This window comes from Actinomadura xylanilytica (genome assembly GCF_030283145.1).
GTDB classification, from domain to species: domain Bacteria; phylum Actinomycetota; class Actinomycetes; order Streptosporangiales; family Streptosporangiaceae; genus Spirillospora; species Spirillospora xylanilytica.
In genome coordinates this window covers 916765-974212 of record NZ_JASNWE010000003.1, presented here as the reverse complement: position 1 = coordinate 974212, position 57448 = coordinate 916765, and the positions used below count along the sequence as shown (strand labels likewise).

The window sequence follows — 57448 nt, the reverse complement described above, 5'->3', positions numbered from 1 at the left end:
CCCCTGACCTCCACCCTCCTCCAGGCCATCAGCGCCGACCGAGCCGGGACCGCCTCCGGAGTGCTCAGCTGCGCCCGCCAGACCGGCGGAGCCCTCGGCGTGGCCCTCTTCGGCGCACTCATCGCCGGAGAAGGCGACGCGACCTTCCTGACCGGACTGCACACCAGCGCCGTCATCGCCACCGCCGCACTCCTGGCCACCAGCGTCGCAACGCTCACGCTCATTCGCACCACACGGCCCGCGGGTCTGTGAGGCGGCCGAACCCTCACCGGAAACTCAGAGGGCGCTCGGACTCGCTGTCCGGGAACGGCTCGATCCGCGCCCACAAGCTGTCGGGAACGAAAGGAGAGCCCTGGCTGCCAGGCCAGGGCTCTCCACTGTGCGGGGGCTAACGCTTGAGGTCGGTCACGAGCGTGCGGAAGGCGCTCCGGTCGAGGAGGAGGGTGGGGCCGTGCGGGTTCTTGGAGTCCCGGACGCCCACGCCATCGGGCAGAGCCGCCACCTCCACACAGTCGCTCTGCGTGGTGCCGCTGTGGCTGGACTTACGCCAGGTCGTCACTAAATGCCTCCATCGACTTCTTGATGAGGTTCCTGGATGGAACCTCGGGCAGCGCCTTAGCGCTGATCCGGGCATAAATGATCCCAAATTCGCTTACGTCCTCAGGGGACGATACAAGCCGCCCACTGCCCAACGACTCGGTGTATGCCAGTTCCCCGAAGCCAGGCCCAGTGAGGAGCTTCATCGCTCCGTCAAGGCCTCTGTAGGCGCCGGTGTCGAAGGACCGCGGCACGACGTGGATCGTCACGTTCGGACGCTCTGACAGCTCAAGAAGTTGCTCGTGCTGGGCGCGCATGATCTGGGGGCTGCCTACCGGCCAGGAGAGGACGGCCTCGCTGAGGATCGCGGTGACGAATGCTCGGTCAAGGACTGTCTTCCGTTGCATCCGCTCGGTGAGGACTTGCTCGGGGTTCGGCTCGCCTCCAGCGGCGAGCAGTGCCCATGCGTACTCCTCGGTCTGGAAGAGCCCAGGCACGAGGAGCGGCTCGAAGATTCGGATCATCCGGGCTCGTTGCTCGAAATCGACGTACTGGCCATACCATTGTGGGTCGTGTCCGATGGAGGCATACCAGACAAGAAGGCTGAACAGCCCGCCGGTCTTCCAGCGCTTGTCGATGACCGCGGCTCGGGTTCCGTCGAGGCGTTCGACGTTGTTCTCAAGGCGTGAAACCGTGGCCTTGCTTGCGTTGATCATTTGTCCGAGTGATTCACCGGACAGGCCTCGGTGGTTGCGCTGAAACCGCAGGTAGAAGGCGATGAAGTCCCACATGCTCGTCTTCGGATTGGGGGACGGGTTGGTGGCCATAATTGATCATCCTCGTTCCGGCTTGTTCCGGGTGTCGCTTGTACGTGCGCCACTTTATGCCTCTCGGATCACTCTGTGTTGTGGTTCACAGACATTTCGAGGTGATCAAGAATGTGCGAACCCGCGACCATTGTGATCAAGGCGCATTCGCAGGCGGTGAAGCAGGTGAGGGACTTTGTCGGGCTCGTATTCGGCGGATGGGGGCTGGACGATCATGTCGCCCGGGTCGTGGTGAGCGAGCTGGCGACCAATTCGATCAAGCACGGGTCGGGCGAGGGCGATTCGGTGATCGTGCGCGCCTATCGGCTGGACGGGCTGCCCGTGCTCGAGGCGTGGGATCGCTCCGACGCGCTGCCGGTCGTCCGCGAGCCGGGGCCGGCGGCGGAATCGGGGCGGGGGCTGCTGCTGATGGAGACGCTCGTGCTGCGTTGGGGGACGCGTCCGCTCGCGGAGGGCGGGAAGGTCGTGTACGCGGTACTGGATCCGGTCGCGGTATGACCGGTCACGACGTGCTTGGAGCGCGGCGCCGGGCGGAAGACGTCCGGGTCACTCGGCGTCGCCGGGTAGGGCGGCGAGGAGCGCGCGGGCCTGGACGGTCAGGGCGGCCGGGGGGAGCGAGGAGGCGTCCAGGGTGGGGCTGCCGCAACTGCCGTCGCAGAGGAAGACCTGAAGGTAGAGGCCGTCGTCGTCGCGGCCCACAATGAAGTCGCCCTCGGTGAGGTGGTGGCGGGGGGCGGTGCCGAGGGGGCCGTCGAGCTCGGTCCGCGATCCCTCGGCGACGGCCAGGACGCTCTCGGCGAACGAGCGGAGTTCGGCGGGGTCGGCGGTGGCCTGCCAGAAGGTGCCGAGCTCGATCATCCACCGGGCGGACGGGCGGTGCAGGGAGATCACCAGCGGGTGGCGCTCCTCGTTCCAGGTGAGCTCCGGGAACGTGACGACGGGGCCAGGCGCGGCGGAGGCCATCGGATCAGCCTAGCCGGGGGAGGCGAAGGCCCCGGTAACGGCCTCCGCCTCCGGGCGGGTGCCGCGACGGCCCGAGCGTGGTGCGCGCTCGGGCCGTCGCGGGCTACCGCAGATGGGACTCGATGGCCTCGATGATGCGCGGGCGGAGTTCGGCGGCGCTGATGACGGCGTCGACGGAGCCGACCTCGACGGCGCGCCGGATGTCGTGCACGCGATCGAACTCGGTGGCCACCTCGCCGAGCTTCTCCGCGCGGACCGACGAGCGGAGCTCGTCGAGTTCGGCGGTCAGCGCGGCCCGGTCGGCGCCGGAGGCGGTCGCGGCGCGGCCCTCCAGGTCCCGGATCCGCGGATCGGCCGCGGTGCGGGCGTTGACGTCGCCGGAGAACACCACCGCCGCGGCGGGGGCGCCGCCGAGCACCGAGGCGAACGAGCCGTCCAGCGCGAGCACGGTCATGTTCGGGTTCAGCGCCTTGGAGAACACCACGAACGCGCCGCCGTGGTACCGGGAGATCACGCAGAACACGATGGGCCCGCGGAAGTTCACGATCGCGCGGCCGATCTCGGCGCCGTACTCCAGTTGCAGGCTCCGCATCGACTCCGGTGAGCCGTCGAAGCCCGACAGGTTCGCCAGCACCACCAGCGGCCGGTTGCCGCTGGCCGCGTTGATCGCCCGCGCGGCCTTCTTGGACGACCGCGGGAACAGCGTGCCCGCGGTGTAGGTGTCCGGGCCGTCGGTGGGCGGGAAGCCGCGCCGCGGCACCGCCCGCGACTCGATGCCGAGCAGGCACACCGGCAGGCCGCCGAGATGCACGTCCTGCACCGCCGCGGTCTCCGCGTCGGCCATGCCCGCCCAGCGCTCCAGCACCGGGTGGTCCTGGTCGGAGAGCGCCCGCATCACGGTCCGGATGTCGAACGGCTTCTTGCGGTCCGGGTTGGCCTCGGCGGAGAAGATCTCGCCGACGGTGGTGAAGTCGCTGCCCGCCACGACGTGCGGGAAGTCGGAGACGTCGCGGTCGGCGGGGTCGGTCGTCTCCGCCCGCCGGGGCCCGTCCTCGCCGGGGACGACGTAGGTGTGGTCGTAGTGCGCCATCAGCACGCCGCGCGCGGCGGCGAGGTCGGGCGCCCAGTACTGCGCCTGCCCGTTCGGGCCCATCACCCGGTCGTAGCCGCCGATGCCGAAGTTGTCCTCGGCCGAGACGCCACCGGAGAAGTCGAGCGACTGCTTGCCGGTGAGGACCATCGCCGAGTCCGGCGTCATCACCAGGACGCCCTTGGTGTGCATGAGCATCGTCGCCTCGGCGTTCCAGTACGGCTGCGCGCCGACGTTGATGCCCGCGACGACGATGTTGATCTCGCCGCCGTCCTGGGTGAACTCGACGATCCGCTTGAGCGCGGCGGCCACCCAGTCCATGTTCTCGGTGCCCGATTCCATGGAGATCCGGGCGCCGGCCGACAGCGCGTACCACTCGAGCGGCACCCGCATCCGCTCGGCCAGGTCCAGCGCGGCGATCACGCGGCGGCACTCCGGCTCCGACAGCGCGCCGAGCGACTTGGTCGGGTCGCCGAGCAGCACGACCCTGGTGACGCCCTGCGGGTGCCGGCGGGTCGGCGTGCTGACCACGCCCGCGACGATCGCCGCGGAGTTGCGCCCCTTCGGCCGGTCGACCGGCACCAGCGCGTGGTCGTCGTCCAGGTCGTGCTCGACGAAGTCGCCGAGGCGGCCGGTCAGCTCGTACGGGTACACCGTGTTGCGGCTGCTCGCGCGCAGCACCTTCTGCCGGTAGCCGTCGAGCGGTTCGAGCGGCTCGGCGGACGGCTCGCCGACGGTCAGCTCGGTGCCGCCGGCGGCGTCGAAGGAGATGCGCACGGCGATCTTGGTCAGCTCGCCGGTCCCGCGGTCGCGCTGCCGCGCGATGAGCAGGATCTCCTCCAGCCCGGCGCCCGCGGTGGTCGGCAGCACCCGCCCGGCGATCATCTCCAGCTCCGCGCGGGTGATGTCGCTCGGCGGCCAGACGTAGACGACGATCCGGTTGGTGTTGAAGCGCTTCTTGGACGGCCGCCGCGACTGCGCCCGGCGGATCGAGTCGAGGCAGGTGGCGATGGTGTCCTCGGCCGTCGGCAGCGCGAGCAGCCTGCCCTCCTGCTCGCGCAGCTCGGTCAGGTCGCGCACCTGGGCGAACGCGACGAGGCGGTCGTCGGACGGGTTCTCCCGCGCCACGCACTGGAAGAGGTAGACCTCCTCGTCCGAGGACGGCAGCCGGGTGAGGTCGAACTTGCTCAGCCGCTCCATCTGCATCCGCTGCGCGATGTAGGGGTGCAGGCCGCGGATCAGCCGTTCCTCGGTCATCCCGGTGCTGGACGGACGGAAGGTGAAGTGGTGGTGCATGACCGCGCCGCCGCTGCCCGCGACGGTGCAGGTGAGCCTGCGGAGCCGGTCCGGAAGCGGGTGCGCGCCGACGACCTCGTGCAGCGCCGCCGCCATCGCGTCGGGGTCCTCCGGCTGGTTCTCCCAGGCGAGATAGATGTCGGCGTCGTGGGCGTTCCCGCCGCCCGCCAGCTCCGCGAGCCCGCGCAGCGCGCCGCCCAGCGCCTCGAAGCCCACCGCGGCGGAGACCACCGACGAGCCCGCGCGTTCGGCGACCACGAACGTGCAGCCCGCGACCTCGCTGGTGCGGACGCCGGTGAGGTCCTTGTTGCCGTAGTACCGCCGGGTCAGCACCTCCAGCATGACGGCGTTGTCCAGGTGGTCGCGGACGAGCCGCCGGCCGAGCAGCCGCACCAGCGGCTCGGTGCTGCGCACCATCTCGGCGATGCGCTCGGCGCGGTCCGGCGCGTCCGGGTGCGCGTCCAGGTGGCGCAGGTGGTTGCGGACGTCGGCGTAGACGCGGGCGCGGTTGCGGCGCAGCAGCGGCTGGCCGAACCAGGCGAACACCACGCCGCGCGCGAGGTCGGAGATCACCGGGAAGCGCACCTGCGTGGCCGCCACCAGCCGCTCCAGCACGAGCCCGGCGAGCTTGCGCAGCGCCTCGTCCGGCGGCGGCTCCCGCAGCCACGCGCGCAGCAGGCTCGTGACGACCGCGGCGTCGGCGGACGCGCGCTGCTGGGCGAGGAAGATCCGGAACACCGCGGCCTCGAGGCCGGGGGAGCGCTCCAGCTCGGTGACCCCGTAGTGCCCGAGCGCCTTGGCGAGCTTGGCCTGGAGCGCCTCCGGCAGCCCGGCCCGCTCGACGTCGAGGCTCTGGAGATAGGTGTGGAAGTACTCGCGGGCGCTGTGCAGGTGGCCCTCGCCGCCGACGTCCTCGCCCGCCGGCCGGTTGCGGCTCAGCTCGGCGAGGTCGGCGAACACCTCGACGAGCTCGAGCTCCCCGGCCAGCGGCTGGTGGCCGTTCGCGTCGGCCGCCCGGCGTGCGGCGAGGTAGTCGTCGAGCACCCGGCGTTCGTCGTGCGGGTCGACGTCGAAGCCCAGCAGCAGGCTGCGCAGGTCCTCCCGGCCGCGCGCGGCGCGCTCCCGCGCCGGGCCCCCCTCGGACGCCGCGGGCAGGTCCAGGCTGACGGACTCGGCGGCGGAGGCGTCCTCGGCCTCGGCGTCGTCATCGAGCGGCTCCAGCCGCAGCAGCGGTGCGCCGGCCTCGACCTGGCCGCCCACGGACACGACGCATTCCTTCACCCGCGCCTTGAACGGCGCCCGGAGCACGGTCTCCATCTTCATGCTCTCCAGCACCAGCACCGGCGCGCCCGCCTCGACCTCGGCGCCGACCTTCAGCGGCGTGGCGACGACCAGCGCCGGCGCGGGCGAGCGGACGACGCCGCCCTCGTCGAGGCTGACCCGGTGCGCCACGCCGTCCACCTCGACCAGGTGGATCGGCCCGTGCGTGCCGGTGAGCAGGCGGTACCGGGCGCCGTTGACGGTGATCCGGCCGGTGTACCGGTCGAAGCGGTCGAGCTCGACGTCGGCGGTGCGGACGTCGCCGCCCGCTTCGATACCGACGCGGAAGCGGTGCGCGCCGACCCGCGCGACGCGCACGCGGTAGCCGGCGCCGCGCAGCTTGAGGTCGAGCGGCCGGCCGCTCTCGTGCTGCACCTGCGGGCGCCCGCCGAACGCCGTCGACAGCAGCCGCTGCCGCTCGACGCGCTCCTCCTCCTCGTAGGCCTCGATGGCGGCGGCGGCCAGCGCGACGGCGGAGTGCCGGTGCGAGACGAGCCCGCCCTCGGCGCGGACGCGGTCGATCCAGCCGGTGTCGGCGCTGCCGTCGATCACCTCGGGCCGGTCGAGCAGGTCGAGCACGAAGCTCTTGTTGGTCGCCCCGCCCTCGATGATCACCGTGGTCTGCGCCATCGCCCGGCGCAACCTGCCGAGCGCCTCGGCGCGGTCGCGGCCGTGCGCGATGATCTTCGCGATCATCGAGTCGAAGTCGGCGGGGATGGTGTCGCCCTCGCCGACGCCGGTGTCCACCCGGATGCCCGGCCCGGTCGGCAGGTCCAGCCGCGCGATGCGGCCCGGGGAGGGCGCGAAGTCGCGGTCGGGGTCCTCGGCGTTCAGCCGGGCCTCGACGGCGTGCCCGCGCTCCACCGGCGGCGCGCCTTCGAGCCGGCCGCCGGACGCGACCCGCAGTTGCGCCTTGACCAGGTCGAACCCGGTGGTGGACTCGGTGATCGGGTGCTCGACCTGGAGGCGGGTGTTGACCTCGAGGAAGGCGAACAGCTCGTCGCCGGGGTGGTAGAGGAACTCGACGGTCGCCGCGCCGCGGTAACCGACCGCGACGGCCAGCCGTTCGGCCGAGGCCTTGAGTTCGGCCGCCTGCGCGGGGCCGAGCACCGGCGACGCCGACTCCTCGATGACCTTCTGGTTGCGCCGCTGCACCGAGCAGTCGCGGACGCCGAGCGCCCACGCGGTGCCGGCGCCGTCGGCGATCACCTGGACCTCGACGTGCCGGGCGCCGGTGACCAGGCGCTCCAGGAACACCACGCCGCTGCCGAACGCCCGCGCGGCCTCCTGGCGGGTCCGTTCGTAGGCGTCGGCGAGCTCGGCCTCGCCCGTGATCACGCGGATGCCGCGTCCGCCGCCGCCCGCGGTCGCCTTCAGCATCAGCGGGTAGCCGATCTCGGCCGCCGCCGCCAGGGCGGCGTCCAGGGTCTCGACCGCGCCGCGGCTCCACGGCGCGACCGGGACGCCGACCTCCTCGGCGAGGAGCTTCGAGCCGATCTTGTCGCCGAGCCTGCGCATGGCCTCCGCGCTCGGCCCGACGAAGGTGACCCCGACCTTCTCGCACAGCTCCGCGAACGCCGGGTCCTCCGCGACGAAGCCCCAGCCGACCCACGCGGCGTCGGCCCCGGTCTCCACCAAGGCGCGCTCCAGCACCGCCAGGTCGAGGTAGGGGCGCGCGGACGCGGGACCGAGGTCGTAGGCGATGTCGGCCTCGCGCACGAACGGGGCGGTGCGGTCGACCTCGGTGTGCAGGGCGACGGTCTCGATCGGTGTCGAGGTCTCCGCGGCCAGGTCCCGGACGGCGTGGATGAGCCGCATCGCGGCCTCACCCCGGTTGACGATGGCGATTCGACTGAACACCGGCCTGAGTGTAGTGATCGCGACCGCGCCGGTGACCTGCCGGCGCCCACGGGGATCGGCGGCCCAGATATAGATGTCCGGACCCTTGACAAGCGGCCCCTGTTGCGACATGGGCTTCGATTCCGAACGGTCCCCCGCCGGCCGGGGCTGCCCACCCTCCGGTTCCTTCAGGGCCCGATCAGGCGCTGCACATCGGCGTACGACGGGACGGGACGTTCGGCCGGACGAGTGCCGCCGGTACGGCGCCGAGAAAGTTGATGTCGAGATAAATCAGAGGTATCTTGACATCAAGAGAATGGCTGTGGATGTTAGCCGGACCCGGTTCTTGAGCAGAGGCCTGGTTAAGGCAGGATTCATGGGGGATGAGCACCCGTCTCCCTCGGCCGGAGCGGCGCGGTCGCGCCGCCGGCGGGGACGGGGGTTGAGATCGACCGACAGCGACAGCGCCGCGCAGTCATGTCCCGGACCGGACGCGCGGTGACTACCGAGGAGGAGTCCGTGTCCGCGAACAGCTTCGGCAGCCGTAACACGCTGCCAGTGGGCGACAGGTCGTACGAGATTTATCGGCTGGACGCCGTCGAGGGCTCGGGCCGGCTCCCGTACAGCCTCAAGGTGCTGCTGGAGAACCTCCTGCGCACCGAGGACGGCGCCAACGTCACCGCCGACCACATCCGCGCCCTCGCAGGCTGGGACGCCGACGCCCAGCCGAGCAAGGAGATCCAGTTCACCCCGGCCCGGGTGATCATGCAGGACTTCACCGGCGTGCCGTGCGTGGTGGACCTGGCGACGATGCGCGAGGCCGTCCGCGACCTCGGCGGCGACGCCACGAAGATCAACCCGCTGGCGCCGGCCGAGATGGTCATCGACCACTCCGTCATCGTCGACTACTTCGGCTCGCCCGAGGCGTTCGAGCGCAACGTCGAGCGCGAGTACGAGCGCAACGGCGAGCGCTACCAGTTCCTGCGCTGGGGGCAGACCGCGTTCGACGAGTTCAAGGTCGTCCCGCCCGGCACCGGCATCGTGCACCAGGTCAACATCGAGCACCTGGCCCGCGTGGTGTTCGACCGGAACGGCGTCGCCTACCCCGACACCTGCGTCGGCACCGACTCGCACACCACGATGGAGAACGGCATCGGCGTCCTCGGCTGGGGCGTCGGCGGCATCGAGGCCGAGGCCGCGATGCTCGGGCAGCCGATCTCGATGCTCATCCCGCGGGTCGTCGGCTTCAAGCTGACCGGCGAGCTGCCCGCCGGCACCACCGCCACCGACCTGGTGCTGACCATCACCGAGATGCTGCGCAAGCACGGCGTGGTCGGCAAGTTCGTCGAGTTCTACGGCGAGGGCGTGTCGGTCCTGCCCGTCGCCGACCGCGCCACCATCGGCAACATGAGCCCCGAGTTCGGCTCCACCTGCGCGATCTTCCCGGTCGACGGGCAGACGCTGTCGTACCTGCGCCTCACCGGCCGCAGCGAAGAGCAGATCGCGCTGACCGAGGCGTACGCCAAGGCGCAGGGCATGTGGCTCGACCCGGCGGCCGAGCCCGACTTCTCCGAGTACCTCGAACTCGACCTGTCCACCGTGGTGCCGTCCATCGCCGGGCCGAAGCGCCCGCAGGACCGCATCTCGGTCTCGGCCGCCAAGGAGACCTGGCGCCGCGACGTCCGCAACTACGTCAGGAGCGACGGCGACGAGGCGGGCCAGGAGAGCTTCCCCGCGTCCGACTCGCCCGCCGAGCACGCCAACGGGCAGCGCCCGTTCAAGCCGACCCCGGTGAAGCTCGCCGACGGCACCTCCTTCGAGCTCGACCACGGCGCCGTGGTGATCGCCGCGATCACCTCCTGCACCAACACCTCCAACCCGTACGTCATGGTCGGCGCGGGCCTGCTCGCCAAGAAGGCGGTGGAGAAGGGCCTCACCCGCAAGCCGTGGGTGAAGACCTCGCTCGCGCCCGGCTCGCAGGTCGTCACCGGCTACCTGGAGCGCGCCGGCCTCGCCCCGTACCTCGACAAGATCGGCTACAACCTGGTCGGGTACGGCTGCACCACCTGCATCGGCAACTCCGGCCCGCTCCAGGACGAGATCTCCAAGGCGGTCAACGACGCCGACCTGGCCGTCACCTCGGTGCTGTCGGGCAACCGCAACTTCGAGGGCCGTATCAACCCCGACGTGAAGATGAACTACCTGGCCTCGCCGCCGCTGGTGGTCGCCTACGCGCTCGCGGGCTCGATGGACGTCGACATCCTCAACGACCCGATCGGGCACGGCACCGACGGCCCGGTGTACCTGCGCGACCTGTGGCCGTCGCTGGAGGAGATCACCGAGATCGTCGAGGGCTCCATCGGCCAGGAGATGTTCCTCCAGGACTACGCCGACGTCTTCGAGGGCGACGAGCGCTGGAAGGAGCTGGCGATCCCGACCGGCAACACCTTCGAGTGGGACCCGGCCTCCACCTACGTCCGCAAGGCGCCCTACTTCGACGGCATGGGCATGGAGCCGACCCCGGTCGCCGACATCCACGGTGCCCGCGTGCTGGCCAAGCTCGGCGACTCGGTCACCACCGACCACATCTCGCCGGCCGGCGCCATCAAGGTCGGCACGCCCGCCGCGCAGTACCTCGACGAGAACGGCGTGGGCGCCAAGGACTTCAACTCCTACGGCTCGCGCCGCGGCAACCACGAGGTGATGATCCGCGGCACGTTCGCCAACATCCGGCTCCGCAACCAGCTCCTGGACGACGTCGAGGGCGGCTACACCCGCGACTTCACCCAGGACGGCTCGCCCCAGGCGTTCATCTACGACGCCGCGCAGAACTACGCCGCGCAGGGCACCCCGCTCGTGGTGATCGCGGGCAAGGAGTACGGCTCGGGGTCGTCCCGCGACTGGGCCGCCAAGGGCACCGCGCTCCTCGGCGTCCGCGCCGTCATCGCCGAGTCGTACGAGCGGATCCACCGCTCGAACCTCATCGGCATGGGCGTCCTGCCGCTCCAGTTCAAGGACGGCGAGAACGCCTCGGTGCTCGGCCTCACCGGTACCGAGACCTTCGAGATCACCGGGGTCGAGAAGCTGAACGAGGGCGGCGTCCCGTCCGAGGTGAAGGTCAAGGCCGACGGCGTCGAGTTCGGCGCCGTCGTCCGCATCGACACCCCGGGCGAGGCCGACTACTACCGCAACGGGGGCATCATGCAGTACGTCCTCCGCAACCTCCTCCGCAAGTAGCCGTCAGCGCGAACGGGCCGCCTCCCCAGAACGGGGAGGCGGCCCGCTCCGTGTCCGGGTGCTCGCGCTCGACGCCCCGCGCAGCGTCCAGAGGGCCGCGACCCCGGCCGCCGTGACGGCCATGACCAGCCAGGCGGAGGGGCCGGGGGCGAACGTGCTCTCCTTGAGCCCGGTCACGACCAGCGCCGGGACGGCGAGGACGACGATGTCGACGCCGAGGGCGGGCGGGTGCGGTGAGGCCGCCGGACGTCCGGACGCCGCCGCCTCCCGCGCGGGCCGTCCGGTGATCGCCAGGCCGAGCGTGAGGACGGCGAGCGCGAGGTAGAGCCCGTGCAGGGGCGCGGTGCCCCGCGGGTCACCGGCCCGCCGGATCGCGTGGACGGCGGCGAGCAGCCCGCAGAAGAAGAGGACGGCCACATGGACGGCCGCGTCCCGCCACCACGCCGCGGCGGGCGTTCCCGGCTCGCGCGCCATGTCGCCCGCGGACGCGGCGTAGGCGAGCGCCGTCGCGGCGATGGCGAGGTACACCAGAAGCAGGACCACCGCCCCGGCCAGCAGGATGCCGCCGAGCGAGCCCTGGACGTCATGGGCCGCCCTGTCCTGGGCACTCGCCCCGAACCACCAGCCGTACTCGGCGTTGACGTAGACCGCCGCGGCGACCGCGCCGCCCGCCAGCGCGACCGCCCGCGCGGTCAAGGGTGCCATGGACCCGGGGCGGATCCTGCGCTCCAGCCGTCCGGACAGGACGTGCCACAGGGTGGCGAGGCCGAGCATTTCCAGCCAGGGCCACAGGTGCTCGCCGAGGGCGGGCCGGCCGGGCCCGGTCTCGTCCAGCCACCACCCGCCGATCAGGGCCGCGGCACAGCCCAGGAAGACGGCGGTTCGCCCTTGCTGCCGGTCCATCGCACCTTCTTTCGCTCGTGCTCACTCTCTGTCGATCATTGTCGACGCAACGCGTCGTCCTCGTCCCGCCTTCCGACATCCGCACGGCCTCCGCCCGCGCCGGAAAGCACGGCGCGGGCGGAGGATCCGGTGAGGTCGGCCAACCTGGCGTTCAGGTGGGCGGTGCGCGGCCGGACGGTCCCGGACATGCCGGGCGGGGCGGGCTCCGGCTTCCCAGGACGGCGGTCGAGCGCTCCGGAGAGCAGCGCGAGCAGGAGCGCGGCGACCGCCAGGAGCGCGCCGATCCAGTTGGGGGCGGTGTAGCCGGCGCCGGCATCGATGGCGAGGCCGCCGAGCCAGGCGGCGAGAGCGTTGCCGAGGTTGAAGGCGCCGATGTTGGCCGCCGAGGCCAGCGCCGGGGCGCCACCGGCCTTGTCCATCACCCGGAGCTGCGCGGCCGGGACCAGCGCGAACCCCACCGCCCCGAAGACCACCAGGGTGATCGCGGCGGGCAGCTTGGCGTGGGCGGTGAAGGCGAACACCGCCAGCACGGCCGCGATGCCCGCCAGCGCGGTGTACAGGGTGGCCATCGGGCGCCGGTCCGCGGCCCGGCCGCCGGCCAGGTTCCCGGCGAACAGCCCGATCCCGAACAGCACCAGCAGCCAGGGCACCGCGGCCGAGGCGTACCCGGCGACCTGCGTCATCATCGACTCGATGTAGGTGACCGTGCCGAACACGGCGCCGAAGCCGAGGGCGGTGACCCCCAGCGCCAGCCAGACCTGCGGGAGGGCGAAGACCTTGATCTCCGCGCGCCACCCGCCGGCGGCCTCCACCGGCTGCCGGGGGACCAGGGCGACGACGCCGAGCAGCGCGACCAGGCCGACCGCCGTCACCGCCCAGAACGTCGAACGCCAGCCGAGCTGCTGGCCGAGCGCGGTGCCGAGCGGCACCCCGGCCACGTTGGCGGCGGTCAGCCCGGCGAACATCAGCGCCACCGCCGAGGCCCGGCGGGCCGGCGGGACGAGCGAGGCGGCCACGACCGAGCCGATGCCGAAGAAGGCGCCGTGGGTGAGCGCGGACACCACCCGGCCGGTCATCAGCAGGCCGTAGGTGGGCGCGAGCGCGGAGATCAGGCTTCCCGCGATGAACAGCGCCATCAGCGCGACCAGCATCGTCTTGCGGGGGACCTTGGACCCGGCGGCCGTCAGCAGCGGCGCGCCGACCGCGACGCTGAGGGCGTAGCCGGAGACCAGCAGCCCCGCGGTCGGGATCGACACCCCCAGGTCGCCGGATATGTCGGACATCAAGCCGACGATCACGAACTCGGTCAGCCCGATGCCGAAGGCACCCAACGCCAGGGCCAGCAACGCGAGCGGCATCTGTGCACTCCTCCTCGTCGGTACGTGTGTTCCGGGACGGCTCAGGACGACGGCCCGGTGTCGCGGGCGAGCCACTCCCACAGCCGCAGCTCGTCGCGGGCGCGGTCCAGCCCGGCCGAGATCGTGTCGGCGGCGTCGGCGCCGAGCGGGAGCCGCAGCGGTGTGTCGGCGTCGTCCAGCGCGGTGAGGACGGCCGAGGCGGCCTTGGCCGGACCGTCCGCGCCCGCGCCGCCGGGCGGGGCCGCCATGACCGGGCTGAGAACGGCGTCGTAGGCGGCGATGGGCGCCTGCCGCGGCAGGACGCCGCCGGCGGCGAACCCGGCGTCGAACGCGCCGGGCTCGACGATGAGCACCTTGATCCCGAACGGGGCGACCTCCTGGGCGAGTGCCTCGGAGAACCCTTCGAGCGCGTACTTCGCCGCGGAGTAGGCGCCGAGCCCGGCGACGGAGAACCGGCCGCCCACGCTGCTCATCTGCACGATGGCGCCCGCCCGCCGCGTCCGCATGTGCGGCAGGACGGCCCGGGTGAGCGCGGCCGGGCCGAAGAAGTGCGGCTCCATCAGCTCGCGCAACTCGCGGTCGGCGGTCTCCTCCACGGCGCCGACGGCGCCCCGGCCGGAGTTGTTGACCAGCACGTCGATGCGCCCGTGGGCGCGGACGGTCTCGTCCACCACGGCGGCGGCGCGGGTCTGGTCGGCGGGGTCGAGCCCGGTGGCGACCACCCGGCCGGGATGCGCGGTGGCCAGGCCGTCGAGTGTCCAGGGCTGGCGGGCCGTGGCCACGACCGTGTCGCCCTCGGCGAGCACCGCTTCGGCCAGCGCGCGGCCGAATCCGGCGGCGGCGCCGGTGATCAGCCAGATCCTGCCGGTCGTCTCAGGAGTCGAGCGCATGCGGATGTTCCCTGCCTCTCTGCGTGGGCCGGTCGCCCGTCGCGGGTGCGGTTCGCGGATGCGGTTCGCCGGCCGCTGACGGCGCCGGAAGAGATCCGGGGCACTGCCGTGGTGGCAGCCGTCACCACCCTCCGGCAGCAGGCTGAGGTCGAACAACGGCTATATTCGGAATGATCGATCAGTTTTGGTAATCAAACGGACGGCGATGGAACGGCACGAGATCGAGGTCTTCCTGACCCTCGCGGACGAACTGCACTTCGGCCGCACCGCCGAGCGCCTCGGGCTCTCCCAGAGCCGGGTGAGCCAGACCGTCCAGAAGCTGGAGCGCCGCATCGGCGTCCTGCTGTTCGAGCGCACCAGCCGCCAGGTGTCCCTCACCCCGATCGGCCGGCAGTTCCACGACGACCTGTTCCCGGCCCACGAGCTGGTGCGGCAGGCGTTCGCCCGCGCGGTCGCGGCGGGACGGGGCATCACCGGCACCCTCCGGGTCGGCTACTCCGGCGCGTGGTGCGGCGACCTCATCGTCGCGGCGGGGGATCTCTTCAACACCCGCCATCCCGACTGCCGGATCGACATCCGCGAGGTACAGATCACCGATCCGCTCGGCCCGCTGCGGGCCGGCGAGCTCGACCTCCAGATCAGCGAACTCCCCATCGACGAGCCCGACATCCGCACCGGCCCGGTCGTGTTCTCCGAACCGCGGGCGCTGATGGTCCCCGACGGGCATGCCCTCGCCCGGCGGGAGTCGGTCTCGGTCGAGGACCTCGCGGACGCGGTCCTGGTCACCACCGCCGGGACCATGCCGGACTACTGGCTCGACCACCACTTCCCCCGCCGGACCCCGGCGGGCCGGCCGATCCCGCAAGGCCCGGCCGTCAGGTACTGGCAGGAGGTGTTCTCCCATGTCTACACCGGCAAGGGGGTCTCGCCCGCCGCCCTCCGCACCCGCGAGCACTACTCGCGCGCCGGTGTCACCTGGATCCCCTTCAGCGACGCCCCGCCCATCGAGTACGGGCTCCTGTGGCGGGTCGCCAGTGAGACCGCCCTCATCCGCGCCTTCGCCCAGACCATCGTCGAGATCGCGGACTCCGGCCCCACCCCCTGAGCGTTCCCGTCGGCCCCATCCCCTGGGCGTCCCCTTCCGCTCGACCCCGTGAGCACGTCCGGCCGCCGCGTGCCGTGAGCGCGCCCGGCAACGATCACCGTGGCGAATGGATCGATCCGCAGAACGCCGTTGTTCCAGGTCGACGCCCTGCTGGAAGCTGAGCTCGCTCGATCCACGCGGCTCGGCTCACTCCACCGGACGGTACTGAACGACCGTCCCGCCGGCGGTGTCGGCGCGGTGGCGGAGTCCGGGTTCCCGGTCGTGATCACGACCGAGCGGGGATCAACCTAGGAGGGAAACGATGATGATGAAGAAGCGTTGGACCGGCGGGGTCGTCGTGCTGGGCGTGGCCGCGAGCGGTCTGGTCGGAGTGGGCGCCGCCGCCGCGCAGCCGCCGTCCGGGGCCGGAGCGCACCAGAACGGCTGGACGACCGGTTGGGCCGCCGCGATGCAGCGCCCGGCCGCCGGCTTCGAGCCCAACTGGTCGGAGCAGGGATTCTCCGGGCAGACCGTGCGGCAGGTCGTCCGGGTCACCGCCTCGGGGTCGTCGGCACGGATCCGGTTGTCCAACCAGTACGGCGCGTCCCCGCTGAAGGTCGCCGCGGCGAGCATCGCCCTGCCGGGTGACAAGGCGGCGGTGCGGGCCGGTTCGCTGCGGCGGCTCGGGTTCGGGAAGGGCCGTTCGGTGGTGATCCCGGCGGGCGGGCAGGTGACGAGCGACGCGGTGGCACTGCCGATCAAGGACCGGGAGTCGCTGACGGTTACGCTGTACCTGCCGGACACGACCGGCCCGGCCACCACCCATCTCCAGGGGTACGCGACGAGCTACCGCGCGGCGGGCGACCACAGCGGCGACACCTCCGGTTCGGCGTTCCCCACCGCCGGGGCGAAGGTCACCCATTCCTGGTACTACCTGTCGGGCGTCGAGGTGGCCGGCGCCCCCGTCCGGAGGGACACCGTGGTGGCGCTCGGCGACTCGATCACCGACGGGTTCGGTGCCGGGAACGACACCGACCGGCGCTATCCCGACCAGCTCGCCGACCGCCTCGCCGCCGCCGGCCGTCCGCGCCCGGTGCTGAACGCCGGGATCGGCGGGGGCATGCTGCTGTCGGACTCGGCGTGGTTCGGCGAGCGGTTCTCCACCCGCTTCGGCCGCGACGTGCTGGACAACCCGCGCGTCCGCACGCTGATCCTGTTCGGCGGGCTGAACGACATCGGATTCAGCGAGGTCGACCTGCCGACCTACAAGCCCAACCCGGACCGTTCGGCCGCGCAGATCATCACCGGGTACCGCGAGCTGATCCGCCAGGCCCGCGCCAAGGGGATCAAGGTGATCGGCGGAACCCTGCTGCCGATGAAGGGCGCCGAGTACTACAACGCCACCTCCGCGGCCAAGATCCGGCAGGTCAACACCTGGATCCGTACGTCGGGCGAGTACGACGCGGTCGTCGACTTCAACAAGGCCGTCGTCGACCCGGCCGACCCCGAGAAGCTCCGCGACGGGTACGACAGCGGCGACCACAAGCACCCCAACGCCGCCGGGTACCGCGCGATGGCGCAGGCCATCGACACCGGCGCCGTCTGAGCCCGCGCCGAGCCGGCATTGTTTCCAACGCCCGGTCCGGCGTACTCGCCTGGCGGCTGTGTTTCAAAGCCCGGCCCGGCGTACTCGCCTGGCGGCTGTGTTTCAAAGCCCGGCCCGGCGTACTCGCCTGGCGGCTCGGACGCCGACCGTGCTCGGGCGAGCGCGACATCGCTTCGCGATCTGGCCGGTGGGGCTCGCCTCCGGCTTCGCCCCACCAGCCAGATAACGCGCTCGCGCGACGGCCGAGGCACTGAGACAGGCTCGAGACCCGAGCATCTCGTCCCCCCCCGGGGATACGGCGATTCGGCGGACGCGATTGAATCAGAGCATGGCTGACACGACGAAGAAGATCGGTGACCTTGACGTCTTCCCGCTCTCGCTCGGCGGCAATGTGTTCGGCTGGACGGCGGACCGCGACGGCTCGTTCGCGGTGCTGGACGCCTACACGGCCGGCGGCGGCGACTTCGTCGACACCGCCGACGTGTACTCGGCGTGGGTGCCGGGCAACCGCGGCGGCGAGTCCGAGGAGATCCTCGGAGCGTGGCTGGCGTCCCGCCGCAACCGCGCCGACGTGGTGATCGCGACCAAGGGCGGCAGCCACCCCGACCACCAGGGCCTGGCCGGCCCGACGCTCACCGCCGCCCTGGACGGCTCGCTCCGCCGCCTCGGCACCGACTACATCGACCTCTACTACACCCACCGCGACGACCCATCGGTGCCGGTCGAGGAGATCATCACGACGCTGGACGGGTTCGTCCGGGCCGGCAAGGTCCGGCAGATCGCCGCGTCCAACATCTCGGCCGAGCGGCTGGAGGCGTCGCTGGCCTTCAGCGAACGCGAGGGCCTCGCGCGGTACGCGGCGATCCAGCCGCACTACAACCTGGTGTCGCGCGACACCTACGAGGGACCGCTCCAGGACGCCGCCGAGCGGCACGGCCTGGCCGCGCTGCCCTACTCCGCCCTGGCGTCCGGCTTCCTGAGCGGCAAGTACCGTCCGGGCGCGGACGTCGCCAGCGCGCGGGCCGGGAAGGCCGCCGCGTACCTGGAGACCGGGCGGGGGCGCGCCGTGCTGGCCGCGCTCGACGCCGTCGCCGAGACCCGGAACATCGCCGTCCCGACCGTGGCGCTGGCCTGGCTCAACGCGCGGCCGACGGTGACGGCGCCGGTCGCCAGCGCCCGGACCGTCGAGCACCTGCCGGCCCTGCTCGCCTCGGCCCGGGTGGAGCTCACCCCGGACGAGGTGGCGGCCCTCACCGCCGCGTCCGCCTGATCGGGACGTGCCGCCGCCCGATTTCCTCGTCATCGCCGGCCTGGCCGCGCTGCTCGGCGGCATCGTGCAGGGCAGCGTCGGCCTCGGCGTGGGACTGGTCGCCACCCCGGTCGTGACCATGCTGTTCCCGTCGCTGATGCCGGGCGCGGTGCTGGTCGCCGCGTTCGTCCTGCCGCTGGCCACGCTGGCGCAGGAGGTCCGGTACGCCGACCTCCGGGGTCTCGGCTGGGCCTTCGGCGGACGGTTCGCCGGGACCCCGGTCGGCGTGCTGGTCGTCGCCGTCGTGCCCGCCCGGGGGCTCGGGATCGTGGTCGGCGGCATGGTGCTGGCCGCCCTCGGCGCCACCGCCTGGTCGGGGCGCGTCCCGCGCAACCGCGCCACGCTCGTCACCGCGGGTCTGGCCGCCGGGGCCGTCGGCACCGCGTCCGCGATCGGCGGGCCGCCGCTCGCGCTGCTCTACCAGCGCGAGAGCGGTCCGCGCGTGCGCGCGACCCTGGCCGTCTTCTCCACGGTCGGCGCGCTGCTGTCGCTGCTCACCCTCACCGCCGCAGGGCAGCTCCCGATGCGGCAGGTCACCGCGGGCCTCGCGCTCACCCCGTTCGTGCTGGCCGGGTTCGCCATCGCCGGGCCGGTCCGCCGCTACCTGGACGAGGGCCGCACCCGCGCCGCCCTGCTGGTCGTCGTCGGAACCGCGTCGGCCGCCCTGATCGTCCGTAGCCTGGCCTGATGCGTCCCCCCGAGCCCGCCGCCCAGCCGCGCGAATCCGCCAAGCCCGCCAAGCCCACCAAGGCCGACCTCGAGGCGGCCCGCGACCGCGTCATCCCGGACGTGCTGCCCCCGGACGGCGAGCCCCTGCGCGTGCTCTTCTGCGGCATCAACCCAGGCCTGTACTCCGGCGCGACCGGGCACCACTTCGCCCGTCCCGGGAACCGCTTCTGGCCCGCGCTGCACCGGTCGGGCTTCACCGGCCGCCTGCTGGCCCCCGCCGAGCAGGACCTGCTGGCCGCGTCCGGCCTGGGCATCACCAATCTCGCGCACCGCACCACGGCCCGCGCGGACGAGCTGACGGCCGCCGAACTGCGCGCGGGCGGCGAACGCCTCGGCGCCCTCGTCGAACGGCGCCGTCCCGCCTACCTGGCGATCGCCGGGGTCACCGCGTACCGCACCGCCTTCGGCCGTCCCGCCGCCCGGATCGGCCCGCAGGGCGAACCGGCCGGACCGGCGCGGCTCTGGGTGCTGCCCAACCCGAGCGGCCTGAACGCGAGCTGGACCATCGACAGGCTCGCCGCCGAGTTCGTCCGCCTCCGCGAGGCCGCGGCCGTCGGCGCGGGCTGACCGTCCGGAGATCGGGTGGCCGGGCGGCGCGGACGGCCGCGCGGCGCGGGCCGAGGTCAGGGGCAGCGGTCGGGGGCGGCGGCGGCGGAGAACATGGCGCGGACCTCGGCGACCAGCGCGGGCATGGGCACCCACGGATCGGCGCGGCCGAGCGCCACGATGGGCCGGGGCAGGGCCCGGACGCTGCCGAGCCGCCAGTGGTGCGCCTCGGGCCGGGCCCACGGGCCGCAGCCGCAGGCGCTGTCGAGCACTCCGGAGGAGCAGACGTCATCGAGCTCGGCCAGCGCGATGACCGCGCCGATGGTGGCGAGCGGGTCGTGCGGGTCCCAGCCGGCGGCCCGCACCAGCGGGGAGTCGCAGGCGGTGAGGTCGACCCGCATCGAGGCGTGGATCAGGAGCGGACCGCGATAGGCGGTCGGCAGGCTCTGGTTGGAGACCGTCTTCCCGCCTCGCGCGATCGCGAAGGCCCAGGGCTGCTGGACGCTGATCGCCTGCACGCGGCACCTCCCGTGCTCTTCAGGTGTACATCTTCGCCGGACGACACGGTGCGTGGTGCCCGCTTTCTGGCGGACTGCCCCGGTATGGGCGGGCAGATCCGCACCGGCCTGCCACCCGACCGTGACCGAGAGGGTAGGTGCATCCTGGGGCAAAGGCCAACCGGTCACTGGCTGTAATGGGGGTGAGGGGCCGACCGGATCGGGCCGCCGCGCGCCGCGCCCCGGGCCGGAACGGCCGGGGGCGCGGGCCGGGGCCGTGTGCACCTGAGGTCAGGTGGCGTCGACGAGCCTGGCGTAGGCGATCGTGTTGTTCACGTAATGCCCGGTACCCGCGTCGAAGGCGCCACCGCAGGTGACCAGCCGCAGCGCCGCGTAGTCGAGGTCCTCGGCGTAGACCTTCTCGCCCGGGAAGGACTTCTTGGGGACGTCCTCCATGCCCTGCACGGCGAACGTGGCGACCGAGCCGTCCTGGCGGGTCACCTCGATCCGGTCGCCCTTCTTCAGCTCCTTCAGCTTGAAGAAGACCGCCGCCCTCTTGTTGGCGTCGACGTGCCCGAGCACCACCGAGGGCCCCTCCTCGCCGGGCGTCGGGCCCTGCTCGTACCAGCCGGCGAGGTTGGGCCGCGACAGCGGCGGCTCCTGGATGGTGCCATCGGCCTTGAGGCCGAGCTGCGACACCGGCGCCGACACGCCGATCTTGGGGATCCTGATGGACTTCGGCAGCGACCGTCCCATCGGCTGGGCGTACGTGACCTGCGCGGCCGGGGCGGACGCGGATGCGCGCGCCGGGACCGGGGCCGAGGACGAGCCCGGGGCGGTGGGCGGGGCCGAGCCCGCGGTGTTCCCGCCGCCGCACCCGCCGAGCAGCAGGCCGCCGAGCAGCACGCCGGCCGCCGCGCCGAGGACGCGGCGGCCGGCGGACGCGCTGGTGTCACCGGGCACTTAGGACTGCTCCCGCCCGGCGCCCCGGCGGCGCAGCAGCACCAGGCCGCCGCCGACGACGGCCAGCGCGCCGGCGGACCCGCCGCCGACGAGCGCCGGCGTCATCGAGCCGCCGTCCTCGTGGTGCAGGGAGAGGCTGCCGTCACCGGTGTTGGGGGCGCCTGCGGGGATCTGTGGCGACTTCTTGCCCGGCTTGATCGCCTCGCCCGGCTTGGTGCTGTACTTGACGTACCCGTGGCCCTTGCACGCCACGGTGGCCACGGTCGGGTTCGGCAGCGTGCCGCTGCGGAACATGCCGACGGCCTTGAAGACGCCCGTGCGGACGGTCTTCACCGCCAGCGCCTTGGTGGTGAACCCGTTGCCGGTGATCGTCACCGCCGTCGGGCAGGTGATGGTGAAGGTCATCGACTTGCCCGGGATCACCTTGCGGGTGCTCAGCTCGACGTCGTCGTAGCCGAACGAGAACTTCTGCGGCGCCGGCTTGACGCCGGGCTCCTTGCTCGGGTTCACCGTCAGCGTCAGCTTGTGGGTCGTTTCGCCGACCTTGCAGGTGAACGCCGCCTTGTAGCTGTGGCCGGGCGTCAAGGACGGCTTGGTCGCCGCGACGGCGGTCCAGAGCTCGCCGGCGTTCCCGCGGAACTTCGGCGCGGCCGTGAAGACCTGGCCGGCGCCGCCGGCCGGGGCCGTGTCGCAGGCGCTGATCTTGACGGTCAGGCTGGCGCCCGGCTTGAACGGGTTGGGGGCGACCTTCACCGCCGGGACCGCGGGCGCGGGCTCGGGGGCGGCGAGGGCGGGTCCCGCCATGCCCAGCGCCGTGACGGCGGTCGCGGCACCGGCTGCGGCACCGGTCGCGGCGAGTCGAACTGCACGCATGTCTTCTCCTAGTCGGGAGTCACGCACTCCCACGCGCACGTCCGGGACGTCCGGGCCGGTGGCGGGGGCGCCGCACTTCCGGGATCCGCGTACGGACGGGAGCGAAATGCAAGGACGGGGCGCGAGCATAGCCACGATGCGCAGGAAACGCCCGTTCCTCCTGTGTAATGGCCTATATCGGACGGAAGGCAACCCCCGCCGCCGCCCCGCCTCATCCCTTCAGCGCACCCGCCATCAGCCCGCGCATGAAGAACCGGCCGAGCAGCAGGTAGACCAGCAGCGTCGGCAGCGAAGCCAGCAGCGCCGACGCCATCTGCACGTTGTAGGACACGGCCGCGGCCCCCGATCCGGCCGTGTTGTTCAGCATCACCGTCACCGGCCAGCTGTCGGGCGCGCCGAGGAACACCGCGAAGAGGAAGTCGTTCCACAGCGAGGTGAACTGCCAGATCAGCGTCACCGCGAACGCTGGGCCCGACACCGGTGCGACGATCGACCAGTACGTGCGCAGCATCCCGGCGCCGTCCACCCGGGCCGCCTCGATCAGCTCGCCCGGGATCGTGACGTAGTAGTTCCGGAAGATCAGCGTGCAGATCGGGATGCCGTACACCACGTGCGCCAGCACCAGGCCCCGGATGGTGCCCACCAGCTCCATGTGGGTGAGCAGCCCGGCGAGCGGGATCATCACCGCCTGGTACGGGATGAACATCCCGAACAGGAACAGCGTGAACACCGCGTCGGAACCGGGGAACCGCCACTTGCTCAGCACGAACCCGTTCAGCGACCCGAGCACCGCCGCGATCAGCGATCCGGAGACCGCGATCTTCACGCTGTTCTCCAGGCCCGGCCGCAGCGTGGTCCACGCCGTCCGCCAGCCCGCCGTGCTCCAGTGCTGCGGCAGGTTCCACGCCGTGCTCGGATCGGCCTCCTGGAGCGACTTGAAGCTCGTCACCACCAGGACGTAGACCGGCAGCAGGAACAGCAGCACGAACGCCAGCAGCAGCAGCGGCCGGACGACCCGCAGCACCCGGGCCCCGGTGGACGGCCCCGCCGGGGACCCCGGCGCCGCCGTCTTCGCTCCGCCGCGCGCCGTCTTCGCTCCGCCGTCCGCCGCCATCGAACCCGCTCCGTCCGCCGCCATCGCGCTCGCTCCGTCCCTCATCGGGCCCGGTCCGCCCGCACCGACCAGACCAGGTAGGGGATCACCAGCAGCGCCACCGCGAGCAGCAGGTACGTGGCGATCGTCGCGCCGTTGGCCGGATCGTGCCGGTCGAACACCTCCACGTACGTCGCGATCGCCGGGACGTAGGTGATGATCTGCTTGCCCGCGATCGCCATGATCAGGTCGAACACCTTCAGCGAGATGTGCCCGAGGATGATCAGTGCCGACAGCGTCACCGGGCGGAGCTGCGGGAACACCACATACCGGTAGACCTTCCACTCGGACGCGCCGTCGACCCGGGCCGCCTCCCGCAGCTCCTCGGGCACGCCGCGGAACCCGGCCAGATACAGCGCCATGACGTAGCCCGACATCTGCCAGACCGCCGGCAGCGCCATCGCGGCCATGCCCCAGTCCTGGTTCTGCCACCAGTCGTTGGCGAGCGCGCCCAGCCCGGCCTTGTCGAAGAGCTGGTTCAGGCCGACCGCCCGCTCGGGCGGCGCCGGGTTCATCAGCCAGCGCCACACCACCCCGCTGGCGATGAACGAGATCGCCATCGGGAACAGGTAGACCGCCCGGAACCCGGCCTCGCCCCGGATGCCCTTGTCCATCAGGAACGCCAGGAACGCGCCGAGCAGCAGCGCCCCGCCGACGAACACGGCGGTGAACAGCAGCGCGTGCCTGACCGCGCCGGGCCAGCTCGGCTGGCTCCACAGGTCGACGAAGTTCCTGCCCTTGTCGAACCCGTACGGCGTGACCTCGTCGTGCTTGCCGCTCACCGCCACCCGCGTGTTCCAGAAGATCAGCCCGTACACGAACAGGCCGATCGCCAGGATCGACGGCGACACCAGCAGCAGGCCGGGCAGCCACGTCGGGCCCCTGCGCGGCCCCGGTCGCCGTTTCACGCGGTCGCCCACCAGGTCACTCGGCGTCGTTCTTGGCGGCGTCGACCAGCGCGCTCTGGAGCTTGGCCATGTCCTTGTTCTGAAGGAACAGCCCGACCGCGGTGTCGATGTCGGTGTGCCACTTCTTGGACGCGTTCACGCCGTGCCAGAACGAGCCGGCCAGCTTCACGCCGGGCTTGTTCCACTCGTTGAACGCGTACTCCAGGTAGCCCTTGTAGAGGGTCTTGTCGGCGTCCTTGCGGGCCGGGACCGAGCCCTTCTTCGGGTTGAAGAGGTCCTGGCCCTCCTTGCTGGACGCCTCCTTCAGCCACGCCAGCGCCCCGCCGCGGTGCGGCGCGCCCTTCGGCAGCGTGAAGCTGTCCGACAGCCACATGTAGGTGCCGTCGGTGCCGGGGGACGGCGCGTACTTGAAGTCGGTGTCGAGCTTCTTGCCGAGGCCGTTCGGGGCGGTGCCGGTGAAGTAGCCGTAGGCCCAGTCGCCCATGATGTTGAAGGCGGCCTTGCCGTCCACCACGGCCTTGGCGGCGCCCTGCCAGTCGGTGGAGGCGGCCTCCGCCGTGGTGTACTTGATGATCTCGGTGTAGTCGGTCAGCGCCTTGGTGACCGCGGGGCTGCTCCAGTCGGCGCCCGGCTTCCACAGCGCGTTGTAGGCGTCGGCGCCGAGGTCGCCGAGCAGGACGTTCTCCAGCAGGTGGTCGGCGGTCCACTGCGCGCCGAGCGACAGCGGGACCTTCTTGGTCTTCTCCTTGACCGCCTTCAGCGCGGTGATGAAGTCGGCGATCGACTTCGGCGCCCCGGACACTCCGGCGTCCTTGAGGATCGAGGGGTTGTACCAGAGCATGTTCGAGCGGTGGATGTCCACCGGCACCGAGTAGATCTTGCCCTGGTAGGTGATCTGCTGGAGGAGCTGCTCGGGGTAGGCGCTCTTGAGGTTGTTCTCGGCGTAGAACGAGTCGAGCGGCTCGATCTGCCCGGCCTTGATGTAGTCGAGCAGCTCCGCGCCCGCGTGCCCCTGGAAGGAGTCCGGCGGCTTGCGGTTCTGGAGCCGGCTGGCCAGCACTGCCTGGGCCTGCGTGCCCGAGCCGCCCGCGATGGCGGCGTTGGTGAACTTGGTGCCGGGGTTCTTCTTCTCGAAGTCGGCCTTCAGCGCGGCCAGCCCGTCGGCCTCGCCCGGGCCGGTCCACCACGAGAAGACCTCGACCTCGGACTTGTCGCTGTTCTTGTCGCCGCCGTCGCCGCCGCCACAGGCCGTGGCGGACGCGGCCAGCACGCCGCTGAGGGCCATGGCCGCGAAGGCGGTCTTCCGGTTACCCGTTCGTCCCAGCATCGCCAGTCCCTTCGGTTACCCCGAGAAACAAGCGTCTGTTCGGATGAGTCGACGGGTCAACACCGGGCGCCGAAAAGTGATCGCGCGGTTATCCCGTGGCGCCCTGGAGGTAACCGACCGTCACCGCGGCGGCATGTCGGACGCCACGTGGGGTCACCGGGGAGCACGGGATCACCGGGAGAAGCGCAGGGGGCACCAGGGAGGCGCGGGGGTCACCAGGGGAGCGCGGGCGGCAGGGCGGCGGCGTCCGCGTCCGGCCAGCCGAGCGGCTCGCCCAGCGGGGCCAGCTCGGCGAGCTGGAGGCGGTACCAGGGCGAGGACTCGGGCTTGCCGGTCAGCTCCAGGCAGCGGTCCCACGACCACCATTCGGCCCGCTCGACCTCGTCGGGGTTGGGCCGGACGGACCCGGCGGCGTCCTCGGGGACGACGCCGCGCACCACCGGGCACCGCTCGTACTCGACGGTCCCGTCGCCCGCGACCGCCCGGTAGCGGAACCGGGGCAGCACCGGGGTCAGCGTGGCGCCGGTCACGCCCAGCTCGTCCCGCAGCCGCCGCAGGACCGCGCCGCGCAGCCCCTCGCCCGGACCGGGGTGGCCGCAGCAGCTCCCCGTCCACACCCCGGGAAAGGTGCGCTTGCCCAGAGCACGCTGCGTGATCAGAACGCGCCCCTGGGTATCCACCACATAGCAGGAGAATGCCAGATGGTAGGGAGTGTCCCGATGGTGGCTCGCGCTCTTGGGGGCCGTTCCGATGGCCTCGTCCGCCGCGTTGAGCAGCACGATCTCTTCAACAGCCATGCCCTCTTCCTATCGCATCCGGGCGCGTGCGGTCGGTTACTTGGCAAGGTGACACTCCTGCCGCCGACGGCGCGCGGGAGGCAAACCAGGACTAAACTCGGCCTGGTCCAACGACGGGGGCTGGGGAGTCCCCGATTGAGGAGTTGAGCGTGAGCTTGCTGGAGTCGATCACAGGTCCGCGAGACCTCAAACGACTGGACGCCACGCAAATGCCGCGGCTCGCGGAGGAGATCCGGGAGTTCCTCGTGGCTGCGGTCTCCAAGACCGGCGGGCACCTGGGGCCCAACCTGGGCGCCGTCGAGCTGACCATCGCCCTGCACCGGGTCTTCGACTCTCCGCACGACCGGATCCTGTTCGACGTCGGCCACCAGGCGTACGTGCACAAGGTGCTCACCGGCCGGCACGATTTCGGCCTGCTGCGCCGCCGCGGGGGCCTGTCGGGCTACCCGAGCCGGGACGAGTCCGAGCACGACGTCATCGAGAACTCGCACGCCTCCACCGCCCTGTCGTACGCCGACGGGCTGGCCAAGGCGTTCCAGCTCCGCGGCGAGGACGACCGCGCCGTGGTCGCGGTCGTCGGCGACGGCGCGCTGACCGGCGGGATGTGCTGGGAGGCGCTCAACAACATCGCCGCCGGCCTGGACCGCCCGGTGATCATCGTGGTGAACGACAACGGCCGCTCGTACTCCCCGACGATCGGCGGGCTGGCCGGGCACCTGGCCGACCTGCGGGTCACCCAGGGCTACGAGCACGCGCTCGACCTGATCAAGAAGACCGTGCCGCGCGCCCCGGTGGTCGGCACCGTCGCCTACGAGGCGCTGCACGGCATCAAGAAGGGCCTCAAGGACGTCCTGGCGCCGCAGGCGATGTTCGAGGACCTCGGGATGAAGTACGTCGGCCCGATCGACGGCCACGACGAGGACGCGGTCGAGCACGCGCTGCGCCGCGCCCGCGGCTTCGGCCGGCCGGTGATCGTGCACTGCATCACCCGCAAGGGGCAGGGCTACGCGCCCGCCGAGAACGACCTCGAGGACTGCATGCACACCGGCGGCGCGTTCGACCCCGCCACCGGCAAGTCGCTGCCCAGCTCCGCCGGTCCCGGCTGGACGAGCGTGTTCGGCGCCGAGATGCTGGAGATCGCCCGCGAGCGCCCGGACGTGGTCGGCATCACCGCCGCGATGCTCCACCCGGTCGGGCTGGCGCCGTTCGCCGAGGAGTTCCCCGACCGCGTCTACGACGTGGGCATCGCCGAGCAGCACGCGGTCACCTCGGCGACCGGGCTCGCGCTGGGCGGCCTGCACCCGGTCGTGGCGATCTACGCCACCTTCGTCAACCGGGCCTTCGACCAGATCCTGATGGACACCGCGCTGCACGGGCAGGCGGTCACCTTCGCCCTCGACCGTGCCGGGGTCACTGGCGACGACGGCCCGAGCCACAACGGCATGTGGGACCTGTCGATCCTCCAGCTCATCCCGGGCCTGCGGGTGGCGGTGCCGCGCGACGGCGCCCGGCTGCGCGAGCTGCTGCGCGAGTGCGTGGCGGTGTCGGACGGGCCGACCGCGCTCCGCTACCCCAAGGGCCCGGTGGCCGCCGACATCGAGGCCGTCGGGCACGTCGGCGGCATGGACGTGCTGGCCCGGCACGACGGCTCCAACGGCACCCGGGTGCTCCTGGTGGCGGCCGGGTCGATGGCGACGGCCGCGGTGGAGGCGGCCGGGCTGATCGCCGCCCAGGGCATCGGCGTCACGGTGCTCGACCCCCGCTGGGTCAAGCCGCTCGACCCCGAGCTGCCGGCCGAGGCGGCCCGGCACACCCTGGTCGCGGTGGCCGAGGACAACGGCCGCACCGGCGCCGTCGGCGATGCGGTGGCGCGGGCGCTGCGCGACGCGGCCGTCGACGTCCCGGTCCGCACCTTCGGCATCCCGCAGGAGTTCCTCGAGCACGCCTCGCGGGCGCAGATCCTCGCCGACCTCGGGCTCACGCCGCAGGCCCTCGCCCGCGACGTGACCGAGGCCGTCGCCAAGGTCACCGCGGTGGAGAGCCGCGAGCCCGCGACCTCCTCCGACTGACGCCGGGGTCCCCGGGCCGGACGCCCGATCGATCGTCCGTCCGGCCCGGGGTGCCCGTACGTCCCCGCGCGGCGCGGAGCCTCCGCGCTCCGTCGGGGCGCTACGGCGGTCCGTACCCGCACGCCGCGCCGTGAATACTCAGAGTGAGTAAATGTAGCTTTGAGTGGTCGTCGGGGCGGCTTGGCGCGTCCGCTGTTTTCCCTGCGGCCATCGCGGCGACGTTACCGGCGGGCGGCCCGGTGCGCACCGGCGCGGTCTCCGCCTGCGGGGTCCCGCCGCCCTGGTGGGCGCGGAGGCGCCCACCGCGTCCGGGCGTGAACCGCGCGCCCGGCGGTACGGGGGAAGGTGCGTGAACGAGCATGCGACGACGACGGGGAGCGGTCCCGGGGACCGCGCGGACGGCGGCACTGGCCGCGCCGGGGCTGCTGGTGCTGGCCGCGGGGCTGGCGGTGTCCGGATCTGGTTCCGCGCCGGCCACGGCGGAGACCGCGGGGACCACGGCGGCGGGGACCGCGGGGACCACGCGGGCGGCGGGTGCCGCGCGGGCGGCGCTGCCGTGCGCGAACGGCGCGGGCGACGTCGCGGCCCTGGTGGCCGCGGTGCGTCAGGGCGGCGACATCGAGCTGGCGCGGGGTTGCACCTACCGGGTGGCCGAGCGGTACGGCACCTCCGCCGTCCTGCCCGAGACCACCGTCGACACCACCGTGGACGGCCGGGGCGCCACGGTCGCGTGGGAGGGCGTGGAGATCGCCGGCAGCCTGTTCGAGGTGCGCGGCCCGGCCCACATCACCGTCCGCAACCTGCACCTGACCAGCAGCGGCCTGACCGTCCCCGCGATGGTCAGGGCCGGGGCGGGCGCCTCGTTCTCGGTCGAGTCCAGCATCGTGGACGCGAGCCCGGCGCCGGGCTCGGCGCGCGACGACGCGCCCGCCCCGCGCCCGATCACCCGGGCTGCCGGCGAGACCGCGCCCGCGGCGGTGCGGCCCGTGCCGGGCGGCGGCCGGTGCGGGCGGCCGGCCCCGGCGGCGCCGCTGGCGGCCGGGCCGATGTCGGCGGTGATACCCGTGGCCGCGCGGTACTCCGGCGACCGCGCCGGCGACGGGCGGTCCTGCGGTGTGCGGGCCGTCCGCGCGACCCGCGCCGCGCGCACCTGACGCCGGGGCGGGTCAGCCGCCCTCGGCGGCCTGGAGCCGCCAGTGGTGCGTGATCGAGGCGGCGGGGGTGCCGAGGCCGCGGCCGGAGTAGGTCCACCGGCCGCGCAGCCGCCACGGCCGCCCGGCCCCGTCCCGCAGGAACACCTGGAGCGGGAAGTGGGCGTCGTGGGCGCGGATGACGCCGGACGGGTCGACCGAGGCGCGCAGATCGGGGTCGCCCACGCAGCGGACGCCGAGCACGGCCGTGCCCGCGTCCTGGCGCAGGAGTCCCCGCGTCAGGTCGTAGACGAGCACGGAGACGTAGTCCGGGCCGAGCCACCTGAGATCGGGCAGCATGCCGGGCGGGGGGAATCCGTACAGTTCTGGACCGCCGGTCACACGCGCACCGTAGCGCCCGGGTCCCGTCCCCGTCACTGCTTTCGAGGCGGGGATATGCCGCGGGCCCACCGTCGGACTTCCGCCCGGGGCGGTGCCAGGGCCTGTCCAAAAAGGGCCTAAGCCCTCACGCGAGCGCGTTACCTGGTCGGTGAGGCGAAGCCGAAGGCGAGCCCCACCGGCCAGATCGCGAAGCGATGCAGTGCTCGCACAAGCACGGTCGGCGCCCGAGCCGCCAGGCGAGGGCGCCGGGCCGGGCGTTAGTGAAACGGGTGGTAGGCGGAGCGCATCGCGTCCCAGCGGGCCAGCTTCACCCGCTCGCCGCGGTCGAGGGCGCGGGCGAGCGCGATCTCGGCGGCGTCGAGGTTGAGCCAGTCGGCGTAGGTGACGACCGGGAGACCGCGCGCCTTCAGCAGTTCCTCGACGGTGCGCTCCGGCCGGGGCCCGCCGGGGTCGAAGTCCTCCAGCAGGTTCCGGACGGTCTCGGCCGCGTCGGACTTGTTGGTGCCGACGACCCCGGTCGGGCCGCGCTTGATCCAGCCGGCCACGTACTCGCGGGGGACCGGGACGCCGCCCGGCCCGCTGATCCGGCCGCCCTCGTTGGGCACGACATGGGTCCGCTCGTCGAACGGGACGCCGTCCAGCGGGACGCTCTTGTAGCCGACCGAGCGCAGCACCAGGCCGACCGGCAGCGTCTCGTACTCGCCGGTTCCGGTCACCCGGCCGGTCTCGTCCGGCCGGGTCCGCTCCAGCCGCAGGCCCTCGACCCGGTCGGTGCCGAGGATCTCGACCGGCGCCCGCCAGAAGTGCACGTCGATGCGGCGCGGCCGGTCGCCGGCGGGCTCGCCGGTCCACCCGTTCAGCACCTTGATGTTGCCGCGCACGTGCCGGTCGGTCTCGGCGAGCTCGGCGCTGGCCGGGTCGAGGTCCATGTGCTCGGGGCGGACGTGGATCCCGGCGGCGGGCAGCTCGCCCAGCTCGCGGGCCTCCTTGGTGGTGAACTTGGCCTGCGCCGGGCCGCGCCGTCCGATCATGTGGACGCGGCGGACGCGGCTGTGCGACAGCGCCTCCAGGACCTGCTCGGGGACGTCGGTCTCGCGCAGCTCATCGACGGTCTTGGCCAGGATCCGGACCACGTCGACGGCGACGTTGCCGACGCCGATGACCGCGATCTCCTCGGTGGTCAGGTCGAACCGGTGGTCGGCGGCGTCGGGGTGCCCGCAGTACCAGTTGACGAAGTCGGTGGCGGCGATGCTGCCGGGCAGGTCCTCGCCGGGCACGCCGAGCCGCCGGTCGACCATCGCGCCGGTGGAGTAGATCACCGCGTCGTAGCAGGAGAGCAGGTCGGCGCGGGTCAGGTCGCGGCCGAGCTCGACGCCGCCGAAGAACCGGACGGCGGGGTGCTCCAGCACCCTCTGGAGGTAGCGGGCGATCGACTTGATCGACGTGTGGTCGGGCGCCACCCCGTACCGGACCAGCCCGTACGGCGTCGGCAGCCGGTCGAACACGTCCACCTGGGCCTCGTCCCCGGCCTGCTTGATCAGGGCCTCGGCCGCGTACAGGCCCGCGGGGCCGGAGCCGATGATCGCGACGCGCACAGGATCTGCCATGGGGGCCATTGTGCCCACGCCCTTGGTAAAAGGACACAGTGAGTCAGGTCACGGTGCGTCGCGCGCCGCCCGCCGGGCCGTCCGGGCGCGCAGGTGGCTGTGCCGGTGCCCGTAGCCGAAGTAGATCACCGTGCCGATCGCCATCCAGGCCAGGAACCGCAGCCAGGTCTCCACCGGCAGGTTGACCATCACGAACAGGCAGGCCAGCACCGACAGGATCGGGATCCAGGGGACCAGCGGGGTGCGGAACGAGCGGGGCAGGTCGGGACGGGTGCGGCGCAGGATCAGCACGCCGATCGAGACGGTCAGGAAGGCGAACAGGGTGCCGATGTTGACCAGCTCGGCGAGCTTGGCGAGCGGGATGAACCCGGCGAGCGCGGCCACCACGACGCCCATGAGGACCGTGGACCGGTAGGGGGTGCCGAACCGCGGGTGGACGGCGGCCAGCCACTCGGGCAGCATCCCGTCCCGGCTCATCGCGAAGAAGATCCGGCTCTGGCCGAGCAGCAGGATCAGCACCACCGCGGTCAGCCCGGCGACCGCGCCGATGCTGATCACGGTGGCGAACACGGGGTGCCCGGCGGCCTTGAACGCGTCGGCGAGCGGGGCGGCGTCGCTGAGCCTGCGGTAGTCCTCCATCCCGACCACGACCAGGGAGACCGCGGCGTACAGCACGGCGGTGACCACCAGCGATCCGATCAGCCCGATCGGCAGGTCGCGCTGCGGCCGGCGGGACTCCTCGGCGGCGGTGGCGACGACGTCGAAGCCGATATAGGCGAAGAAGACGATCGCGATGGCGGCGAAGATGCCGAGCCAGCCGTAGCTGACCGGGGTGATCCCGAACAGCACCTGGATCAGCGGCGCCGCCGCGCCCTCCACCGACGGGTTCGGCCGGGACGGCGGGATGAACGGGGTGTAGTTGGCGCCCTTGACGAGGAACAGCCCGGCCACGATCACCAGCAGCACCACGAACACCTTGATCGCCACGATCACCGCGTTCACCCGCGAGGAGATCTTGACGCCCAGCACCAGCAGGCCGGCGACCGCCACGACGAGCAGGACGGCCGGGACGTTGACCACGCCGCCGCCCTCGCCGGGCGGGTCGGAGAACGCGGCCGGGAGGGGCAGGCCGATGGTGTCCAGCAGCGAGGCGGCGTAGCCGGACCAGCCGACCGCGACGACCGCGGAGCCGAGCGCCAGCTCCAGGATGAGGTCCCAGCCGATGATCCAGGCGGGGAACTCGCCGAGCGTGGCGTAGGCGAAGGTGTAGGCCGACCCGGCGACCGGCACGGTGGAGGCGAACTCGGCATAGCACAGCGCCGCCAGCCCGCAGACGACGGCGGCCAGGACGAACGAGATCGCGACCGCCGGGCCGGCCTTGTCCTTGGCCACCTGCCCGGTCAGCACGAAGATGCCGGTGCCGATGATCACTCCGACCCCGAACACGACCAGGTCGAGCGCGGACAGGTCGCGGCGGAGCCGGTGCGCCGATTCCCGGGTGTCCCCGATCGACTGCTCGATCGACTTGGTGCGGAACAGGTTCACTCGGCGCTCCTCCCGGCCGGGACGGCCCGTCGCAGGAGTGATCACCGGATCGGGTCGGCCGAAACCAGCGACCGACCGGATCATGCCGGTAAAAGAGGAACCTCCGCCCCTGAAGGGGGACGTCGGAGCCGCGCGGGGCCGGGAGGGTCGTCGGCTGCCCGGTCCCGCGCAGCCGTCATCGGCCGCGCGGGACCGGGCGGTGCCGCTGTCAGGGCAGGGAGGCGACCCCCGGCTCGAGGAAGCGGGCGCCGGTCACCTTCTCGGCGACGCCCGACCGGTCCAGGTACGGGGTGATGCCGCCCAGGTGGAACGGCCAGCCGGCGCCGAGCAGCATGCACAGGTCGATGTCCTGCGCCGCCGCGACCACGCCCTCGTCCAGCATGATCCCGATCTCCTCGGCGAGCGCGTCCAGGGCGCGCGCCAGCACCTGCTCCTCGGTGGACGGAGCGGTCCCGCCGGAGAAGATCTCCACCACCTCGGGGTCGAGGGTGAAGTCGGGCCGGTACACCCCGGTCTTGCCCGCCGCGACCATCCTCGCCAGGTTGTCCGACAGCGGGAACCGCTCGGGGAACGCGCCGTGCAGCGTCTGGTTCACGTGCAGGGCGATGGCCGGGCCGACCAGGCCCATCAGCACGAACGGCGGCATCGGCAGCCCGAGCGGCGCCGCGGCGCGCTCGGCCACCTCGATGGGCGTGCCCTCGTCCACGGTCTGGACGATCTCGGCCAGCAGCCGCAGCAGCACCCGGTTGGCCACGAACGCCGGGGCGTCCTTGACCAGCACGCACGACTTCTTGAGCCGCTTGCCGACGGCGAACGCGGTGGCCAGCGTCGCGTCGTCGGTCCGCCCGCCGCGGACGATCTCCAGCAGCGGCAGCACCGCGACCGGGTTGAAGAAGTGGAAGCCGACGACCCGCTCGGGGTGCCTCAGCCCGGCGGCCATCTCGCCGACCGGCAGCGAGGAGGTGTTGGTCGCCAGCACGCAGTCGGCCGAGACGTGCTCCTCGACCTCGGCGAACACCTTCCGCTTGACCGACATCTCCTCGAAGACGGCCTCGATCACGAAGTCGGCGTCGGCGAAGGCGTCCTTGGTGAGCGAACCGGTGATCAGCGACGTGAGCCGGTTGGCCTGGTCGGCCGAGATCCGGCCCTTGGCGAGCAGCTTGCCGATCTCGCCGTGCGCGGACCCGACGCCCTTGTCCAGCCGCTCCCGGTCGAGGTCGGTCAGCACGACCGGGACCTCCAGGCGCCGCGCGAACAGCAGCGCGAGCTGGCTCGCCATCAGCCCGGCGCCGACGACGCCGACCTTGGTGACCGGGCAGGCCAGCGCCTTGTCGGGGGCGCCGGCGGGCCGCTTGGCGCGCTTCTGGGTGAGGTCGAAGGCGTAGAGCCCGGCGCGCAGCTCGTCGCTCATGATGAGGTCGGCCAGCGCCTCGTCCTCGGCGGCGAAGCCCTCGTCGCGGGTCCGGTCCTTGGCCGCGGCGACCAGGTCGAGCGCGCGGACGAAGGAGGGCGCCGCGCCGTGCAGCCTGCCGTCCAGGTTCCAGCGCGCCATCGCGACGGCGTCGTCCCAGCCCTTGCCCTTGTCGGGCTCGGGGCGGCGGACGGCCAGCGCGCCGGTCAGGACGCGCGCGGTCCAGGTGAGCGACTCCTCCAGGAAGTCGGCCGAGTCGAAGATCGCGTCGGCGATGCCGAGCTCGTACGCCTGCCGGCCCTTGAGCATCCGGTTCTGCGCGAGCGGGTTGTCGATGATGACCTTGAGCGCCCGCTCCGCGCCGATCAGGTTGGGCAGCAGGTAGGTGCCGCCCCAGCCGGGCACCAGCCCGAGGAACGCCTCGGGCAGCGCGAACGCCGGGACGCCCGCCGAGACGGTGCGGTAGGTGCAGTGCAGCCCAATCTCGACGCCACCGCCCATCGCCGCGCCGTTGTAGTAGGCGAACGAGGGGACCTTGAGCTCGCCGAGCCGCCGGAACACCTCGTGCCCGAGCCGGCCGATCAGTCGGGCCTCGTCCCGGTTCTCCAGGGCGGCGACGCCCTTGAGGTCCGCGCCGACCGCGAAGACGAACGGCTTGCCGGTCACGGCCACGGCGACGATGTCGTCCCGCTCCGCGACCTGGTCGAGGGCGTCGTTCAGCGCGAGCAGGCCGCGCGGCCCGAAGGTGCTGGGTCTGGTGTGGTCGTGCCCGTTGTCGAGGGTGATCAGCGCCGCCCGGCCCGCGCCGAGCGGCAGCTCCACGTCGCGGACGCGGGCGTGCGTGACCACCTCGTCCGGGCTGCGGTTCTCGCTCGCCAGGAGCGAGCGCCACGTCTCCGCGCTGCTCACTTGGACCCCTCCCAGTTCACGTTCTCCCAGAGGACGGTGCCGCCCATGCCCATGCCGACGCACATCGTGGTGATGCCGTAGCGGACGTCCGCGCGCTCCTCGAACAGCCGGGAGAGCTGGTTCATCAGCCGCACGCCGGACGAGGCGAGCGGGTGGCCGACCGCGATCGCGCCGCCCCACGGGTTCACCCGCGCGTCGTCGTCGGCGATCTTGAAGTGCTCCAGGAAGGCCAGCACCTGGACGGCGAACGCCTCGTTGATCTCGATCAGGCCGATGTCGTCCATGGTCAGCGCGTTGCGGCTGAGCAGCCGCTCGGTGGCCGGCACCGGGCCGACGCCCATCACCTCGGGCTCCACGCCGGCGAAGGAGAAGTCCACCAGCCGCATCCGGGGCGTCAGCCCGAGCTCGCGGGCGACGTCCTCGGCGGCGAGCAGGCACGCGGTGGCGCCGTCGTTCAGGCCGGCGGCGTTGCCCGCGGTCACGTTGCCGTGCACGCGGAACGGGGTCTTCAGCGCGGCGAGGCTCTCCAGCGTGGTGCCGGGGCGCGGCGGCTCGTCCTCGGTGGCCAGGCCCCAGCCCTTGTCGGCGGACCGGATCGCGGTCGGCACCAGGTCGGGCTGGACCCGTCCGGCGGCGTAGGCGGCGGCCAGCTTCTGCTGGCTGCGCACCGCGTACGCGTCGGCGCGCTCCTTGGTGATCTCGGGGAACCGGTCGTGCAGGTTCTCCGCGGTCGAGCCCATGACCAGCGCGGACGGGTCGACCAGCCGGTCGGCCAGGAACCGCGGGTTCGGGTCGACGCCCTCGCCCATCGGGTGTCGGCCCATGTGCTCGACGCCGCCCGCGACGACCACGTCGTAGGAGCCGAACGAGATGCCGGCGCCCGCGGTGGTCACGGCGGTCATCGCGCCCGCGCACATCCGGTCGATCGCGTACCCGGGGACGCTCTTGGGCAGCCCGGCGAGCACGGCGGCGGACCGGCCGATGGTCAGGCCCTGGTCGCCGGTCTGGGTGGTGGCGGCGATCGCGACCTCGTCCACCCGCTCGGGCGGCAGGGACGGGTTGCGGCGCATCAGCTCGCGGATCGCGCGGACGATCAGGTCGTCCGCGCGGGTCTCCGCGTACAGGCCCTTCGGGCCCGCCTTGCCGAACGGCGTGCGTACGCCGTCGACGAATACGACGTCGCGTGCGGTGCGAGGCACGGTCGTCCCTTCTGGAGCGGTGGTGGTCGAGAGTGACGCTACTCGCTGGTAACCCGCTCATTCTACTCGTCAGTAACCACTGACCCGGGGCCGGGATCCCCGGGCCCTCGTCCGCCAGGGGCGGACCGGCCCGAGGGGACGGGCACGCCCGCGTCCACCGGCGCCGCCGGGATCCGGACGGTGATGGCCAGGCCGCCGTCCTCGCGCGCCACCGTCTCGACCGTCCCGCCGTGCGCCGTCACCACCGCCCGGACGATCGACAGCCCGAGCCCCGCCCCGTCCGCCGACCCGACCCGGTCGGCGCGGAGCCGGCGGAACGGCTCGAAGATCGTGTCCAGCTCGTAGGAGGGGACGGGCCGTCCCGTGTTGGCCACCCGCAGCACCGCCATGCCGTCCCGCTCACCCGTCCTGATCCAGACCCGCCCGCCCGGCACGTTGTACTTCAGCGCGTTCTCCAGCAGGTTGACCGCGCAGCGCTCCAGCAGCACCGGGTCGCCCGCCACCGCGGCGGGCCCGAGGCGCGCCTCCACGTCGATCTCGTCCGACAGCCCGTCCACCTGGTCGAGCGCGCTGGTCACCACGTCCGCCAGGGGCGTGCCGGCCCTGGTCTGGAGCTCGCGCTCGGACCGGGCGAGCAGGAGCAGCCCCTCGATCAGCCGCTCGTGCCGCGCGGTGTTGCCGAGCAGCACGTCGGCCAGCACCTTGGTCTCCGGCGGGCTCCTCCGGCTCGCCAGCGCGACCTCCAGCACCGTCCGGTTGATGGTCAGCGGCGTCCGCAGCTCGTGCGAGGCGTTCGCCACGAACCGCCGCTGCGAGTCGAACGCGCGGTGCAGCCGGTCGAGCATCCGGTCGAAGGTGTCGGCCAGGTCCTTGATCTCGTCCTGCGGGCCCGCCAGCGCGATCCGCTCGTGCAGGTTGCTCTCCGACAGCCGCCGCGCCGTCGCGGTGACCGTGTGCAGCGGCCGGAGCAGCCGCCCCGCCACCACGTACCCGATGCCGACCCCGACGACCCCCAGCACCAGCAGCAGCACCAGCGAGCTCTGCAAGAGCTGCTCCAGGACGTCGTGCTTCTGCCGGTCGAGCTGCCGCTCCGCCGTGGCCTTCACCGCCAGCAGCCCCTCGATCCGGTCCAGGGGCACCGCGGGCCGGACGAGCTGCGTGGTCGCCGCCCGCGAGATCGGCGCGGAGGTCAGCCGCGTCTCCATCGCGCGCACCGTGAGCAGGTACGTCACCGCGACCAGCGCGCTCGCCGTCACCAGGAACAGCGACCCGTACACCAGCGTCAGCCGGGCCCGCACGCTCAGCCGCACCGTCACAGCCGGTACCCCGATCCGGTCACGGTCTCGATCAGCGGCGGGCCGCCCAGCTTGCGGCGCAGCGTCGCCATGGTGACCCGGACGATGTTGCTGAACGGGTCGATGTTCTCGTCCCAGGCGTGCTCCAGCAGCCGCTCGGCGCTCACCACCCCGCCCTCGGCGCGCAGCAGCTCCTCCAGCACGGTGAACTCCTTCTTGGTGAGCCGCAGCTCCCGGCCCTCCCGCGCGACCCGGCGCCGGTGCGGGTCCAGCCGGATCCCGCGCCGCTCCAGGACGGGCGGCACCGGCAGCCCCGACCTGCGCGACAGCGCCCGCACCCGCGCGACCAGCTCGCCGAACACGAACGGCTTGGGCAGGTAGTCGTCGGCGCCGAGCGCCAAGCCGTCCACCCGCTCGTCCACCTCGCCTGCGGCGGTCAGCATCAGGATCCGCCCGGCGTGCCGCCGTCCCACCAGGTCGCGGCACACCTCGTCGCCGTGCACCGTGGGCAGGTCCCGGTCCAGCACGATCACGTCGTACTCGGTGTACGCGGCGCGCTCCAGCGCGGCGTCGCCGTCGTAGACCACGTCGACGGCCATCGCCTCCTCGCGCAGCCCCTCGGCGATCGTGTCCGCCAGCACCCGCTCGTCCTCGACGATCAGTACGCGCATCCGCCCCCCTCCCGGCCTGTTCGCCCGAGCATGGAGGAGCGGACGTTAAACCGGGGTAAGCCGGGCTCAGCCACCCGGCTGATGGATCCCGCGCGGCCAGACCTCCAGGATCCGCTCCGCCGTCGCGCCGACGGTCCCGGCCGTCGTGTCGAGCGTGAGCGTCCCCGGCGGATCGGACCGCGCGATCACCGCGAGCTGCGCCGTCGTCCTGGCGAGCTGCGCCTGCGCCCCCGACCCGATCTCCCGCCGCTCGATCCGTTCGGCCAGCGCGGGCAGCCCCGCGGTCAGCCGCACCGCCGTCACGTCCGCCCCCGGCACCGCCGCCGTGATCCACTCCAGATCCGCGGTCAGCTCCGCGAACACCCCCATGACGATGAGCCGGGTGTGCCCCAGCCCGGCGAAGTTCCCCCAGAGCGCCGCCAGGTTGCGCCGCGACAGCTCCCCGGGCCCGAGCCCGGCCGGCGGCCACGGATGCACCCGGTCCAGCTCGTCCGAATCGATCATCGCGTGCGCCACGTCCAGCTCGGCGAGCCGGTGCCCGACCTCGAACCCGGTCACCGTCTTCCCCACGCCCGCAGCCCCGCAGACCACCAGCATCTCGATCTTCGACATCCCCCCATCCTCCCGTCCGGGGGTCACGCCCGGAACTCTCCGGCCGGGCTGCTGATGCCGACCGGACCGGCCTCGGCGGTACCGGGCTCGGGCAGCGTCCGGAACAGCAGCCAGCTCAGCGCGGGCATCACGATCAGCGGCGCGAGCGCCACCTGGAGGGAGGCGGCGTCGGCGACCCCGCCGATGAGGGGGCCGGCCAGGCCGCCGACGCTGACGGTCAGCCCGAGCGTGATGCCGCTGGCGGTGCCGATGCGGCTGGGAAGGTAGTCCTGGCCGAGCGTGACCTGGAGCGAGAAGGGGACGTAGAGGCCGACGGACGTCAGCCCCAATGGCGCACCCAGCTGCGCCTCCACCACGCCCTGCTCCTGCTGGCCGAGGACACCCCGGTGACCACCGTGGCGCACACCTGCGGCTGGTCGACGGCCAGCGCCTTCATAGCCGTCTTCCGCCGAGTCTTCGGACACACTCCCGGAACACACCAGCACCAATGCCCCGGATCGTCGTCGCGGGTGAACGGGCCCGCGGCGACGGGCCTGGTGCGAGCGTGGCGCACCACTACCTCTGGCGACGCTGACCGCCCCACAGCCCAGGACAACGGCAAGGTCGGGAACCGGCCACGTCCGTCGGCTGGTGTAATCATGCGGTGAGTGGCATACGACAACTTCCACCCGGCTTGCGGAGCGATTTGCGGCACTTCGCCTATTACTTGGGTAACGGCACGCTGCTCTGCCCCGGGTATGACTGCCTCGACTACGACGAGGTCGTCACGCGTTATGACGACACGGTCGGGCGGTTGTTCGCCATCTTGCTCGACGACTATCACCGTCCGCTGGATGACGAAGGGGTGGATTCACGCGCTGACGACGACCGGGTAAGAGCGTGGCTCGCGGCTGAGTGCGACCCGGCACGCTATGAGGCCCCTCCGCTGAGCGATGCCGGGCTTCGTCTCTCAGGGTTCGATGAAGGATGGAAGGACGCGGTCGTGGCGTTCGCCCGCAAGCTTGGACGCGGCACTCTCGCCCCGGAAGTACTGGAGGGGATCGATTATGTGCCCTATCTGGTCGAGGGTGGATCCCTGCCGGAGGATGTCGTCACGGTGTTCGCCAATGTGCTGAAGGTCGATTCGGACGGGACACCGGCCGACGCGAGCCACGCCGAACGTCGAGCCGCACAGAAGTTGCGGGAGTGGCTCGAGCACGACTACCGGCCGGATCCACCGATGGAGGTCTGGGAGTTCGAACTCGTCTAGGGCCGGAGCACGCATGTGTGTTCTGTTGCGAGGCGAGGCAGAGTGCCGCCGCGGACCTCGCCGGAGGCGGCACGGCTAATGCACGTTTAACCCTGGGGTGGGTGTGATGGCTTCTTGTCGGGGTGTGTGGCCCTGGCGGAGAGGGAGCTATGCGGGGTCGGGTGTGGGTTCTCGTGGTGCCGGTGCTGCTGGGGGTTGCGGGTTGTGGGGGAGGGGACGGGGGTGGTGGGGTCGCCAGCGCCGGGGGGACGGGGGCCAAGGGGGCCTCGGCGGCTCCGTCGAAGTCGCTGAGCCCGGAGGACGCGCGGTTGAAGTTCGCGCAGTGCATGCGGCAGAACGGGGTCGATGTGCCCGATCCGGGGAGTGGGGGCGCCGGCCAGACGATGCGGCTGGGTGGGAAGGGGACCGACCGGGCCGCGTTGCAGGCGGCGATGAAGAAGTGCCAGCCGTACTTGCAGGCCGGCGGGAAGATGCCGGACATGAAGGATCCCAAGGTCCGGGATCAGTACATCAAGTTCGCCCAGTGCATGCGGAAGAACGGGGTGGACATGCCCGACCCGAAGCCCGACGGGGGGATGGCGTTGCCGGCGCAGGCCGGTGACCGGGCGAAGGTCGAGAAGGCGGGCAAGGCGTGCAAGGGCGTCCTGGCCGGAGCGGGCGGACGATGAGGAAGGTGCTGGTGGTCGGGGCCGCCGTGACCGTGGTGGCGGCGGGTGGCGCGGCGGTGGCGCTGAGCGGGGGAGGGGGCGGCGGCGAGGCGCATGCTGCGGCGCTCGGCACCGCGACGGTGTCCAGGGGCGACCTCGTGGATTCGGAGAAGGTCGACGGGACGCTCACCTTTGAGGACGAGCGGCAGGTGCGGACGGGGGCGTCCGGCACGGTCACCGCGGCGCCCAAGGAGGGACGGACCGTCAAGCGCGGCAGGACCCTGCTGCGGGTGGACGGCGAGCCGGTGACCCTGATGTACGGCGCCGTGCCGATGTACCGGACGCTGGCGCGCGGCGTGTCCGGCGGCGTGGACGTGGAGCAGCTCGAACGGAACCTGCGGGCTCTCGGCTACGGGGGCGGCCTGACGGTGGACGAGGAGTTCACCGGGGCGACGGCGGACGCCGTCCGGGAGTGGCAGGACGACCGGGGGCTCGCGGAGAGCGGCTCGGTGGACGCGGCGCAGGTGGTGTTCCTGCCCGGGGCCGTGCGGGTGAAGGAGGTGCGGGCCCCGGAGGGGGCGCGGACCGCGGGCGGGCAGCCGGTGCTGACCGTGACGGGCACCCGCCAGGTCGTCCACCTGGATCTGGACGCCGGCAAGCAGGACCTGGCGCGCAAGGGTGCCAGGGTGGGCGTCGAGCTGCCCGGCGGGAAGGGCGCGGAGGGGCGGATCTCCGAAGTGGGCTCGGTGGCGCGCAGGACCGGGACCGGGCAGGACGCCAAGACCACCCTGGACGTCGAGATCACGCTGGTGAAGGGCGCGGGCGGCGGGCTGGACCAGGCGCCGGTCACGGTCGCGCTGGAGAGCGAGCGCCGCGAGGGCGTGCTGTCGGTGCCGGTCGAGGCGCTGCTGGCGCTGCGCGAGGGCGGCTTCGGGGTGGAGGTCGTGGAGGGCTCGGCACGCCGGATCGTGCCGGTGACCACGGGGGCCTTCGGCGGCGGACGGGTCGAGGTCGGCGGCGCGGTCCGCGCGGGCATGAAGGTCGGGGTGCCCGCCACGTGAACATCATCGAGCTGGCCGGGGTGACCAAGGAGTATCCGGGCGGGGTGGCCGCGCTGCGCGGCGTCGACCTGGCCGTCGCGCAGGGGGAGCTGACCGCGATCGTGGGGCCGTCCGGGTCGGGCAAGTCCACCCTGCTGCACATGATCGGGACGCTGGACCGGCCCACCGCCGGGACGGTCCGGATCGCCGGGCACGATGTCGCGGCGCTGAGCGACCGGGAGCTGTCGGCGCTGCGGGCGCGGCACATCGGGTTCGTCTTCCAGCAGTTCCACCTGGCGGACGGGGTCAGTGCGCTCGACAACGTCGCCGACGGGCTCCTCTACGCGGGCGCGGGCCTGAGGGAGCGGCGGGAACGGGCCGCGCGGGCGCTGGACCGGGTCGGGCTCGGCGGACGGGTCCGGCATCGGCCGAACCAGCTCTCGGGCGGCGAGCGGCAGCGGGTGGCGGTCGCGCGGGCCGTGGTCGGCGAGCCCGACCTGGTGCTGGCCGACGAGCCCACCGGGAACCTGGACTCGGCCGCGGGCGCCGAGGTGATGGAGCTGCTCGGCGGCCTGCACCGGTCCGGCACCACGGTGGCGATCATCACGCACGACCCGGAGGTGGCCGCGCTCGCGCCGCGCCGGGTGCGGGTCCGCGACGGGCTGATCGTGGACGGCGCCCGGTGAGCGCCCCGGGGCTCACCCCGGCCCGGCTCGGCGGCCGGGACGTGGTGCGGGTCGGGTTTGGCGGGCTGCGCGCCCGGCCGGCGCGGGCGGTGCTGTCGGCGCTCGGCATCGCGATCGGCATCGCGACGATGGTCGCGGTGATCGGCATCTCCTCGTCCAGCAAGGAGGAGCTGCTCCGCCGGATCGACCGGCTCGGCACCAACCTGCTGACCGTCACGCCGGGCGACACGCTGTTCGGCGAGGGCGCCGAGCTGCCCGCGTCGGCCCCGGCGATGGTCGCCCGGATCGGGCCGGTCACCGCGGTCGGCGCGACGGGCGCGACGGATGCCACGGTGCGGCGCACCGACCGGATCCCGAAGGAGGTGACCGGGGGCATCGCGGTGCAGGCGGCCACGCCGGAGCTGCTGCGGACGCTGGACGCGACGGTCCGCTCGGGCGGCTGGCTCAACGCGGGCACCGCCCGCCACCCCGGCGTGGTGCTCGGCTCGGAGGCCGCGCGGCGGCTCGGCTTCGACCGGGCGGGCGGACGGGTGTGGCTCGGCGGACGCTGGTTCACCGTGCTCGGCGTGCTGGACCCGGCCGGGCTGGCGCCGGAGATCGACCGGTCGGCGCTGGTCGGCTGGGAGGCGGCGCGGCGCCACCTCGGGTTTGGCGGCCGTCCGACGACCGTGTACGAGCGGTCGGCGGACGCCTCGGTGGCCGCCGTCCGCGACGTCCTGGCCCGGACGGTCAACCCGGAGAACCCCGAGGAGGTCCAGGTGAGCCGGCCCTCGGACGCGCTGGAGGCCAGGGCCGCGGCGGCGGGCGCGTTCACCGGCCTGCTGCTCGGGCTCGGCGCGGTCGCGCTGCTGGTCGGCGGGGTCGGGGTGGCCAACACGATGGTGATCTCGGTGCTGGAACGGCGCCGCGAGATCGGGCTGCGCCGGTCCCTCGGCGCGACCCGGGGGCAGGTGCGGGTGCAGTTCCTGGCCGAGTCGCTGCTGCTGTCGGCGTTCGGCGGCGTCGCCGGCGTGCTGCTCGGGACGGCGGTGACCGTGGGGTTCACGCTCTACCGGGGGTGGCCGCCGGTGGTGCCGGGGTGGGCGCTCGGCGGGGCGCTCGCGGCGACCCTCGCGATCGGCGCCGTGGCGGGCCTCTACCCGGCGATGCGGGCGGCCCGCCTGCCGCCGACCACGGCTCTGGCCACGGTCTGACGACCGGTGCATGATTGGGACGGACGACGACATCCCGACCCGGGGGAGGTGCCCCGCCTTGCCGGTGCCACGCCCGCTCCGCGACCGCTGCCGCGATTTCCTCGGGATCGACGGGGAGATCCGCTACATCTTCCCGGCGATGGCGGGCGGTGGCGGCGGCGGCACCTTCGTCTTCGTCGTCACCGGCGACCAGATCGCGGTGATCTCGACCGGCCCGTTCGCGCGCGGGACGCCCAAGAGCGTCTGGGGCAGCTACCCGCGGGGCACCCGCATCGGCCCGGTCGAGACCGGCTCCGGCGCCACCTTCGAGTTCGCCGGCGCCGAGTTCGAGGTGGACGACGAGTACGCCGCGGTCATCAACGCCGCCGACGCCGAGGTGTTCGCCCGCGACAGCCTCCCGCGGGACCCGCTCCCCGACCTGTGACAGCGGGTCAGGACGACGGCGAGGGGGACGCCCCGGCGGGCGCGGCGGGGGCCGGCCTGGACGGTGCGGCCGGGCGCAGGAACAGCGCCATGACCGGCACCAGGTAGGCCGCCCACATGGCGAGCTGGAGCCAGGTGATCTGCGGGGTGACGTTGAGGACGCCCTGGAACAGCGTCTGCGCCCAGTCGCCCGCGGTGCCGAACTTGGCGAAGAACACGTGCGGCTCCAGCGCCACCGCGTTCAGGCCGGGCACCACCTCGGCCTCCTGAAGGTCGTGGAACCCGTACCCGAACACGCCGGCGGCGACCACGATGAGCGCCGCCCCCGTCCAGGTGAAGAAGCGCTTGAGGTTGAGGCTGAGGCCGCCGAGGTAGAGCAGGTAGCCGAGCACGACCGCGACGGCCAGCCCGCCGACGGCGCCGACGATCGGCTGGACGGCGCCGTCCGCGGAGTTGGTGATGTTGGTCCACAGGAACAGGGCGGTCTCCAGCCCCTCCCGCCCGACCGCGAGGAACGCCACGGTCGCGAGGGCGACCGGGCCGACGTTCAGCGCGCCCTCCAGCCGTCCCTCCAGCTCGGCTTTCATGAACCGGGCCGTCTTGCGCATCCAGAAGACCATCCAGGTGACCAGGCCGACCGCGATGATCGACAGCACCCCGCCGAACAGCTCCTGCGTCTTGAACTGCATCTCCGAGGACGCGGCGCTCAGCGCGATGCCGAACCCGACGCTGAGCACGATGGCGAGCCCGACGCCCGCCCACACCGGGGCGAGCGCCCCGCGGTGGCCGCTCTTGACCAGGTAGGCGATCAGGATGCTGACGACCAGCGCGGCCTCCAGCCCCTCGCGCAGGCCGATGAGGAAATTGCCCAGGACCATCGCAGGCTCCTCGGACTCGGGCCTCGGGGCAGTGTCCCGGGGGCGAACGGACTCTCGCACGTGCCGGCGCACGCGGATTAGGCAAAGCTAACCTAAGCCAGTGTGGGCCGGTCCGGCGGCCCCCGCAAGGCCCGTCCGGGACGCTCCCCGCGCCGCGCGGGCGGGATCACTCGCCCGCGTCGTCCTCCTCCAGCTCGACGAACGCCGCGGCGATCGGCTGCGCCACCAGGCCGACCTGCCAGTCGCGCGCGCCGAGGCCCCGCAGCGCGGCGGCGACCGCCGTCGCGGAGACGTCGCTCGGCGGCGTCCAGGCCAGGCGGCGCACCGAGTCGGGCTGCATCAGGTTCTCGGACGGCATCGTGTGCGCGTCGGCGAGCGAGGCGATCACGGCCCGCGCGGCGGTGAGCCGCTTGGCCGCCTCGGGGTCGCGCTCGGCCCAGCGGTGCGCGGGCGGCGGCCCGTCGCCGGGCAGGTTGGCCTCGGGCAGCGCCTTGTCGGGCAGGCCCTTGGCCCGCGACACCGCGCGCAGCCACGCCGACTGGTGCCGCCGGGCGCCGCGTCCGCGCATGGTCGACAGGGCCTGGAGCTCGGCCGGGGTCTTGGGCGGGTGCAGCGCCAGGTCGACGATCCCGGCGTCCTGGAGCACCCGGCCGGGGGACAGGTCGCGCTCGCGGGCGATCCGGTCGCGCGCCTCCCACACCTCCCGGACGGTCGCCAGGGCCCGCCGGTTGCGGACGCGGTGGATGCCGGACGTGCGGCGCCACGGGTCGGCGCGCGGCGGCTTGGGCGGCGTCGCCAGGATCGCGGCGAACTCCTCCAGCGCCCACTCGAGCTTGCCGGTCTCCTCCAGCTCCGCCTCCAGCGCGTCGCGCAGCTCGACCAGCAGCTCGACGTCGAGCGCCGCGTAGCGGAGCCAGTCCTCGGGGAGGGGGCGGGTCGACCAGTCGGCCGCCGAATGCCCCTTCTCCAGGACGAACCCGAGCACGTTCTCGACCATCGAGCCGAGCCCGACCCGCGGATAGCCGAGCAGCCGCCCGGCCAGTTCGGTGTCGAACAGCCGGCGGGGCACCAGCCCCACCTCGGCCAGGCACGGCAGGTCCTGGTTGGCGGCGTGCAGCACCATCTCGGTGCCCGCCAGCGCCGCGTCCAGGCCGGACAGGTCGGGACAGCCGACCGGGTCGATCAGCGCCGTGCCCGCCCCGGCGCGGCGGAGCTGGATCAGGTAGGCGCGCTGGCCGTAGCGGTAGCCGGACGCGCGCTCGGCGTCGACCGCGACGGGGCCGGTGCCGGCCGCGAACGCGGCGATGACGCGTTCGAGCCCGTCGCCGTCGACCACGACGGGCGGTACGCCCTCGCGCGGTTCGAGCAGCGGCACGGCCGTTCGCTCGGCCTGCTCGCTCGCTGCGGTCTCCTCTGCCCCCGCGCCCTGGTCAGGGCCGGTGGCGCGTGTATCGGACACTCCCACGGTTCCCGCGTTCTCCCCGGCCGCCTCGGTTTCGGACGTTGTGCTACCCACGCCCCCTACCGTACGTCTCTCAGCCGCCGGCCCCGCCGGGGCGGTCGGGCAGCGCCGAGACCCCGGCGGGCGGCAGGCCCGCCGTCGTGCACATGACCTCGCACCACGCGGTCACGTGACCAGCGAGATCCTCCCCGGTCGGGGACCACGAGGCGCGCAGTTCGAGCTCGGTGGTGGACGGCTCGTCGCGCTTGTCGCCGAAGCTCTCGGAGACCGCGCGGGTGATCGTCCCCGACTCGCCCGCGTACCCGGCGGGCTCCAGCGCCTCCAGCAGCCAGCTCCACGCGACCGAGCCGATCAGCTCGTCGGCGGCGATCTCGGGCTCCAGGTCGGCCCGGATGTAGGCCACGATCCGGAAGCCGCCGGTCCAGCCCTGGCGGCCCTCGGGGTCGTACAGGACGATCAGCCGGCCGGTGGCGATCTCGGTCTCGCCGTCGCCGCCGTCGCGGTAGACGCTGCCGGACATGGCCGCCGCGTACGGCGCGAGCCGCTGCGGCGCGGGCATGTCCTCCAGGTCGAGCTCCGGTCGCGGGCCGGGGCCGTCCAGAATCGCGCGCAGCGTGTCGACGGCCCGTTGGAACGGGGGTGGATTCATGGGGAGACCGGCCGATGTGCGGGCTTGCGCCGCGGTGCGGCCCGGCCGGAGCGACTGCGCCCCGGCCGCGGCGACGGGTGGGACAGGTGGGGCCGGAGGGGCCGGTGGGACGGTGCCGGGCGCGGAGCCGGGCACGGCGACGGGGGGTGAAGGCGGGGATGCAGGCACGGCACAGGTTTCGTCTCGGGGGCCGGGGCGTTCAGGCCACGGCCCGCGCGGAAGTGGTCCGGCCGGAGGCGGGCGTGCCGATCAGGGCGGGCACGCCGTGCACGGTGGGGGTGCCGGAGGTGGTGGTGATGCCGGGGAGGGGGCCCGTGACGGCGCCCGCGATGACGGGGACGACCGGCGGCAGGCCGATCAGGACGGCGGTGCCGCACTCGGCGCAGAACCGCTCTGGGCAGTCCGGACCATGCCCGTCGGGGCAGGGCGGTTGCTCGAAGAGGCGCTCATCACCGCAGGTGGAGCAGTACAAGGGGGAACCTCCCTCGGCTATGACACGCATCACGTTCGCATGAGCCGGTGACAGAATGCGGGACTTCGCTCGGCGTGTCCGGAACTTCTACCCGGCCCGCGCGGCCCCTCCGTGGCTTCCTTCCGGCCGTTCCGATTTCCTCTCGCGTGCCGTTGTGCGCCCCCGTGCGCCCGCGTACCGGTGGCGTGGGACCATCGCAGGGTGGCTGTTGACGCTGTTGGTTCGCAAGGCCCCGGTCAGGGGCACCCCGCCCTGGGACTCCGGGAGAGCCCCTTCCTGCGGGCGTGCCGCCGCGCCCCGGTGCCGCACACGCCCGTGTGGTTCATGCGGCAGGCGGGGCGTTCCCTGCCGGAGTACCTGAAGCTGCGCGAGGGCGTCCCGATGATGGAGGCGTGCGCCCGCGCGGACATGATCGTGGAGATCACGCTCCAGCCGGTGCGGCGTTACGCGGTGGACGCGGCGATCCTGTTCAGCGACATCGTGGTGCCGCTGAAGGCGATCGGCGTCGACCTCGACATCAAGCCCGGCGTGGGCCCGGTGATCGCCGACCCGATCCGCGACGCGTCCGGCCTGGACGTGCTGCGCCCGCTCACCCCGGACGACGTCCCGTACGTGGCCGCGGCGGCCGGGGAGCTGGTCCGCGAGCTCGGCGGCACCCCGCTCATCGGGTTCGCCGGGGCGCCGTTCACGCTGGCCGCGTACCTGATCGAGGGCGGCCCGTCCAAGAACCACGACCGCACCAAGGCCATGATGTACGGCGAGCCGGCGCTGTGGGCCGAGCTGATGGAGCGGCTGGCCGACATCACCATCGCGTTCCTGAAGGTGCAGATCGCGGCCGGGGCGAGCGCGGTCCAGCTCTTCGACTCGTGGGTGGGCGCGGTCTCCCCGGAGGACTACCGCGCCTCGGTGCTGCCCTACAGCCGGCGGATCTTCGCCGCGATCGAGTCGCTCGGCGTCCCGCGGATCCACTTCGGCGTCGGCACCGGCGAGCTGCTCGGCCTGATGGGCGAGGTCGGGGCCGACGTGGTCGGCGTCGACTGGCGGGTGCCGCTGGACGAGGCCGCGCGCCGCGTCGGGCCGGGCCGGGCGCTCCAGGGCAACCTGGACCCCGCGCTCCTGTTCGCGCCGTGGGACGTCCTGGAGCGGCGCGCCCGCGACGTCCTGGAGCGCGGCCGGGCCGCCGAGGGCCATGTCTTCAACCTGGGGCACGGCGTGCAGCCGTCCGTCGACCCGGACGTGCTGGCCCGCCTCACCGACCTCGTCCATGAGGCGAGCGCGCAGCACTGACCGGACTCCCGGGACCTACTGGGGCGGCGTCGGCCCCGTCGGCCTCGTCGGCGGCTTGGGCCCGCCGGACGCGTCCGGCTCGGCGACCCCCGGCTCGGACGGCTCCTGCTGAGCCGCCTCCTGCCCGGACGCCTCCTGCCCGGACGCCTTCGGCTCAGAGGTGGTCGGTTCCGAGGCCGCCGGCCGGGGCCGGGGTGATCCGGCGGGGACCCACTCCGTGGCCAGGGGCGGGAGGCGGTGGCGGAGGCGCCGCCACACGGGCCGTCCCAGCAGGCCGATCACCACGGCGATGACCAGGAACGGCAGCAGCCAGCCGAGCAGCACCAGCAGCCCGCCGACGAACGCGCTGAGGGCGTGCCAGCCCCCCTTGAGGCCGCTGACGAAGCCGTGCTCCTGCTTCTTCTTCGCCGGGGCCGCCGCCTTCTGCTCGGCCACCAGCTCGACCTTCACCGTGCCGTAGCTCGTGCTGTGCTGGAGCGCCTTCTGCTGGGACTGGAGCGACTCCAGGTCGGCCTCCCGGCTCGAGATCTCATCCTCCACCCGGATGATCTCGTTGAGGTCGCCGGTCTGGTCGAGGAGGGCGCGGAACGACTTCAGGGTGGCCTCCGCCGAACGCACCCGGCTGTCGACGTCGGCGACCTTCTCGGTCACGTCCTCCGCCTGCTGGCGCAGCGAGAGCTTGGTGCCGAGCTGCCGGGAGAGCTGGTCGAGCACGCCCGCGTACTGCTTCGCGGGCATCCTGAGGGTGAGGGCGGCGCCGGGCGGCGCGGTCGTGGTCGCCTCGGTCTCCACGAAGCCGCCCGCGGCCGTGGCCAGCCGCTTGGCCTGGGTCGCCGAGGCGTCCACGTTCCCGCTGCGGACGCGCAGGTCCGCGGTGAAGACGACCGCGCGGGCGAGGGCGGGCTCCTTCCCGCCCGACGGCTTCTTCGTGCCGCCACCGGTGCCCGCCGACGAGGAGGCCCGGGGGCGGGGGGCCTTGCCCATCGGTCCGGCGGCCGAGTCGGAACTCGTTCCACCGCCTGCACACCCGGCCGTCAGAATGGCCAGTAACAGGACGATCAGTGCACATGTCGCTTGTCTGAGGGTCCGCATGGCCCTTGGACGGAGTGGTGCAGAACACGGTTCGTGGTGGTAGATCCCGATCCAGGCTCGAAGAGAGCACGCGCGGATCACGGCGCCGCCCCCCGGTGCGCGGCCACCCGGGGGGTCTGGGAAGGTGGAGCCATGACCACCTCGCATGTCGTTGTCGTCGGTGGCGGCATCGCGGGCCTGACCGCCGCACGGCTGCTCGCCCGCGGCGGCGTCCGGGTGACGGTGCTCGAAGGCGCCCCCCGCACCGGCGGCAAGCTGCGGGTCAGCGAGATCGCCGGGCTGCCGGTGGACGAGGGCGCCGAGTCGATGCTCGCCCGCCGCCCCGAGGGCCTGGAGCTGGTGCGCGACCTCGGCCGCTCGGACGAGCTGGTCAACCCGGGCACCACCTCGTCGGCGATCCTCAGCCACGGCGCGCTCCGCAAGCTGCCGGCCGGCCAGGTCATGGGCGTGCCGTCCGACCTGCGGGCGCTGGCCGGGTCCCAGGTGCTGTCCCCGGCCGGGCTCGCGCGCGTCCCGCTCGACCTGGTGCTGCCCGAGACGCCGCGCGGCGCCGACGTGTCGGTCGCCGACTACGTGGGCGCCCGGGTCGGCCGCGAGGCCGTCGACCGGCTGGTCGAGCCGCTGCTCGGAGGCGTCTACGCCGGACGGGTCGATCAGCTCTCGTTCGACGCCACGCTCCCGGGTGTCGCCGCCGCCGCGCGCACCCACCGTTCGCTGATCTCCGCCGTCCAGGGCATCCGGGACGCCGCGCCGAAGGACGCCGGGCCGGTGTTCGCCACGCTGCCCGGCGGGCTGGGCACGCTCGCCGGCCTGGTGTCCGACGACGTCGCCGCCGCCGGAGGCACCGTCCGCACCGGTGCGATGGTGCGGGAGCTGCGCCGCACCCCCACCGGCTGGCGGCTCACCGTCGGGCCGACGCGGGCCCCCGAGCGGGTCGACGCCGACGCCGTGGTGGTCGCCGTCCCCGCCGCGCCCGCCGCCCGGCTGCTGGCCGACGACGTCCCCGCCGCCGCCCGCGAGCTGGCCCGGATCGAGTACGCGAGCATGGCGATCATCACGCTCGTCTACCGGGCCACCGCGTTCCCGCGGCTGCCGCGCGGCAGCGGCTACCTGGTGCCCGCGGTCGAGGGACGGGACGTCAAGGCGGTCACGTTCAGCTCGGTCAAGTGGCCGCACCTGCGCGACCGCGACCCCGAGCTCATCGCCGTGCGGTGCTCCATCGGGCGGTTCGGCGAGGAGCACGCGCTCCAGCGCTCCGACGAGGAGCTGGTGGCCGCCGCGATGACCGAGCTGGCCGCCACCTGCGGCGTGTCCGAGCTGCCCGCCGAGACGCGGGTGACCCGGTGGGGCGGCGGCCTGCCGCAGTACAACGTCGGCCACGCCGACCGGGTGGGCCGGATCCGCGCGGCGGTCGCCGGCCAGCCGGGACTGGCCGTCGCGGGCGCGGCCTACGACGGGCTGGGCGTCCCGGCGTGCGTCGCGACCGCGCGCGGCGCGGCGTCCCGGATACTGGACCATCTGAAGAGCCGAGGAGAGTCGAGTCATGGCAGCGACGGAGAAGGACCGGCCGAAGGCGCGGGACCTCAACCAGGTGATCCGCTACACGATGTGGTCGGTCTTCCGGGTGACGAGCCCGGGTGACCTCGGCGCCGGGGCCGCCGCCGAGGTCCAGGACCTGCTCGACCAGGCGGCCGGCCGGGACGTGACCACCCGCGGCGTGTACGACGTGGCCGGCCTGCGCGCCGACGCCGACTACATGTTCTGGTGGCACGCGCCGACCGCCGACGACCTCCAGGACGTCTACGCGCGGTTCCGCCGCACGGCGGTCGGCCGGGCGAGCGAGCCGGTCTGGTCGCAGATGGCGCTGCACCGGCCCGCCGAGTTCAACAAGAGCCACATCCCGGCGTTCCTGGCCGACGAGCAGTCGCGGGACTACGTCTGCGTCTACCCGTTCGTGCGGTCCTACGACTGGTACCTGATCCCCGACGAGCAGCGCCGCGCGCTGCTCGCCGAGCACGGCAAGATGGCGCGCGAGTACCCGGACGTGCGGGCCAACACCGTGTCCTCGTTCGCCCTCGGCGACTACGAGTGGATGCTGGCGTTCGAGGCCGACGAGCTGTACCGCATCGTCGACCTCATGCGGCACCTGCGGGGCTCGGAGACGCGCCGGTACGTCCGTGAGGAGACGCCGTTCTACACCGGGCGCCGCAAGACCGTCGCCGACCTGGTCGCGGCTCTCCCGTGACCCCGGCCGCGGCGATGACCGGGATGAGGTGAGTCTCCGGGATCGCCCGTTGGACGCATGTTGTCCGATGGGGGCCGAACGTGCGGCAATGGGGCAGTAAGGTGCTGGCCGTGACTACCGCTCCCCCCAAGCCCCCGCGGGGCCGGCACGCCAAGCCGCCGTCCCGCCTCTCGGCCCGCTGGAACCGGTTGGTGAGCCCGTCGTCCGGGGAGTTCGGGCGACGGCGCCGGCTGATCGTCGCCGGCGGCGCCGCCTCGGCCGCGGTGCTCGCCGCTGCGGCGGTCGTGGGGTTCTCGGTCACCGGCTCGCGGGACGCCCCCCGCGCCGTCGCCGCCGCGCACACCGGCAAGGAGGCCGCGAGGCCGTCCGCCCTGGCCGGCTCGAAGGCGCCGGCGACCCGCGATCCCGACGAGGTGCCCGAGGCGGTCCCGTACTTCGAGACCCAGGACACCGGCAAGAAGGTCGTCAAGCACGTCACGGACGTGCGGCGCAGCGGCGACTTCGTCCGGATCTACACCGATCTCGGCGAGGGCGACGAGAACTCCGAGCCCGCCGTGTCGCTGTGCGAGTGGACCACCAAGCTGCTGGAGGAGGGCGGCGACGACGACCCCCGCGTCTTCGTGCACGGCAAGAGCAGCGACAACGGCAGCGTGGTGCTGGCCAACAAGCAGAGCGACAAGGACGACTGCGAGGTCGGCGAGACCCGCTGACCACCCGCCGCGCCCGGCCCGCCGGGTAACCTCGCTGTGCTGCGGACCGCACCACCTGCGAGGAGAGAGCGTCACATGCCCGAACCGACGTCCGGCCTGACCGTCGACAACGCCCTGGTCTTCGACGGCTGGTCGGCCGACCTGCGCGAGGCGTCCCTGTTCGTCCGGGACGGCGTCATCGCCGAGATCGGCGACCGCGTCACCCGCGGCGACCGCGTGATCGACGCCCGCGGCCGGGTCGTCACACCGGGCCTGATCGACGCGCACTTCCACGCGTACGCGATCTCGCTGCACAACCTGGAGTTCGACGCGGGCCCGCTCAGCTACCTCGCCCTCGCCGGGGCGCGGCGGCTCGGGCGGGCCCTGCGCCGCGGCTTCACCACCGTCCGGGACGTGGCGGGCGGCGACGCCGGGCTGGCCCGCGCGATCGAGACCGGCCTGATCGCCTCGCCCCGCTACCTGTACACCGGGCCCGCGCTCAGCCAGACCGGCGGGCACGGCGACGCCCGCCCCGCCGACCTCGACATCTGCCTGCACACCGCGCGGATGAACGAGGTGGTCGACGGGGTGGAGAACCTGCGCGTCGCGGTGCGCGAGCGGTTCCGCACCGGCGCGCACGCGATCAAGATCATGACGTCCGGCGGGGTGGTGTCGCCCACCGACCCGATCCGGCCCGCCCAGTACTCCGCCGAGGAGGTCGCCGCCGTCACCGCCGAGGCCGTCCGGCGCGGCAGCTACGTCGCCGCGCACGCCTACTCCCCGGAGGCCGTCCGGCACTCGGTGCTCAACGGCGTCCGGTCGATCGAGCACGGCAACCTGATCGACGAGGCCACCGCCGCGCTGATGGCCGAGCACGGCGCGTTCCTGGTGCCGACGCTGGTCGCCTACGACGCGATGAACCGGCGCGGCGACGAGGTCGGCCTCCCCGCCGCCGGCCGCGCCAAGAACCAGGAGGTGCTGGACGCGGGCCAGACCGCCGTCCAGTACGCGCACGCCGCCGGCGTCCCCGTCGGATTCGGCAGCGACCTCATGGGCGACCTGGAGAACGACCAGCTCATCGGGCTGCGCCTCCAGGCCGAGGCCGCCGGGACGCTCGCCTGCCTGCGCTCGGCCACCTCCGTCAACGCCCGTCTGCTCGGCCGCGACGACCTGGGCCGCATCGAGGTCGGCGCCCGCGGCGACCTGCTGATCCTGGACGGGAACCCGCTGGACGACCCGTCCGCCCTCTGGGACGAGGGCAGGCCGCGCCAGGTCGTCCAGGCCGGCCTCACCCGGCCGGCTCCAGGTTCAGACTGACACTGTTGATGCAGTAGCGCTGGTCGGTCGGCGTGTCGTATCCCTCGCCCTCGAACACGTGCCCGAGGTGGGAGTCGCACGCCGCGCAGCGCACCTCGACGCGCGTCATGCCGAGCGAGCGGTCCTCGATCAGCACCACCTGCTCCGCATCGGCCGGCGCGTAGAACGACGGCCAGCCGCAGTGGCTCTCGAACTTGGTCTCGGAACGGAACAACTCCGTCCCGCAGGCGCGGCACCGGTACACGCCGACGGTCTTGGTATCGGTGTACTCGCCGGTGAACGGCTTCTCGGTGCCCGCCTCGCGGAGCACGTGGAACTCCTCGGGGCTGAGCCGGGCCCGCCACTCGTCCTCGCTCTTGCGGATCTTCTCCATGCCTCCGAAACTACCTCGCGACCCCGGTTGTTCCGCTGGTCACCTCCAGTGACCGGGTCGTGCGGCGCTTCTGTCGGACCCCTGGGCTACCGTGCCCGTATGGCCTCGCCCTTCATTGAGATCCCGGTCGGGGATCGGCTCGTCAAAGTGACCAATCCCGACAAGGTCTACTTCCCCGAGCACGGCTACACCAAGCGGCAGCTCGTGGAGTACTACCTCGCCGTGGGGGAGGGCATCCTGCGCGCGACCCGCGACCGTCCGACCACCCTGGAGCGGTGGCCGTCCGGCGTCTTCGAGGGCGCCCGCCTCGCCACCCGCGACAACCCGCGCGGCGCCGACGCCTTCTACCAGAAGCGCATCGCCAAGGGCGCCCCCGACTGGGTGGAGTCGGCCCGTATCGACTTCCCCAGCGGCCGTTCCGCCGACGAGGTCGCGCCGTCCGAGACTGCGGTGATCGCCTGGGCCGCCAACCTCGGCACCCTCACCTTCCACCCCTGGCCGGTCCGCAAGGGCGACGTCGACCACCCCGACGAGCTGCGCATCGACCTCGACCCGCAGCCCGGCACCGACTTCGCCGACGCCGTCCGGGTCGCGCTCGGCCCGGCCCGCGACCTGCTGGGCGAGCTGGGCTACACCGGCTTCGTCAAGACGTCCGGCAAGGGCGGCGTGCACATCTACGTCCGCGTCGAGCCCCGCTGGACCTTCACCGACGTCCGCCGCGCCGCGCTGGCCTTCGGCCGCGAGCTCGAGCGCCGCGTCCCGGCCGAGGTCACCACCAAGTGGTGGAAGGAGGAGCGCGGCGAGCAGATCTTCGTCGACTTCAACCAGAACGCCCGCGACCGCACCATCGCCTCGGCCTACAGCGTCCGCCCCCTCCCGCACGCCCCGGTCTCCGCCCCCGTCACCTGGGACGAGCTGGCCGACGTCGCGCCCGAGGACTTCACCATCGTCACCATGCCCGCCCGCTTCGCCGAGGTGGGCGACCTGCATGCCGCCATCGACGACGCCGCGTTCTCGCTGGAGCCGCTGCTGGAGATGGCAGACCGCGACGAGAAGGACCACGGCCTCGGCGACGCCCCCTACCCGCCCAACTACCCGAAGATGCCCGGCGAGCCCAAGCGCGTCCAGCCCAGCAAGGACACCGACGCGTAGTCATTCAAGCCCGGCCCGGCGCCCTCGCCTAACGGCTCGGGCGCCGACCGTGCTTGGGCGAGCGCGACATCGCTTCGCGATCTGGCCGGTGGGGCTTGCCTTCGGCTTCGCCCCACCGGCCAGGTAACGCGCTCGCGCTACGGCTGGGGCACGTTGAGACAGGCCCTGGTCAGAGCCCGTCGCGGGGGCCGTAGAGCGCGGCGCCGGCCCCGGTGAGCAGGGCCCAGTACCGGTCGCCGAACGACCAGTGCCACCACTCCGTGGGGTAGTTGACCAACCCGGCGCCGGTCAGCGCCGCGCCCAGCACGTCCCGGTTGACCCGCGCCTCCGCACTGATCGTGTCCGCCGCGGTGTAACAGGCGCCGTCGCTCTCCTCGGGGCTCGCGTCGACCGGCGTGCCGAGGTCGAGCTGCTGCCCGTCGGGGCCTGCCAGCGTCAGATCCACCGCGGCCCCGGCGCTGTGCGGCGCGATCCCGGGCGGCGAGACGTACCGGCTGGCCGCCGCCATGACCCGCGCGTCCGGCCAATCGGGATGCTCGGCCCGCAGCAGGTCGGCGTACTCCTCGAAGTAGCGCCGCTGAAGCGCCGGCGGGCGGAATCCCTCGATGAACAGCAGCCGCCGGCCGCCGGGCAGCGCCGCCTGCGCCTTCACGAGCCGCTCCAGGACGCCTTCCCGCAGCAACGCGAAGGCCCCCGCGGGGTCCTCGGCGAGGGCGTCGACCGCCAGCGTCCCCCGCACGTCCACGAGCCGCTCCCCGCACTCCCGCACCGCCACCGCGGCGACCCGCGCGTCCGACATCAAGATGATCTCGTCCATGATCCAGATCATCCCAGCGCCCGTCGGCCTTCGTGAACGGGGATCGTGCGCTGAGACCGTGACGGCGGGGGCAGCGGCATCGGTGCCGCTGGGAGGCCGGGCATGCCCGCCCAGGTGCTGGGGTCGGCCGACGATGAGGCGGCCCGGGGCACCGGGTTACATCACCGTGGACGCGATGGCCGCCTCGATCCGTATCGAGGTCAACGCAGCAACCGGTCGACCAGCCCGTCGACGTAGTCCGGGGCGAGCGGGCTCGGGTCGAGGAAGACGCGTATGTACATCGGGGCCAGGATGTGGTCGAGCACACCGGCCGCGTCGGGCGGCTTCTCGCCGCGTTCGGCGGCGCGGTCGAGCATGGACTGGATTTGTCGGGTGCGTTCGGCGAGGAAGTCGTCACGTGCCTGCACGCCCTGTTGGCCCTTGCCGGACAGGGCGATGACCAGGCGCAGCACCGCCAGGCCGTGGGGTCCGGTGATCTCGCGGGACACGGTGGCCGCGTAGGCGCGCAGATCGCCGTCCAGGCTTCCGGTATCCGGCATCGGCGCCTGTGCGTTGAGGCGCGTGAGTACCACGTCCGTGAGCAGGGCTTCCAGGGTGCCCCACCGGCGGTAGACGCTGGTGTCGGCCACGCCCGCGCGGGCTGCGACCTCGCCGACGGTGAAGTTTCCGTAGCCGCGCTCGCCCACCAGTTCGGTGACGGCCTGGTGCACCGCCGCGCGGACGCGGGCGCTGCGCCCGCCGGGTCGCCGTCGCTCGTCCATGGCCCCACCTTAACGCAGTCCTCACTTGCGTTTGTCCGACGGTCGCTCTACAGTCCCACTAATGCAGTCGCCAACTGCTTTTGCAGCGTCTCGGGCCGCCTTCACCGCCGCCGA

At 73.0% G+C, this 57448-nt stretch carries 54 protein-coding genes (1 of these 54 cut by a window edge); 23 read left to right on the top strand and 31 right to left on the bottom strand.

Features of this window, described 5'->3' with window-relative positions; genetic code table 11:
* Positions 1-252, top strand: partial view of an MFS transporter gene (locus tag QP090_RS22050; protein WP_285941021.1) — the end only. The gene continues 1158 nt to the left of window position 1, outside the view; only the last 252 of its 1410 coding nucleotides appear in the window; the start codon falls outside the window, past its left edge; its stop codon occupies positions 250-252.
* Between the two features lie 136 nt (positions 253-388).
* Here the strand turns inward: QP090_RS22050 and QP090_RS22045 are convergent, their stop codons facing one another.
* Positions 389-559 (bottom strand): DUF397 domain-containing protein, encoded by a 171-nt coding sequence (locus tag QP090_RS22045; RefSeq protein ID WP_285941020.1) that lies wholly within the window; start codon positions 557-559, stop codon positions 389-391.
* Positions 543-1364: a DUF5753 domain-containing protein gene (locus QP090_RS22040; protein ID WP_285941019.1), complete on the bottom strand. Its 822-nt coding sequence runs from the start codon at positions 1362-1364 to the stop codon at positions 543-545. The genes QP090_RS22045 and QP090_RS22040 overlap by 17 nt, the downstream gene beginning before the upstream one ends.
* A gap of 111 nt (positions 1365-1475) precedes the next feature.
* Between QP090_RS22040 and QP090_RS22035 the strand changes: the two genes are divergently transcribed.
* A complete protein-coding gene (locus tag QP090_RS22035) occupies positions 1476-1862 on the top strand; it encodes an ATP-binding protein (RefSeq protein ID WP_285941018.1) in 387 nt (128 codons plus the stop codon).
* A gap of 48 nt (positions 1863-1910) precedes the next feature.
* On the opposite strand, the gene QP090_RS22030 is transcribed toward QP090_RS22035, so the two are convergent.
* Positions 1911-2327 (bottom strand): hypothetical protein, encoded by a 417-nt coding sequence (locus QP090_RS22030; protein WP_285941017.1) that lies wholly within the window; start codon positions 2325-2327, stop codon positions 1911-1913.
* Between the two features lie 103 nt (positions 2328-2430).
* Positions 2431-7893: an ATP-binding protein gene (locus QP090_RS22025; protein ID WP_285941016.1), complete on the bottom strand. Its 5463-nt coding sequence runs from the start codon at positions 7891-7893 to the stop codon at positions 2431-2433.
* Between the two features lie 498 nt (positions 7894-8391).
* Between QP090_RS22025 and acnA the strand changes: the two genes are divergently transcribed.
* Positions 8392-11109: an aconitate hydratase AcnA gene (acnA, locus tag QP090_RS22020; protein ID WP_285941015.1), complete on the top strand. Its 2718-nt coding sequence runs from the start codon at positions 8392-8394 to the stop codon at positions 11107-11109.
* A 3-nt stretch (positions 11110-11112) separates the two neighbouring features.
* Here acnA and QP090_RS22015 read toward each other — a convergent pair whose 3' ends face one another.
* Genes QP090_RS22015 through QP090_RS22005 form a run of 3 tightly spaced genes read right to left on the bottom strand, consistent with a single transcriptional unit; the run spans position 11113 to position 14260 of the window.
* Entirely contained in the window at positions 11113-12012 is a 900-nt protein-coding gene (locus tag QP090_RS22015) for a hypothetical protein (RefSeq protein ID WP_285941014.1), read from the bottom strand.
* Between the two features lie 35 nt (positions 12013-12047).
* On the bottom strand, positions 12048-13370 hold the full coding sequence (locus QP090_RS22010; protein WP_285941013.1) for an MFS transporter: 1323 nt from the start codon (positions 13368-13370) through the stop codon (positions 12048-12050).
* A gap of 41 nt (positions 13371-13411) precedes the next feature.
* Positions 13412-14260, bottom strand: a complete 849-nt coding sequence (locus QP090_RS22005; RefSeq protein ID WP_285941012.1) for an SDR family NAD(P)-dependent oxidoreductase — start codon at positions 14258-14260, stop codon at positions 13412-13414.
* Positions 14261-14465: 205 nt separating this feature from the next.
* Between QP090_RS22005 and QP090_RS22000 the strand changes: the two genes are divergently transcribed.
* From QP090_RS22000 to mug, 5 genes are all read left to right on the top strand, one after another.
* On the top strand, positions 14466-15365 hold the full coding sequence (locus QP090_RS22000) for a LysR family transcriptional regulator (RefSeq protein WP_285941011.1): 900 nt from the start codon (positions 14466-14468) through the stop codon (positions 15363-15365).
* Positions 15366-15666: 301 nt separating this feature from the next.
* Positions 15667-16950: an SGNH/GDSL hydrolase family protein gene (locus tag QP090_RS21995; protein WP_285941010.1), complete on the top strand. Its 1284-nt coding sequence runs from the start codon at positions 15667-15669 to the stop codon at positions 16948-16950.
* A 328-nt stretch (positions 16951-17278) separates the two neighbouring features.
* Positions 17279-18220: an aldo/keto reductase gene (locus QP090_RS21990; RefSeq protein ID WP_285941009.1), complete on the top strand. Its 942-nt coding sequence runs from the start codon at positions 17279-17281 to the stop codon at positions 18218-18220.
* Between the two features lie 7 nt (positions 18221-18227).
* Positions 18228-18947 (top strand): sulfite exporter TauE/SafE family protein, encoded by a 720-nt coding sequence (locus QP090_RS21985; RefSeq protein ID WP_285941008.1) that lies wholly within the window; start codon positions 18228-18230, stop codon positions 18945-18947.
* Complete coding sequence (gene mug / locus QP090_RS21980; RefSeq protein ID WP_285941007.1) at positions 18947-19555, top strand: G/U mismatch-specific DNA glycosylase; 609 nt, start codon at positions 18947-18949, stop codon at positions 19553-19555. The genes QP090_RS21985 and mug overlap by 1 nt, the downstream gene beginning before the upstream one ends.
* A gap of 56 nt (positions 19556-19611) precedes the next feature.
* Here the strand turns inward: mug and QP090_RS21975 are convergent, their stop codons facing one another.
* The 7 genes from QP090_RS21975 to idi form a co-directional block, all read right to left on the bottom strand.
* The gene (locus tag QP090_RS21975) at positions 19612-20052 is read right to left on the bottom strand and encodes an ASCH domain-containing protein (protein WP_285941006.1); all 441 of its coding nucleotides are present in this window, start codon (positions 20050-20052) and stop codon (positions 19612-19614) included.
* Between the two features lie 270 nt (positions 20053-20322).
* Positions 20323-20994 (bottom strand): class F sortase, encoded by a 672-nt coding sequence (locus QP090_RS21970; RefSeq protein WP_285941005.1) that lies wholly within the window; start codon positions 20992-20994, stop codon positions 20323-20325.
* Positions 20995-21867 carry a hypothetical protein gene (locus QP090_RS21965; RefSeq protein ID WP_285941004.1) on the bottom strand — a complete coding sequence of 291 codons (873 nt, stop codon included), beginning with the start codon at positions 21865-21867 and terminating at the stop codon, positions 20995-20997.
* A 211-nt stretch (positions 21868-22078) separates the two neighbouring features.
* Positions 22079-23005 carry a carbohydrate ABC transporter permease gene (locus tag QP090_RS21960; RefSeq protein ID WP_285941003.1) on the bottom strand — a complete coding sequence of 309 codons (927 nt, stop codon included), beginning with the start codon at positions 23003-23005 and terminating at the stop codon, positions 22079-22081.
* 17 nt (positions 23006-23022) lie between these two features.
* Entirely contained in the window at positions 23023-23928 is a 906-nt protein-coding gene (locus QP090_RS21955) for a carbohydrate ABC transporter permease (protein ID WP_285941002.1), read from the bottom strand.
* A 16-nt stretch (positions 23929-23944) separates the two neighbouring features.
* Entirely contained in the window at positions 23945-25255 is a 1311-nt protein-coding gene (locus QP090_RS21950) for an ABC transporter substrate-binding protein (protein ID WP_285941001.1), read from the bottom strand.
* A gap of 212 nt (positions 25256-25467) precedes the next feature.
* Complete coding sequence (idi, locus tag QP090_RS21945) at positions 25468-26052, bottom strand: isopentenyl-diphosphate Delta-isomerase (protein WP_285941000.1); 585 nt, start codon at positions 26050-26052, stop codon at positions 25468-25470.
* Between the two features lie 149 nt (positions 26053-26201).
* On the opposite strand from idi, the gene dxs reads away from it, so the two are divergent.
* On the top strand, positions 26202-28121 hold the full coding sequence (gene dxs, locus QP090_RS21940) for a 1-deoxy-D-xylulose-5-phosphate synthase (RefSeq protein ID WP_285940999.1): 1920 nt from the start codon (positions 26202-26204) through the stop codon (positions 28119-28121).
* A gap of 359 nt (positions 28122-28480) precedes the next feature.
* On the top strand, positions 28481-29275 hold the full coding sequence (locus QP090_RS21935; protein WP_285940998.1) for a hypothetical protein: 795 nt from the start codon (positions 28481-28483) through the stop codon (positions 29273-29275).
* A gap of 12 nt (positions 29276-29287) precedes the next feature.
* Here the strand turns inward: QP090_RS21935 and QP090_RS21930 are convergent, their stop codons facing one another.
* The 9 genes from QP090_RS21930 to QP090_RS21890 form a co-directional block, all read right to left on the bottom strand.
* Positions 29288-29653 (bottom strand): hypothetical protein, encoded by a 366-nt coding sequence (locus QP090_RS21930; RefSeq protein ID WP_285940997.1) that lies wholly within the window; start codon positions 29651-29653, stop codon positions 29288-29290.
* A gap of 257 nt (positions 29654-29910) precedes the next feature.
* Positions 29911-31269: an FAD-dependent oxidoreductase gene (locus tag QP090_RS21925; protein WP_285940996.1), complete on the bottom strand. Its 1359-nt coding sequence runs from the start codon at positions 31267-31269 to the stop codon at positions 29911-29913.
* Between the two features lie 39 nt (positions 31270-31308).
* The gene (locus tag QP090_RS21920) at positions 31309-32805 is read right to left on the bottom strand and encodes an amino acid permease (RefSeq protein WP_285940995.1); all 1497 of its coding nucleotides are present in this window, start codon (positions 32803-32805) and stop codon (positions 31309-31311) included.
* A 208-nt stretch (positions 32806-33013) separates the two neighbouring features.
* Positions 33014-35125, bottom strand: coding sequence for a 3-hydroxyacyl-CoA dehydrogenase NAD-binding domain-containing protein (locus tag QP090_RS21915; protein ID WP_285940994.1), 2112 nt, complete (start codon positions 35123-35125; stop codon positions 33014-33016).
* On the bottom strand, positions 35122-36324 hold the full coding sequence (locus QP090_RS21910; RefSeq protein WP_285940993.1) for a thiolase family protein: 1203 nt from the start codon (positions 36322-36324) through the stop codon (positions 35122-35124). The genes QP090_RS21915 and QP090_RS21910 overlap by 4 nt, the downstream gene beginning before the upstream one ends.
* Before the next feature lie 62 nt (positions 36325-36386).
* The gene (locus QP090_RS21905) at positions 36387-37640 is read right to left on the bottom strand and encodes a sensor histidine kinase (protein WP_285940992.1); all 1254 of its coding nucleotides are present in this window, start codon (positions 37638-37640) and stop codon (positions 36387-36389) included.
* Positions 37637-38290, bottom strand: coding sequence for a response regulator transcription factor (locus QP090_RS21900; RefSeq protein WP_285940991.1), 654 nt, complete (start codon positions 38288-38290; stop codon positions 37637-37639). The genes QP090_RS21905 and QP090_RS21900 overlap by 4 nt, the downstream gene beginning before the upstream one ends.
* Before the next feature lie 66 nt (positions 38291-38356).
* Complete coding sequence (locus tag QP090_RS21895) at positions 38357-38902, bottom strand: hypothetical protein (protein ID WP_285940990.1); 546 nt, start codon at positions 38900-38902, stop codon at positions 38357-38359.
* Positions 38903-38925: 23 nt separating this feature from the next.
* Positions 38926-39258, bottom strand: a complete 333-nt coding sequence (locus QP090_RS21890; RefSeq protein WP_285940989.1) for an MFS transporter — start codon at positions 39256-39258, stop codon at positions 38926-38928.
* 30 nt (positions 39259-39288) lie between these two features.
* Between QP090_RS21890 and QP090_RS21885 the strand changes: the two genes are divergently transcribed.
* From QP090_RS21885 to QP090_RS21855, 7 genes are all read left to right on the top strand, one after another.
* Positions 39289-39549, top strand: coding sequence for a helix-turn-helix transcriptional regulator (locus QP090_RS21885; RefSeq protein WP_285940988.1), 261 nt, complete (start codon positions 39289-39291; stop codon positions 39547-39549).
* Between the two features lie 38 nt (positions 39550-39587).
* A complete protein-coding gene (locus QP090_RS21880) occupies positions 39588-40151 on the top strand; it encodes a DUF7677 family protein (protein WP_285940987.1) in 564 nt (187 codons plus the stop codon).
* A 308-nt stretch (positions 40152-40459) separates the two neighbouring features.
* The gene (locus QP090_RS21875) at positions 40460-40819 is read left to right on the top strand and encodes a hypothetical protein (RefSeq protein ID WP_285940986.1); all 360 of its coding nucleotides are present in this window, start codon (positions 40460-40462) and stop codon (positions 40817-40819) included.
* Entirely contained in the window at positions 40816-41859 is a 1044-nt protein-coding gene (locus tag QP090_RS21870) for a peptidoglycan-binding protein (RefSeq protein WP_285940985.1), read from the top strand. The genes QP090_RS21875 and QP090_RS21870 overlap by 4 nt, the downstream gene beginning before the upstream one ends.
* Positions 41856-42524, top strand: coding sequence for an ABC transporter ATP-binding protein (locus QP090_RS21865; protein ID WP_285940984.1), 669 nt, complete (start codon positions 41856-41858; stop codon positions 42522-42524). The genes QP090_RS21870 and QP090_RS21865 overlap by 4 nt, the downstream gene beginning before the upstream one ends.
* Positions 42521-43717 (top strand): ABC transporter permease, encoded by a 1197-nt coding sequence (locus QP090_RS21860; RefSeq protein ID WP_285940983.1) that lies wholly within the window; start codon positions 42521-42523, stop codon positions 43715-43717. Before QP090_RS21865 ends, QP090_RS21860 begins: the two co-directional genes overlap by 4 nt.
* A 64-nt stretch (positions 43718-43781) precedes the next feature.
* Positions 43782-44141, top strand: coding sequence for a hypothetical protein (locus QP090_RS21855; protein WP_329522394.1), 360 nt, complete (start codon positions 43782-43784; stop codon positions 44139-44141).
* Positions 44142-44148: 7 nt separating this feature from the next.
* Here QP090_RS21855 and efeU read toward each other — a convergent pair whose 3' ends face one another.
* The 4 genes from efeU to QP090_RS21835 all read right to left on the bottom strand — a co-directional run bounded on the left by efeU (position 44149) and on the right by QP090_RS21835 (position 47601).
* Positions 44149-45018, bottom strand: coding sequence for an iron uptake transporter permease EfeU (gene efeU, locus QP090_RS21850; protein ID WP_285940981.1), 870 nt, complete (start codon positions 45016-45018; stop codon positions 44149-44151).
* A 166-nt stretch (positions 45019-45184) separates the two neighbouring features.
* On the bottom strand, positions 45185-46534 hold the full coding sequence (locus QP090_RS21845) for a ribonuclease D (protein WP_432763064.1): 1350 nt from the start codon (positions 46532-46534) through the stop codon (positions 45185-45187).
* Positions 46535-46553: 19 nt separating this feature from the next.
* Positions 46554-47129, bottom strand: a complete 576-nt coding sequence (locus tag QP090_RS21840) for a DUF3000 domain-containing protein (RefSeq protein WP_285940980.1) — start codon at positions 47127-47129, stop codon at positions 46554-46556.
* Between the two features lie 199 nt (positions 47130-47328).
* Entirely contained in the window at positions 47329-47601 is a 273-nt protein-coding gene (locus QP090_RS21835) for a hypothetical protein (protein WP_285940979.1), read from the bottom strand.
* Positions 47602-47877: 276 nt separating this feature from the next.
* Here QP090_RS21835 and hemE point away from each other — a divergent pair, with 276 nt between their 5' ends.
* A complete protein-coding gene (gene hemE / locus QP090_RS21830; RefSeq protein WP_432763073.1) occupies positions 47878-48888 on the top strand; it encodes a uroporphyrinogen decarboxylase in 1011 nt (336 codons plus the stop codon).
* Positions 48889-48903: 15 nt separating this feature from the next.
* Here hemE and QP090_RS21825 read toward each other — a convergent pair whose 3' ends face one another.
* Positions 48904-49872, bottom strand: a complete 969-nt coding sequence (locus QP090_RS21825; protein ID WP_285940978.1) for a DUF4349 domain-containing protein — start codon at positions 49870-49872, stop codon at positions 48904-48906.
* 240 nt (positions 49873-50112) lie between these two features.
* On the opposite strand from QP090_RS21825, the gene hemG reads away from it, so the two are divergent.
* From hemG to QP090_RS21805, 4 genes are all read left to right on the top strand, one after another.
* Positions 50113-51621: a protoporphyrinogen oxidase gene (gene hemG, locus QP090_RS21820; RefSeq protein WP_285940977.1), complete on the top strand. Its 1509-nt coding sequence runs from the start codon at positions 50113-50115 to the stop codon at positions 51619-51621.
* Complete coding sequence (gene hemQ / locus QP090_RS21815; RefSeq protein ID WP_285940976.1) at positions 51524-52225, top strand: hydrogen peroxide-dependent heme synthase; 702 nt, start codon at positions 51524-51526, stop codon at positions 52223-52225. Before hemG ends, hemQ begins: the two co-directional genes overlap by 98 nt.
* Positions 52226-52335: 110 nt before the next feature.
* Positions 52336-52935 carry a hypothetical protein gene (locus QP090_RS21810; RefSeq protein WP_285940975.1) on the top strand — a complete coding sequence of 200 codons (600 nt, stop codon included), beginning with the start codon at positions 52336-52338 and terminating at the stop codon, positions 52933-52935.
* A 75-nt stretch (positions 52936-53010) separates the two neighbouring features.
* Complete coding sequence (locus tag QP090_RS21805) at positions 53011-54231, top strand: metal-dependent hydrolase family protein (RefSeq protein ID WP_285940974.1); 1221 nt, start codon at positions 53011-53013, stop codon at positions 54229-54231.
* On the opposite strand, the gene msrB is transcribed toward QP090_RS21805, so the two are convergent.
* Positions 54203-54604 carry a peptide-methionine (R)-S-oxide reductase MsrB gene (msrB, locus tag QP090_RS21800; RefSeq protein ID WP_285940973.1) on the bottom strand — a complete coding sequence of 134 codons (402 nt, stop codon included), beginning with the start codon at positions 54602-54604 and terminating at the stop codon, positions 54203-54205. The genes QP090_RS21805 and msrB overlap by 29 nt on opposite strands.
* Positions 54605-54751: 147 nt before the next feature.
* Here msrB and QP090_RS21795 point away from each other — a divergent pair, with 147 nt between their 5' ends.
* Positions 54752-55756: a DNA polymerase domain-containing protein gene (locus QP090_RS21795; RefSeq protein WP_432763063.1), complete on the top strand. Its 1005-nt coding sequence runs from the start codon at positions 54752-54754 to the stop codon at positions 55754-55756.
* Between the two features lie 169 nt (positions 55757-55925).
* Here the strand turns inward: QP090_RS21795 and QP090_RS21790 are convergent, their stop codons facing one another.
* Both QP090_RS21790 and QP090_RS21785 read right to left on the bottom strand, forming a co-directional pair.
* Entirely contained in the window at positions 55926-56573 is a 648-nt protein-coding gene (locus QP090_RS21790; RefSeq protein WP_285940971.1) for a M15 family metallopeptidase, read from the bottom strand.
* 200 nt (positions 56574-56773) lie between these two features.
* Positions 56774-57334, bottom strand: a complete 561-nt coding sequence (locus QP090_RS21785; protein WP_285940970.1) for a TetR/AcrR family transcriptional regulator — start codon at positions 57332-57334, stop codon at positions 56774-56776.
* Between the last annotated feature and the right edge of the window lie 114 nt (positions 57335-57448).

What these genes read in the sequence shown, in the direction of transcription:
- QP090_RS22040 (WP_285941019.1), bottom strand. Translation starts at nt 1,364, where the DNA reads ATGGCCACCAACCCGTCCCCCAATCCGAAGACGAGCATGTGGGACTTC.
- QP090_RS22035 (WP_285941018.1), top strand. Translation starts at nt 1,476, where the DNA reads ATGTGCGAACCCGCGACCATTGTGATCAAGGCGCATTCGCAGGCGGTG.
- QP090_RS22030 (WP_285941017.1), bottom strand. Translation starts at nt 2,327, where the DNA reads ATGGCCTCCGCCGCGCCTGGCCCCGTCGTCACGTTCCCGGAGCTCACC.
- QP090_RS22015 (WP_285941014.1), bottom strand. Translation starts at nt 12,012, where the DNA reads ATGGACCGGCAGCAAGGGCGAACCGCCGTCTTCCTGGGCTGTGCCGCG.
- QP090_RS22010 (WP_285941013.1), bottom strand. Translation starts at nt 13,370, where the DNA reads ATGCCGCTCGCGTTGCTGGCCCTGGCGTTGGGTGCCTTCGGCATCGGG.
- QP090_RS22005 (WP_285941012.1), bottom strand. Translation starts at nt 14,260, where the DNA reads ATGCGCTCGACTCCTGAGACGACCGGCAGGATCTGGCTGATCACCGGC.
- QP090_RS22000 (WP_285941011.1), top strand. Translation starts at nt 14,466, where the DNA reads ATGGAACGGCACGAGATCGAGGTCTTCCTGACCCTCGCGGACGAACTG.
- QP090_RS21995 (WP_285941010.1), top strand. Translation starts at nt 15,667, where the DNA reads ATGATGATGAAGAAGCGTTGGACCGGCGGGGTCGTCGTGCTGGGCGTG.
- QP090_RS21990 (WP_285941009.1), top strand. Translation starts at nt 17,279, where the DNA reads ATGGCTGACACGACGAAGAAGATCGGTGACCTTGACGTCTTCCCGCTC.
- mug (WP_285941007.1), top strand. Translation starts at nt 18,947, where the DNA reads ATGCGTCCCCCCGAGCCCGCCGCCCAGCCGCGCGAATCCGCCAAGCCC.
- QP090_RS21965 (WP_285941004.1), bottom strand. Translation starts at nt 21,867, where the DNA reads ATGCGTGCAGTTCGACTCGCCGCGACCGGTGCCGCAGCCGGTGCCGCG.
- QP090_RS21960 (WP_285941003.1), bottom strand. Translation starts at nt 23,005, where the DNA reads ATGGCGGCGGACGGAGCGGGTTCGATGGCGGCGGACGGCGGAGCGAAG.
- QP090_RS21950 (WP_285941001.1), bottom strand. Translation starts at nt 25,255, where the DNA reads ATGCTGGGACGAACGGGTAACCGGAAGACCGCCTTCGCGGCCATGGCC.
- idi (WP_285941000.1), bottom strand. Translation starts at nt 26,052, where the DNA reads ATGGCTGTTGAAGAGATCGTGCTGCTCAACGCGGCGGACGAGGCCATC.
- QP090_RS21935 (WP_285940998.1), top strand. Translation starts at nt 28,481, where the DNA reads ATGCGACGACGACGGGGAGCGGTCCCGGGGACCGCGCGGACGGCGGCA.
- QP090_RS21925 (WP_285940996.1), bottom strand. Translation starts at nt 31,269, where the DNA reads ATGGCCCCCATGGCAGATCCTGTGCGCGTCGCGATCATCGGCTCCGGC.
- QP090_RS21900 (WP_285940991.1), bottom strand. Translation starts at nt 38,290, where the DNA reads ATGCGCGTACTGATCGTCGAGGACGAGCGGGTGCTGGCGGACACGATC.
- QP090_RS21895 (WP_285940990.1), bottom strand. Translation starts at nt 38,902, where the DNA reads ATGTCGAAGATCGAGATGCTGGTGGTCTGCGGGGCTGCGGGCGTGGGG.
- QP090_RS21870 (WP_285940985.1), top strand. Translation starts at nt 40,816, where the DNA reads ATGAGGAAGGTGCTGGTGGTCGGGGCCGCCGTGACCGTGGTGGCGGCG.
- efeU (WP_285940981.1), bottom strand. Translation starts at nt 45,018, where the DNA reads ATGGTCCTGGGCAATTTCCTCATCGGCCTGCGCGAGGGGCTGGAGGCC.
- QP090_RS21840 (WP_285940980.1), bottom strand. Translation starts at nt 47,129, where the DNA reads ATGAATCCACCCCCGTTCCAACGGGCCGTCGACACGCTGCGCGCGATT.
- QP090_RS21825 (WP_285940978.1), bottom strand. Translation starts at nt 49,872, where the DNA reads ATGGGCAAGGCCCCCCGCCCCCGGGCCTCCTCGTCGGCGGGCACCGGT.
- hemG (WP_285940977.1), top strand. Translation starts at nt 50,113, where the DNA reads ATGACCACCTCGCATGTCGTTGTCGTCGGTGGCGGCATCGCGGGCCTG.
- hemQ (WP_285940976.1), top strand. Translation starts at nt 51,524, where the DNA reads ATGGCAGCGACGGAGAAGGACCGGCCGAAGGCGCGGGACCTCAACCAG.
- QP090_RS21805 (WP_285940974.1), top strand. Translation starts at nt 53,011, where the DNA reads ATGCCCGAACCGACGTCCGGCCTGACCGTCGACAACGCCCTGGTCTTC.
- msrB (WP_285940973.1), bottom strand. Translation starts at nt 54,604, where the DNA reads ATGGAGAAGATCCGCAAGAGCGAGGACGAGTGGCGGGCCCGGCTCAGC.
- QP090_RS21790 (WP_285940971.1), bottom strand. Translation starts at nt 56,573, where the DNA reads ATGGACGAGATCATCTTGATGTCGGACGCGCGGGTCGCCGCGGTGGCG.
- QP090_RS21785 (WP_285940970.1), bottom strand. Translation starts at nt 57,334, where the DNA reads ATGGACGAGCGACGGCGACCCGGCGGGCGCAGCGCCCGCGTCCGCGCG.